Origin of the sequence: Sinobacterium norvegicum (assembly GCF_923077115.1) — a bacterium.
GTDB lineage: Bacteria > Pseudomonadota > Gammaproteobacteria > Pseudomonadales > Sinobacteriaceae > Sinobacterium > Sinobacterium norvegicum.
The window spans coordinates 979,797-1,037,467 of the sequence record NZ_CAKLPX010000001.1; the positions used below are offsets into that span (position 1 = coordinate 979,797).

The 57,671-nt window shown below is 51.3% G+C and carries 53 protein-coding genes and 1 tRNA gene (2 of these 54 cut by a window edge); 16 read left to right on the forward strand and 38 right to left on the reverse strand.

Annotation, left to right across the window (positions count from 1 at the left end):
- On the reverse strand, positions 1 to 1,885 hold the 5' portion of the coding sequence (gene gyrA, locus L9P87_RS04280; protein ID WP_237443435.1) for a DNA topoisomerase (ATP-hydrolyzing) subunit A. 758 nt of this gene lie to the left of the window's left edge; only the first 1,885 of its 2,643 coding nucleotides appear in the window; the start codon lies at positions 1,883 to 1,885; its stop codon lies beyond the left edge, outside the window.
- Positions 1,886 to 2,179: 294 nt separating this feature from the next.
- Between gyrA and L9P87_RS04285 the strand changes: the two genes are divergently transcribed.
- From L9P87_RS04285 to L9P87_RS04300, 4 genes are read left to right on the forward strand one after another with little or no spacing between them, the layout of a single operon-like run.
- Positions 2,180 to 3,523, forward strand: coding sequence for a TRZ/ATZ family hydrolase (locus tag L9P87_RS04285; protein ID WP_237443436.1), 1,344 nt, complete (start codon positions 2,180 to 2,182; stop codon positions 3,521 to 3,523).
- Positions 3,524 to 3,549: 26 nt separating this feature from the next.
- Entirely contained in the window at positions 3,550 to 4,278 is a 729-nt protein-coding gene (gene ubiG, locus L9P87_RS04290; RefSeq protein ID WP_237443437.1) for a bifunctional 2-polyprenyl-6-hydroxyphenol methylase/3-demethylubiquinol 3-O-methyltransferase UbiG, read from the forward strand.
- Complete coding sequence (locus L9P87_RS04295) at positions 4,275 to 4,964, forward strand: HAD-IA family hydrolase (RefSeq protein WP_237443438.1); 690 nt, start codon at positions 4,275 to 4,277, stop codon at positions 4,962 to 4,964. Before ubiG ends, L9P87_RS04295 begins: the two co-directional genes overlap by 4 nt.
- A gap of 3 nt (positions 4,965 to 4,967) precedes the next feature.
- On the forward strand, positions 4,968 to 5,735 hold the full coding sequence (locus L9P87_RS04300; RefSeq protein ID WP_237443439.1) for a YciK family oxidoreductase: 768 nt from the start codon (positions 4,968 to 4,970) through the stop codon (positions 5,733 to 5,735).
- A gap of 48 nt (positions 5,736 to 5,783) precedes the next feature.
- Here the strand turns inward: L9P87_RS04300 and L9P87_RS04305 are convergent, their stop codons facing one another.
- The 3 genes from L9P87_RS04305 to L9P87_RS04315 form a co-directional block, all read right to left on the reverse strand.
- Positions 5,784 to 6,152, reverse strand: coding sequence for a hypothetical protein (locus tag L9P87_RS04305; protein ID WP_237443440.1), 369 nt, complete (start codon positions 6,150 to 6,152; stop codon positions 5,784 to 5,786).
- Between the two features lie 157 nt (positions 6,153 to 6,309).
- Positions 6,310 to 8,502, reverse strand: a complete 2,193-nt coding sequence (locus L9P87_RS04310) for a PQQ-dependent dehydrogenase, methanol/ethanol family (RefSeq protein WP_237443441.1) — start codon at positions 8,500 to 8,502, stop codon at positions 6,310 to 6,312.
- 168 nt (positions 8,503 to 8,670) lie between these two features.
- The gene (locus tag L9P87_RS04315) at positions 8,671 to 9,234 is read right to left on the reverse strand and encodes a lysophospholipid acyltransferase family protein (protein ID WP_237443442.1); all 564 of its coding nucleotides are present in this window, start codon (positions 9,232 to 9,234) and stop codon (positions 8,671 to 8,673) included.
- Between the two features lie 247 nt (positions 9,235 to 9,481).
- Here L9P87_RS04315 and L9P87_RS04320 point away from each other — a divergent pair, with 247 nt between their 5' ends.
- The 3 genes from L9P87_RS04320 (at position 9,482) to L9P87_RS04330 (ending at position 14,517) form a co-directional block, all read left to right on the forward strand.
- Entirely contained in the window at positions 9,482 to 11,830 is a 2,349-nt protein-coding gene (locus L9P87_RS04320; RefSeq protein WP_237443443.1) for a hybrid sensor histidine kinase/response regulator, read from the forward strand.
- A 331-nt stretch (positions 11,831 to 12,161) separates the two neighbouring features.
- Positions 12,162 to 13,367, forward strand: coding sequence for an acyl-CoA dehydrogenase family protein (locus L9P87_RS04325; protein ID WP_237443444.1), 1,206 nt, complete (start codon positions 12,162 to 12,164; stop codon positions 13,365 to 13,367).
- Between the two features lie 10 nt (positions 13,368 to 13,377).
- Positions 13,378 to 14,517: an acyl-CoA dehydrogenase family protein gene (locus L9P87_RS04330; RefSeq protein WP_237443445.1), complete on the forward strand. Its 1,140-nt coding sequence runs from the start codon at positions 13,378 to 13,380 to the stop codon at positions 14,515 to 14,517.
- Between the two features lie 145 nt (positions 14,518 to 14,662).
- Here L9P87_RS04330 and L9P87_RS04335 read toward each other — a convergent pair whose 3' ends face one another.
- The 18 genes from L9P87_RS04335 to ffh all read right to left on the reverse strand — a co-directional run bounded on the left by L9P87_RS04335 (position 14,663) and on the right by ffh (position 34,044).
- Complete coding sequence (locus tag L9P87_RS04335) at positions 14,663 to 17,185, reverse strand: parallel beta-helix domain-containing protein (RefSeq protein WP_237443446.1); 2,523 nt, start codon at positions 17,183 to 17,185, stop codon at positions 14,663 to 14,665.
- A gap of 216 nt (positions 17,186 to 17,401) precedes the next feature.
- Positions 17,402 to 17,569 carry a rubredoxin gene (locus tag L9P87_RS04340; protein WP_237443447.1) on the reverse strand — a complete coding sequence of 56 codons (168 nt, stop codon included), beginning with the start codon at positions 17,567 to 17,569 and terminating at the stop codon, positions 17,402 to 17,404.
- A gap of 170 nt (positions 17,570 to 17,739) precedes the next feature.
- Positions 17,740 to 18,531: a type II secretion system protein N gene (locus L9P87_RS04345; protein ID WP_237443448.1), complete on the reverse strand. Its 792-nt coding sequence runs from the start codon at positions 18,529 to 18,531 to the stop codon at positions 17,740 to 17,742.
- Positions 18,532 to 18,595: 64 nt separating this feature from the next.
- Positions 18,596 to 19,234: a pyridoxamine 5'-phosphate oxidase gene (gene pdxH, locus L9P87_RS04350; RefSeq protein WP_237443449.1), complete on the reverse strand. Its 639-nt coding sequence runs from the start codon at positions 19,232 to 19,234 to the stop codon at positions 18,596 to 18,598.
- Complete coding sequence (locus tag L9P87_RS04355) at positions 19,235 to 20,074, reverse strand: alpha/beta fold hydrolase (protein WP_237443450.1); 840 nt, start codon at positions 20,072 to 20,074, stop codon at positions 19,235 to 19,237.
- Positions 20,075 to 20,088: 14 nt separating this feature from the next.
- A complete protein-coding gene (lysS, locus tag L9P87_RS04360; protein ID WP_237443451.1) occupies positions 20,089 to 21,582 on the reverse strand; it encodes a lysine--tRNA ligase in 1,494 nt (497 codons plus the stop codon).
- Positions 21,583 to 21,686: 104 nt separating this feature from the next.
- A protein-coding gene (gene prfB, locus L9P87_RS04365; protein ID WP_237443452.1) for a peptide chain release factor 2 occupies positions 21,687 to 22,785 on the reverse strand; the annotation gives its coding sequence in 2 pieces (ribosomal slippage) (positions 21,687 to 22,709 and positions 22,711 to 22,785; 1,098 coding nt in all).
- A 134-nt stretch (positions 22,786 to 22,919) separates the two neighbouring features.
- Complete coding sequence (recJ, locus tag L9P87_RS04370) at positions 22,920 to 24,659, reverse strand: single-stranded-DNA-specific exonuclease RecJ (RefSeq protein WP_237443453.1); 1,740 nt, start codon at positions 24,657 to 24,659, stop codon at positions 22,920 to 22,922.
- 28 nt (positions 24,660 to 24,687) lie between these two features.
- Positions 24,688 to 25,293, reverse strand: coding sequence for an SRPBCC family protein (locus tag L9P87_RS04375; RefSeq protein WP_237443454.1), 606 nt, complete (start codon positions 25,291 to 25,293; stop codon positions 24,688 to 24,690).
- An 83-nt stretch (positions 25,294 to 25,376) separates the two neighbouring features.
- Complete coding sequence (gene thrC / locus L9P87_RS04380) at positions 25,377 to 26,771, reverse strand: threonine synthase (protein WP_237443455.1); 1,395 nt, start codon at positions 26,769 to 26,771, stop codon at positions 25,377 to 25,379.
- 98 nt (positions 26,772 to 26,869) lie between these two features.
- Positions 26,870 to 28,177 carry a homoserine dehydrogenase gene (locus L9P87_RS04385; RefSeq protein ID WP_237443456.1) on the reverse strand — a complete coding sequence of 436 codons (1,308 nt, stop codon included), beginning with the start codon at positions 28,175 to 28,177 and terminating at the stop codon, positions 26,870 to 26,872.
- Between the two features lie 283 nt (positions 28,178 to 28,460).
- Complete coding sequence (locus tag L9P87_RS04390; protein WP_237443457.1) at positions 28,461 to 29,207, reverse strand: DsbC family protein; 747 nt, start codon at positions 29,205 to 29,207, stop codon at positions 28,461 to 28,463.
- Positions 29,208 to 29,333: 126 nt separating this feature from the next.
- The gene (xerD, locus tag L9P87_RS04395) at positions 29,334 to 30,260 is read right to left on the reverse strand and encodes a site-specific tyrosine recombinase XerD (RefSeq protein ID WP_237443458.1); all 927 of its coding nucleotides are present in this window, start codon (positions 30,258 to 30,260) and stop codon (positions 29,334 to 29,336) included.
- A 102-nt stretch (positions 30,261 to 30,362) separates the two neighbouring features.
- Complete coding sequence (gene rplS, locus L9P87_RS04400; protein WP_237443459.1) at positions 30,363 to 30,722, reverse strand: 50S ribosomal protein L19; 360 nt, start codon at positions 30,720 to 30,722, stop codon at positions 30,363 to 30,365.
- A gap of 87 nt (positions 30,723 to 30,809) precedes the next feature.
- Entirely contained in the window at positions 30,810 to 31,616 is an 807-nt protein-coding gene (trmD, locus tag L9P87_RS04405; protein ID WP_237443460.1) for a tRNA (guanosine(37)-N1)-methyltransferase TrmD, read from the reverse strand.
- 4 nt (positions 31,617 to 31,620) lie between these two features.
- Complete coding sequence (gene rimM, locus L9P87_RS04410; protein WP_237443461.1) at positions 31,621 to 32,166, reverse strand: ribosome maturation factor RimM; 546 nt, start codon at positions 32,164 to 32,166, stop codon at positions 31,621 to 31,623.
- 15 nt (positions 32,167 to 32,181) lie between these two features.
- Positions 32,182 to 32,430, reverse strand: a complete 249-nt coding sequence (gene rpsP / locus L9P87_RS04415; protein WP_237443462.1) for a 30S ribosomal protein S16 — start codon at positions 32,428 to 32,430, stop codon at positions 32,182 to 32,184.
- A gap of 216 nt (positions 32,431 to 32,646) precedes the next feature.
- Positions 32,647 to 34,044 (reverse strand): signal recognition particle protein, encoded by a 1,398-nt coding sequence (gene ffh / locus L9P87_RS04420; RefSeq protein WP_237443463.1) that lies wholly within the window; start codon positions 34,042 to 34,044, stop codon positions 32,647 to 32,649.
- 241 nt (positions 34,045 to 34,285) lie between these two features.
- Between ffh and L9P87_RS04425 the strand changes: the two genes are divergently transcribed.
- Together L9P87_RS04425 and L9P87_RS04430 are read left to right on the forward strand one after the other, a co-directional pair.
- Positions 34,286 to 35,089, forward strand: a complete 804-nt coding sequence (locus L9P87_RS04425; RefSeq protein ID WP_237443464.1) for a cytochrome C assembly family protein — start codon at positions 34,286 to 34,288, stop codon at positions 35,087 to 35,089.
- Positions 35,090 to 35,267: 178 nt separating this feature from the next.
- Positions 35,268 to 36,539 carry an HlyC/CorC family transporter gene (locus tag L9P87_RS04430; protein WP_237443465.1) on the forward strand — a complete coding sequence of 424 codons (1,272 nt, stop codon included), beginning with the start codon at positions 35,268 to 35,270 and terminating at the stop codon, positions 36,537 to 36,539.
- Between the two features lie 73 nt (positions 36,540 to 36,612).
- On the opposite strand, the gene L9P87_RS04435 is transcribed toward L9P87_RS04430, so the two are convergent.
- The 5 genes from L9P87_RS04435 to queA form a co-directional block, all read right to left on the reverse strand.
- Positions 36,613 to 36,798, reverse strand: a complete 186-nt coding sequence (locus L9P87_RS04435; RefSeq protein ID WP_237443466.1) for a DUF1289 domain-containing protein — start codon at positions 36,796 to 36,798, stop codon at positions 36,613 to 36,615.
- Positions 36,799 to 36,873: 75 nt separating this feature from the next.
- Positions 36,874 to 37,404, reverse strand: a complete 531-nt coding sequence (locus tag L9P87_RS04440) for a gamma carbonic anhydrase family protein (protein WP_237443467.1) — start codon at positions 37,402 to 37,404, stop codon at positions 36,874 to 36,876.
- A gap of 168 nt (positions 37,405 to 37,572) precedes the next feature.
- Positions 37,573 to 37,890 carry a YqfO family protein gene (locus L9P87_RS04445; RefSeq protein WP_435531785.1) on the reverse strand — a complete coding sequence of 106 codons (318 nt, stop codon included), beginning with the start codon at positions 37,888 to 37,890 and terminating at the stop codon, positions 37,573 to 37,575.
- A 67-nt stretch (positions 37,891 to 37,957) separates the two neighbouring features.
- Complete coding sequence (gene tgt, locus L9P87_RS04450) at positions 37,958 to 39,073, reverse strand: tRNA guanosine(34) transglycosylase Tgt (RefSeq protein WP_237444372.1); 1,116 nt, start codon at positions 39,071 to 39,073, stop codon at positions 37,958 to 37,960.
- Between the two features lie 141 nt (positions 39,074 to 39,214).
- The gene (queA, locus tag L9P87_RS04455; RefSeq protein ID WP_237443468.1) at positions 39,215 to 40,303 is read right to left on the reverse strand and encodes a tRNA preQ1(34) S-adenosylmethionine ribosyltransferase-isomerase QueA; all 1,089 of its coding nucleotides are present in this window, start codon (positions 40,301 to 40,303) and stop codon (positions 39,215 to 39,217) included.
- A 196-nt stretch (positions 40,304 to 40,499) separates the two neighbouring features.
- Between queA and L9P87_RS04460 the strand changes: the two genes are divergently transcribed.
- Positions 40,500 to 40,586 (forward strand) — tRNA-Leu (locus L9P87_RS04460).
- 328 nt (positions 40,587 to 40,914) lie between these two features.
- On the opposite strand, the gene L9P87_RS04465 is transcribed toward L9P87_RS04460, so the two are convergent.
- Complete coding sequence (locus L9P87_RS04465) at positions 40,915 to 41,187, reverse strand: BCCT family transporter (protein WP_237443469.1); 273 nt, start codon at positions 41,185 to 41,187, stop codon at positions 40,915 to 40,917.
- Between the two features lie 129 nt (positions 41,188 to 41,316).
- Here L9P87_RS04465 and L9P87_RS04470 point away from each other — a divergent pair, with 129 nt between their 5' ends.
- A complete protein-coding gene (locus L9P87_RS04470) occupies positions 41,317 to 41,808 on the forward strand; it encodes an SRPBCC family protein (RefSeq protein WP_237443470.1) in 492 nt (163 codons plus the stop codon).
- Positions 41,809 to 41,880: 72 nt separating this feature from the next.
- Here L9P87_RS04470 and L9P87_RS04475 read toward each other — a convergent pair whose 3' ends face one another.
- Complete coding sequence (locus L9P87_RS04475; RefSeq protein ID WP_237443471.1) at positions 41,881 to 42,879, reverse strand: DUF1254 domain-containing protein; 999 nt, start codon at positions 42,877 to 42,879, stop codon at positions 41,881 to 41,883.
- Positions 42,880 to 43,368: 489 nt separating this feature from the next.
- Complete coding sequence (locus L9P87_RS04480) at positions 43,369 to 44,229, reverse strand: class I SAM-dependent methyltransferase (protein WP_237443472.1); 861 nt, start codon at positions 44,227 to 44,229, stop codon at positions 43,369 to 43,371.
- A gap of 302 nt (positions 44,230 to 44,531) precedes the next feature.
- Between L9P87_RS04480 and L9P87_RS04485 the strand changes: the two genes are divergently transcribed.
- Positions 44,532 to 44,981, forward strand: coding sequence for a hypothetical protein (locus L9P87_RS04485; RefSeq protein ID WP_237443473.1), 450 nt, complete (start codon positions 44,532 to 44,534; stop codon positions 44,979 to 44,981).
- Between the two features lie 25 nt (positions 44,982 to 45,006).
- Here the strand turns inward: L9P87_RS04485 and L9P87_RS04490 are convergent, their stop codons facing one another.
- The 4 genes from L9P87_RS04490 to L9P87_RS04505 all read right to left on the reverse strand — a co-directional run bounded on the left by L9P87_RS04490 (position 45,007) and on the right by L9P87_RS04505 (position 50,257).
- A complete protein-coding gene (locus L9P87_RS04490) occupies positions 45,007 to 45,327 on the reverse strand; it encodes a BolA family protein (RefSeq protein WP_237443474.1) in 321 nt (106 codons plus the stop codon).
- A gap of 131 nt (positions 45,328 to 45,458) precedes the next feature.
- Positions 45,459 to 47,618, reverse strand: a complete 2,160-nt coding sequence (locus tag L9P87_RS04495; RefSeq protein WP_237443475.1) for a 3-hydroxyacyl-CoA dehydrogenase NAD-binding domain-containing protein — start codon at positions 47,616 to 47,618, stop codon at positions 45,459 to 45,461.
- 74 nt (positions 47,619 to 47,692) lie between these two features.
- Entirely contained in the window at positions 47,693 to 48,895 is a 1,203-nt protein-coding gene (locus L9P87_RS04500) for an acetyl-CoA C-acetyltransferase (protein WP_237443476.1), read from the reverse strand.
- Between the two features lie 294 nt (positions 48,896 to 49,189).
- Positions 49,190 to 50,257, reverse strand: coding sequence for an AraC family transcriptional regulator (locus L9P87_RS04505; protein ID WP_237443477.1), 1,068 nt, complete (start codon positions 50,255 to 50,257; stop codon positions 49,190 to 49,192).
- 241 nt (positions 50,258 to 50,498) lie between these two features.
- Between L9P87_RS04505 and L9P87_RS04510 the strand changes: the two genes are divergently transcribed.
- Entirely contained in the window at positions 50,499 to 51,215 is a 717-nt protein-coding gene (locus L9P87_RS04510; RefSeq protein ID WP_237443478.1) for a hypothetical protein, read from the forward strand.
- An 8-nt stretch (positions 51,216 to 51,223) separates the two neighbouring features.
- On the opposite strand, the gene L9P87_RS04515 is transcribed toward L9P87_RS04510, so the two are convergent.
- Positions 51,224 to 52,672, reverse strand: a complete 1,449-nt coding sequence (locus L9P87_RS04515; RefSeq protein ID WP_237443479.1) for a sensor histidine kinase — start codon at positions 52,670 to 52,672, stop codon at positions 51,224 to 51,226.
- Complete coding sequence (locus tag L9P87_RS04520) at positions 52,659 to 53,336, reverse strand: winged helix-turn-helix domain-containing protein (RefSeq protein ID WP_237443480.1); 678 nt, start codon at positions 53,334 to 53,336, stop codon at positions 52,659 to 52,661. The genes L9P87_RS04515 and L9P87_RS04520 overlap by 14 nt, the downstream gene beginning before the upstream one ends.
- A 444-nt stretch (positions 53,337 to 53,780) precedes the next feature.
- Here L9P87_RS04520 and L9P87_RS04525 point away from each other — a divergent pair, with 444 nt between their 5' ends.
- Complete coding sequence (locus L9P87_RS04525) at positions 53,781 to 54,305, forward strand: hypothetical protein (RefSeq protein WP_237443481.1); 525 nt, start codon at positions 53,781 to 53,783, stop codon at positions 54,303 to 54,305.
- Positions 54,306 to 54,385: 80 nt separating this feature from the next.
- Positions 54,386 to 54,868 (forward strand): RDD family protein, encoded by a 483-nt coding sequence (locus tag L9P87_RS04530; protein WP_237443482.1) that lies wholly within the window; start codon positions 54,386 to 54,388, stop codon positions 54,866 to 54,868.
- Between the two features lie 36 nt (positions 54,869 to 54,904).
- Here the strand turns inward: L9P87_RS04530 and lptG are convergent, their stop codons facing one another.
- Both lptG and lptF read right to left on the reverse strand, forming a co-directional pair.
- Complete coding sequence (lptG, locus tag L9P87_RS04535; RefSeq protein ID WP_237443483.1) at positions 54,905 to 55,966, reverse strand: LPS export ABC transporter permease LptG; 1,062 nt, start codon at positions 55,964 to 55,966, stop codon at positions 54,905 to 54,907.
- Positions 55,963 to 57,078 carry an LPS export ABC transporter permease LptF gene (lptF, locus tag L9P87_RS04540; RefSeq protein WP_290368478.1) on the reverse strand — a complete coding sequence of 372 codons (1,116 nt, stop codon included), beginning with the start codon at positions 57,076 to 57,078 and terminating at the stop codon, positions 55,963 to 55,965. Before lptF ends, lptG begins: the two co-directional genes overlap by 4 nt.
- 251 nt (positions 57,079 to 57,329) lie before the next feature.
- Between lptF and L9P87_RS04545 the strand changes: the two genes are divergently transcribed.
- Positions 57,330 to 57,671: the 5' portion of a leucyl aminopeptidase gene (locus L9P87_RS04545; protein WP_237443485.1), read on the forward strand. It continues 1,134 nt past the right edge of the window; 342 of the gene's 1,476 nt are visible here — the first part of the coding sequence; it begins with the start codon at positions 57,330 to 57,332; its stop codon lies off the right edge, out of view.

The following is a 57,671-nucleotide window of genomic DNA, read 5'->3' on the forward strand; positions in this document are numbered from 1 at the left end:
GCTCACCCTCATCCAAAGGCAGTAAATTCACCACCGGACGACCACGGGCGTTACGACCTGCCACGGGGATATGGAAAACTTTCAGCCAGTAAACCTTGCCAGCATTACTGAAACAAAGAATGGTATCGTGGGTGCTGGCAATCAACAGGTGCTCAACAAAATCGTCGTCTTTGACCGCTGTCGCCGACTTGCCTGTGCCGCCGCGGCGCTGGGCTTGATAATCCGACAAAGGCTGCGTCTTGGCATAACCGCCGTGCGATATAGTCACCACACGATCTTCTTCTGGAATCAGGTCTTCAACGGTTAAGTCGTGGGTAGAGGCGGTGATTTCCGTACGGCGCTCGTCACCGAACTCGTCGCGAATTTGCTCCAGCTCTTCTGTAATCACTTCCAACAAACGCTCGCTGCTGGCAAGAATGTGGAGGTATTCAGCAATCTGCAACAGTCGCTCTTGGTATTCTGCAATCAGCTTGTCATGCTCCATACCGGTTAGCTTCTGAAGACGTAAGTCCAAGATAGCCTGAACCTGAACAGGCGAGAGATAATACTTACCGTCACGGTAACCGTACTCTTCCGGCAAGTCCTCTGGACGACAGGCTGTTTCACCCGCCTTCTCCAGCATCTGGGCGACGTTACCGAGCTGCCAACCAACACCGATTAGCGCCTCACGGGCCTCGGCAGTGTTCGCCGATGCTTTAATGGCTGCAATGACCGGATCAATATTAGAAATAGCAACAGCCAAACCTTCAAGAATATGGCCACGCTCACGCGCTTTTCGCAACAAATACACGGTGCGACGAGTGACGACTTCACGGCGGTGCAGCAAGAAATGCTCAAGCAACTCTTTGAGGTTCAAAATACGGGGCTGGCCATCGACTAGAGCAACAGTATTAATACCAAATACGGCTTCCAGTTGCGTCTGAGCATAGAGGTTGTTGAGAACAACATCACCCATTTCACCACGTTTAATTTCGATGACGACGCGCAGGCCATCCTTATCCGATTCGTCGCGAAGCTCGCTGATACCCTCTACTTTCTTCTCTTTCACCAACTCGGCAATTTTCTCAATCAAACGTGCCTTGTTGAGCTGATAGGGAAGCTCAGTAATGATGATAGCCTCTCGGCCTTTACTGTTGGTTTCTACCTCAGCGCGGGCGCGAATACGGATACGGCCGCGGCCGGTGCGATAAGCCTGAATAATACCGGCACGGCCGTTGATGATGGCGGCGGTCGGGAAATCGGGCCCTGGAATATGCTCCATAAGCTCATCGACGGTAATGTCGCTGTTTGCAATCATTGCCAAACAACCGCTGATCACCTCACTGAGGTTGTGCGGCGGAATATTGGTCGCCATACCAACGGCGATACCGGATGAACCATTGACCAACAGGTTGGGGATTTTGGTCGGCATAACGGCGGGAATAAGCTCGGTGCCGTCGTAGTTTTCAACGTAATCGACCGTCTCTTTATCGAGATCGGCGAGAATTTCGTGGGTAATCTTACGCATACGGATTTCCGTATAACGCATGGCTGCCGCACTATCTCCATCGACAGAACCAAAGTTACCCTGACCATCGACCAACATATAGCGCAGCGAGAACGGCTGCGCCATACGAACAATGGCTTCATAAACAGCGGAGTCGCCGTGGGGGTGATATTTACCAATCACGTCGCCGACCACACGGGCCGATTTTTTGTAGGCTTTATTATAATCGTTATTGAGCACGCTCATCGCGAATAAAACGCGGCGGTGTACTGGCTTTAGACCGTCTCTAACATCGGGAAGTGCACGACCAACGATAACGCTCATGGCATAATCGAGGTAGGATTGCTTCATCTCATCTTCGATGTTAACCGGGAAAATCTCTTTAGCTATTTCGCCCATGGAGTAGTGCTGCCCCTAATGTATGTAATCAGTTGAAAATCACGAGAAAACAGCAGAAGAACGCTGACATCTGCATTCGCGAACAAAGTACAAGATCATAACATATAAACCACCCCTGTCACGTCCTCAGAGGCGCTAGAAGCGCTTTTAGTTATATTAGTAGTTTCGCATTCAACATAGGAAACGACGCCAGACCGAATATAAGGCCCATAAACCGGCTTAAACGGCGTTTTTATCCACGAATTAGGTATACTAAATCAACACCACACCTTCACCCCCCTTAAAGGCCGAGCCATGACTGCCCACAAAATCGCCGTCGACACGACTATTTCCGCCGACTGGCTGGCCGCCGTCGACCAACACAATCCGGCCCCCAGCAGCGGCATTACTGAACGACAAACCATCGCCATCGATAACGGCATAATTGTCGCCATAGGCGACAGCGAGACGATCCTGGCCGACTATCAAGGCCGGCAACACCATCAGCTCGACCAACACCTACTGATACCTGGCCTGATCAACGCCCATGGACACAGCGCTATGACTCTGCTGCGCGGCTATGCCGACGACTATCCGCTGATGGAGTGGCTGCAACAACACATTTGGCCGGCGGAACAACAGTGGGTAGAAGAGTCCTTCGTCCGCGACGGCAGCGATCTGGCCATTGCCGAGATGCTACTCGGCGGCACCACCTGTTTCAGTGACATGTATTTCTTCCCTGAACAGACCGCAGCCGCCTGTATTGATGCCGGCATGCGTGCCCAGCTCTGTTTTCCGATACTCGACTTCCCCAACAACTGGTCTGACAATGCCGATGACGCCATCGACAAAGGGCTTGCCCTGGCCAGCGCCACAACAGATTCTCTGATCAGCTTCGCCTTTGGCCCACACGCCCCGTATACCGTAGGTGATGACAGCATGAAAAAAATCGTCAACCTGGCCAAGCAACACCAACTTGCTGTCCAGATCCACTGCCACGAGACCCAGCATGAAGTCGACGATGCCATAAAAGAGACAGGCAAACGACCACTGCAACGCCTAGATGAGCTAGGCCTGCTCAGTGACAATACCCAACTGGTGCACATGACAGCACTCAATGATGACGACATCGCCATTACGCAACGCAGCGGCGCCAGCGTTATCCACTGCCCGGAATCCAACCTCAAGCTGGCCAGCGGCTTCTGCCCCGTCCAGCAATTGCATCATCGAGACATTAACGTCGCTATCGGCACCGACGGCGCCGCCAGCAACAACGACCTGGACTTGCTCGGCGAACTGCGCACCGCCGCCCTACTGGCCAAGGCTGTTGCCAGCGACGCCAGCGCCGTTAATACCCAACAGGCCCTGGCCATGGCTACCATCAACGGCGCCAAGGCACTGGGTCTGGATGATAAGATTGGCAGCCTGGAAATTGGTAAATTTGCCGATATAGTTGCGATAGACATGGGGACAGTCACCGCCCAACCGGTATACAATCCACTCTCACAATTAATTTACGGCAATAACAGCGCAGCGATTAACCATGTTTGGGTGGCTGGCGAACAAAAAGTTTGCAACCGCCAACTCACCTCGCTCGATGCCGACAATATTTATCAACGCGCCTGTGTTTGGCGAGACAAGATAAAAAAGACATCATGACTGACAACAGCGCCCAGAGCCCGACTATGACCGAAACCACCGCGAACACCGACCATAACAGCAACGTCGACAAGGCCGAAGTGGCTAAATTTGAAGCCCTGGCCAGCCGTTGGTGGGACCTCACCAGCGAGTTTAAACCGCTGCACGAGATCAACCCACTGCGGGTGAACTTTATCGACGAGCACTCGCCCGTCGCTGGCAAGAAAATTATCGACGTGGGTTGCGGCGGCGGTATTTTATCTGAAGGCTTGGCGCAACGGGGTGCCGAGGTAACCGGTATTGATATGGGCGAGGCCCCACTTAATGTCGCCCGCCTGCATTTGCACGAATCAAAACTCGATATTGACTACCAACAGTCGACCGCCGAAGCGATGGCGCAGCACAACGCGGAACGCTTTGATGTCGTTGCCTGCCTCGAAATGCTGGAGCACGTGCCCGAGCCAAGCTCTGTCATTCAAGCCTGTGCCGCGATGGCCAAGCCGGGAGGCGACCTGTACTTTTCGACCATCAACCGTAATCCAAAGTCTTATTTAATGTCGGTTGTTGGCGCCGAATACATCCTCAAACTACTACCCAAGGGCACCCATGACTACGCTAAATTTATTCGCCCATCCGAACTTGCCCTATGGGTACGCCAAGCCGGGCTAGAGCTGGTTGATATGATTGGCCTGCATTACAACCCGATCACTAAAAGCTACAAGCTCGGTGACGGCGTCGATGTCAATTATATGATTCACGTCCGTAAACCAAAATGAGTCGCCTACCATTAGCAGCAGTGTTATTCGATCTCGATGGTACGGTGCTCGATACTGCCAAAGATTTTGAATGGGTGCTCAATCAGCAATTAGCGACACACCAACGCGAGAGTGTCAGCTATGAAAAATTGCGCAGCGTCGTCTCGCACGGTGCCCGCGCAATGGTCAGCCTCGGCTTTGACATCCAACAAGACGCACCGGGCTTTGAAGCCTTGCGCCAGGAATTCCTAGCACTTTACCAGCAGCACTTATGTCATCGCAGCAAGTTGTTCGACGGCATGCAGGAAGTCTTAGACTGGTGCGTCGAGCAGCGACTACCCATGGCAATTGTGACCAACAAGCCCTCGACATTCACCCTGGCGCTACTCGACAAACTTGAGCTCAGTCATTACTTTACCAGCGTCGTCTGCCCCGACGACGTCAGCCAAGCCAAACCCAGCCCGGAGCCATTACTACTGGCCGCGGAGCAGCTGCAGGTAAATGCCAAGCAATGTCTCTATATTGGCGATCACATCCGAGATATCGATGCCGGCCGAGCAGCGAATATGTCGACAATGGCCTGCCGCTACGGCTATATCGAGGACGACGACAGCGCCGACAACTGGCTGGCCGATATGGTTATCGACCACCCCCTCGAGATTATTCAACACTGCCAGCAACAGCTATCAGCACTATTACCGGAATAACAAATGTCTAACGTCCAAACCACCATGCAAAACTATCAGGCACCAGAATCATTATTGCAGGGCAAAACAATTTTGGTCACCGGTGCCGGTGATGGCATCGGCCGTGTTGCCGCGATTACTTATGCTGCCCACGGTGCGACGGTGATTCTTACCGGCCGTACCGTCGAGAAGCTGGAAAAAGTATACGACGAGATTGAACAGGCTGGCGGCCCTCAGCCAGCGATCTACCCGATTGATTTCAATGGCGCCATCGATGATGACTACCAACAACTGGCCAATATCATCGACAGTAATTTTGGTCAACTTGATGGCGTGCTGCATAATGCCGCACAACTTGGTCAAATGGGGCCTATCGAGAGTTCCCACACTGGCACCTGGATGCAACTGATGCAGGTAAACGTCAACGCACCCTATCTGCTAACCCGTCATTTAATGCCGCTGCTCAGAGCCGCCGATAACGCCTCAATTATCTTTACCAGCTCAAGCGTGGGGCGACAGGGTCGAGCATACTGGGGGGCTTATGCCGCCAGTAAATTTGCCATCGAAGGGCTGATGCAAACCCTGGCCGACGAACTCGAGAATGTCAGCAATATTCGCAGCAACAGCTTAAACCCTGGCGCCACTAATACCGCCATGCGTCGCCTTGCCTACCCCTCGGAAAGACCCACCAACAACCCTTCGCCAGAACAACTCATGCCCTGTTATTTATATCTGATGGGGAATGACAGCCTGGCGGTTAACGGCCAGGCACTCGACGCCCAGAAAAAGTAGTAACACATGCCAACAGGGGGGCTGCCTAGCAGCAGGTAAGGACAGCCTCTAACCCAGCATTTCAGCGGCTAAGACTGACGCCAGCACGGCAAACAACGGATCCAACTTATCCGCCAGCGCCAGCTGTTGCGCCTCACTGGTCGCGGCCATCAAACCATGACGGTACTCGCCGGCAATCAGAGAAAACAGAAACTGCTCCTCTTCCAAGCTCTCAAAACCGATGCCGTACAGTGCATCACGCTCAAAGGCCTCGGTTAACTGCTTGGCCAACAGCGGCGCAGATACCGCCGGGTCAGCATAATCAGTCATCGTCTTGACGGCGAAATCAAAGTCAACCAGATCGATAATGGCATCGATATAGTCCTCTAACTGCTGATCGGTATGATCGAGATACATGGTTGAATGCGGTTGTTCCATGACGATGCCTTTATGTGCAGTGGATATGTGTTTGAAGGCTATTCTAACCCGCCTTTCACCTTAACAACACCGTGTTACTGGCAAACCCAACAGCCAAGGCTAAAAGCAAAACGGCGACTGTGAAAGTCGCCGCTGCTACTCCATTGCCCACTAACGATTAGGCGAGGCTGGTTAAGAGTTTGACGACGCTGACACCAATGCCGTAGAACCACGCTTTCAGCGAGCGCCACCACGGTGGCTGCTGACGGTATTCGGCATCGGCATGAGCCTCTTCGATCAAATAGGCATGTACCGACTCAACCTCTTGTTTGCTCATAACATCCGAGAAACCGACCATTCCCAATCCCCTCAAGGCACCGTCGTAGACAATTTGCTCAAACATGTCGTGATAGTTGCTGTTGAGATGACGCAGATCCGGAATCATCCCCCCAGAGACAGCGTTGGTGCCATGGCAGCCATAGCAAAAGTTATGATACAACGCCTTTCCCTCGGCAATGCGCTCCGCACCCACATCCATCCGCGCAGGTGGCTCAGGATATTCGTTAACCAGGGCAATCGAGGGCAACGCAACATCGGCACCCAGCTTATACACCAAAATACGGCCATGACTGGCAACACTGTCTGGCTTCACCCCCATTGCCAAAGGTAAGATCCCTCCCCAGCTGGCAGCGACGGCAACATACTGTTCGCCATCAATTTGATAGCTGATTGGTGCTGCGATGACCCCTGTCTGCGTATCGGCCTGCCATAACTGCTCGCCGTTGTCGGCACGATAGGCAACAAAGCGCTGATCGGCTGTGCCTTGAAAGACCAGCTGACCGGCCGTTGCCAAGACCCCACCGTTCCACGACAGCGGGTGCTGAACACCCCAGGCCTCCTGCTGTGTTTTGGGATTCCAAGCGACCAGCCGACCACCGGTAATCTTCTGCGTCAACAGGCTGGCAAACTGGGTATCGCCCGGTGGCACCTCATTCATATCGATACCGGTATTCCAGCGCCCCTTCAAGAATGCGAAGTCTTCAACCTTGCGAAACGGCACCATCGCCTCAATCACCGGGATATACACCAAATCAGTGACCGGGTTATAGGCCATTGGATGCCAGTTGTGCGCGCCCATATGAGCGGGACGAACTATTTTCTCGCCGCGACGATAATCCGAGGCATCGCGATCGATCATCGGACGACCGGTGCTGAGATCATAACCTGTTGCCCAGTTAACAGCGCTGTAGGGCTCAGCCGATATCAACTTGCCACTGACTCGGTCAACAACAAAGAAAAAACCGTTTTTCGGTGCCTGCCAAATGACCTTGCGCGACACTCCTTCGACCTCCATATCGGCCAGCATAATTTGCTGCGTCGAGGTGTAATCCCACATATCGCCCGGCGTTTGCTGGTAGTGCCAAATGTACTCACCGGAATCGGGGTTTAACGCAACAATAGAACTGACATAAAGATTATCGCCGCCGCCAGGGGATCGGATATCAATATCAAATGGGCCACCATTACCAACACCAAGATAGAGTTGATCCAATTCGGGGTCGTAGACAATAGAATCCCAAACCGTCCCTCCGCCACCGTATTGATACCATTCGCCATTCCATGTTTCAGCGGCATTGGCCATCGCCTCGTTCTCGAAGCCCAGCGCCGGATCACCGGGCACCGTAAAGAAACGCCACGCCAATTCGCCGCTGTCAACATCATAGGCACTGACATAGCCACGCACACCGTACTCGGCACCGCCATTGCCGATAAAGACCTTACCCTTGGCTACTCTCGGCGCACCGGTAATGGTATAGGGGTACTTTTTATCAATGGTCAGCGTTTCCCAAAGCATATCGCCGGTTTGCGAGTCAATCGCCACCAGGCGGCCATCGAGTGTGCCGACAACCACCCTGCCCTCATAGACAGCCACCCCTCGGTTAACCGCATCACAACAGGCAAACTGGCCCCACTCTCGCGGCACCTGCGGGTCATAAACCCAGAGCTCTTCACCCGTCTTGGCATCGAGTGCATAGACCACACTCCAGACACCGCTGACATACATCACCCCATCGACGACAATTGGCGTCGCCTCAAGGCCCCGGTTTGAGCGCGTCTCATAGTGCCAGGCCAAGCCTAAGCCCTTAACGGATTGAGCGTCAATTTGCGTCAACGGGCTATAACGTTGCTCGCTATAATCTCGGCCGTGAGACATCCAGTCATTTGGGTACTGATCGGCGGCAATGATTTTTTCAGTCGTCACCGAACCTGTACCCATGCCGCCAGACTCTGTCGCAACGGCAGCACTGCAGGCAAAGATACTGGCGTAAATTAGAACCGGTAAACACTGAATCCATTGAAGCTTGAACATCCATCCCCCACGCCCAGTCGTGTGCCGGGCAATTATTATTAGACTTTATAGCAGGGATTGTATGTAAATTTGGCGACCAACCCAATGACAGGAACAGTCAATTTTGCCATTGCAATGGGCAAAAGCGTCACTACCACCTCAATTAGTGAGGCAGTCAGCAGAGGGCTCTTAGTCGAAGCCGTGCTTATCTTGATAAAACGCTCGAATTTCAACCATATCCTTGTCGATATCGCCGGTGGGAATGAAACTATGACCAAAACCACTGGTTTTTGTCGCGGTATCAACATAGCCCATGACAATCGGCACCTTGGCCTGATGGGCAATATGATAAAACCCTGTCTTCCATTCCGTGACTGCCGCTCGAGTTCCCTCGGGTGGAATAACGACGATTAACTCCTCGGCCTGAGCAAAGACTTTTGCCGTAGCATCAACGGTGTTGTTAGATTTCGTTCGATCGATTGCAATTCCCCCCAGCCAACGAGCAAGACCGCCGGTAGGAAAGTTAAACAACGATGATTTACCCATCCAATGAACGTCCATTTTCAGGATCAGGGCAGAACCCAGCATCAGCGGGAAATCGTAATTACTGGTGTGCGGAGCCGCAATAAGCACATATTTTTTGTGGGTGGGCGCCTCACCGACAACCTTCCAGCCTCGCAAACGCATAAAGAAATGCGCAATGTAATAGCACACAGTAGTAATCACCGGCGTACGGAATACGGTTCTTTTCACAACAACTAACCCCAAAAAAAATCATTCAACTAAATAGACCACAAAACCGAATTATTATACCCGCAAAACAACTATAACGCTGCAATATTACCAACTGTTCGAATTCAATACAGCCCAGCAGCAGCGGGCATCGCATGACTGAAAGCATACAGCGACGGCCAAGCCAGCACTATTCCCTAGCTAAATCACTACAATGTCATTATATTAACTGACTGCTTTTCATCATAAATAAACAATAACTATAATAATGTCAGTATATAGCCAACGTTTACATTCACTACTACTGCTGTTCACCGTGGCAGTGTCGATCGCTTTTTTTCACACCGCAGATGCCGCCGCTTTCAATGCCAGCTATCTCATCGACCCCTCAGGTCAGCTCACTATTGAGCAGGCTGTCGAACAAAAAAATTACACCCCGCTCGAAGGTTCAGCGCTGCATGCGGGCTATAGCCCATATAGCTACTGGTTAAAAATCTCCCCCGACGAGCAACACAGCTTCGAGCAACATTTTCTCGTTATCGACTATGCGCCACTCAATAACGTACAAATATTCAGGCCGAACAGTAAAGGCAACTACGAGGCGGAACAAGTAGGCAATAGTGTTGCGAAAAACACCCTGACCCCCGTGACGAATTTTATTGTTGCCCCGCTCAACCCTTATATTAGCCCAGACCAACCACTCTACCTGCGGGTAGCCTCGAGCAGCTCCATCGATGTCCCCCTGAATATTGTCAACTGGTCTCAACTGATAGAGCAACAGAACACCAATAAACTGATCTACGGTATCTACTTTGGCCTGCTACTGGTCATGATGTGCTACAACCTGTTCATTTATTTTTCGATCAAAGACACCAGCTACCTACTTTATGTGCTGTACATCGCCAGTTTTACCCTGATGCAGGCCTCTATTACTGGCTACGCCTTCCAGTATCTCTGGCCTAACCATCCAGCGCTGAACAATGTTGCAACGCCAATGCTGGTCTCACTCAGTTGCTTGTTTGCCGCCCTGTTTAGCCGCAGCTTCCTAAAGACCCGGCATGTGGTCCCAATCGCCGATAAGCTGATGCTTGCCATCGCAGCGCTCAGCTTATTATTGGCCGCCGCCAGCTTTTTCATCCCCTATCACCTCAGCACACCGCTGGGCATTGTGCTGATATTAGCCTTTACCTTAATCGCTATTGCCTCTGGCATTGCCTGCTACCGCAAGAAGGTGGCTATTGCCCTGTTTTTCCTCATCGGCTGGTGCTGCATCTTATTAGGCGCCTCGGTGGTTGGCCTCACCGCCGTCGGCATACTGCCCGGCAATTGGCTAACTCATTCGGCCAGCCAAATAGGCTCGGCCATCGAGGTTTTCTCGCTATCCCTTGCCCTGGCTCACCGTCTCAACCAATTGCAGCGGGAAAAAGAAGAGCTTGAGCGCAATGCCACGCTGAAACAAAAAGCCATCAACAAGGAGCTCGCCGACACCTTAAAGCAGTTAGAAATAAGCAATAAAACAAAGGATAATTTTCTGTCTACCATCAGCCATGAGCTTCGTACGCCGATTACCGGCATTGCCGGCTCTCTCGCCATGATTCAGCGTGAAGGGCTAAGCACACAGGCCAGCCAGTATCTCGAATCAGCGTCTGTCAGCACCGGAAAAATCAAACATCACATCGACACGCTGCTCAACTTCAGCGACATTCAAGCCGGTCATGTACAAGCCCACAACCAACATTTTAATTTACCACAACACCTGGAGCGGCTGAGCAAACTATACCAGCTCAATGCCAAGGCCAAGGGGCTGACGTTTCAATTTGAGGCCATGCCCACCCTGCCCTCATGGGTGGTGGGCGATATTGCTAAAATTGAAATCATCCTCCAGCACCTGCTCGACAATGCCATTAAGTTTAGCCACAAGGGGAATATAAAACTTCAGGTGACGGCAGCGCAAAACAGCCAGCGTATTGATTTTGAGATAAGTGATGGCGGCTGCGGCATCAGCGCCGAACAGGCCCAGACAATCTTCAATCCGTTTATTCAATCAGAGGCTGGGTTTAGTCGCTCATATCAGGGCCTGGGCATCGGCCTCACCACCAGTCATCAACTGGCTCATCTACTAGAGGGCGAGCTGCGCTACCACAGCCTACAGCCCAGCGGCAGCTGCTTTACTCTCAGCCTGCCATTGCCCCGGGCAAATTTCATCGACAATCAACCGCAGCCAACACTGGCCATACTCGTGGCCGAGGACAACCCGGTCAACCTGATGATTATCAAGGCGCAACTGCAACAACTGGGTCATCAGGTAGACAGTGCAGACAACGGCCAGCAAGCGGTTAATATGGCCAAGGTTAATGCCTACGACATCATATTTATGGATTGCCAAATGCCTGTGGTCGACGGCTATCAAGCAACGCAAGTCATTAAACAATCGCCACTCAATGCAGCCACTCCGATCATTGCCGTCACCGCCAATACCATGACGCGTGACATCGAGCGCTGCCTCGCCGCTGGCATGGAAGATATTCTGGCCAAGCCGATTATCTTCGATCAATTGCCAGGCAAGCTACAACAATGGCTCAGCAAAAGTAGCCGCCCTCAAAGCGAGGCGGTATAGCCTGCTCGCTCAACCCGGCGGCGGCACAGCGTTTACTAATGGCAATTCAGTGTTTACCAATGGCCTCTGTCATTCTATAACAGCCCCTATAGACTGCTGCCGTGCGTTCCCGCCAGGCTTTTAACCTGCGTGACACTTTTTGTTAGCAGCGATTGACCTATTTTGCTATTGAGCCTTGCTGCCTAATAGCTATCCTAGCTAACCCTATGAATAGATAAAATAACGATACATTAAAGTCTCTCCACGACAGCGAACACTGTTAGAGCAGAGACTCTTTACCGTATATCATCGAGCCAAAATTAATACGCTCTTTAATAACAGGAGACAGCCAATGGATGCTTTAGCAACCTTCCGTCAAGAAACTCGGGACTGGCTAGAGGCTAACTGCCCAGCAAGCCAACGCCAGCCAGCCGTTCGCGAAGAACAGGTTTGGGCAGGTAAAAACAAGTCATTCCCTACCGAAGATGGCAAACTCTGGTTTGAACGCTGTCGCGACAAAGGCTATACCGTTCCTGAGTGGCCAACCGAATACGGTGGTGCCGGTCTCAGCGATGCACAGTGCAAGGTATTACGCGAAGAGATGAAAGCCATCCGTGCTCGCACACCGCTGCTTGATATCGGTATCTGGATGCTCGGCCCCGCGTTAATCGAATACGGCTCAGAGGCACAAAAAGCTGAGCACCTGCCGAAAATCACCGCCGGTAATATCCGCTGGTGTCAGGGTTATTCTGAGCCTGGTGCAGGTTCTGACCTTGCCTCACTGCAAACCAAGGCCGAAGACAAAGGCGATCACTTCCTGGTCAACGGTACCAAAATCTGGACCACCAACGGCGATAAATCTGATTGGATATTTTGCCTGGTGCGAACCGACCCCGCTGCGCGTAAACAGGAAGGCATCAGTTTTCTATTGATCGACATGGAGTCAGAGGGCGTATCGGTTACGCCGATCGAACTGATCAGCGGCGAGTCTGAATTTGTACAAACCTTCTTCGACAACGTCAAAGTACCGAAGGAAAACCTGGTTGGCGAACTCAACACTGGCTGGTCTGTGGCCAAGGCGCTACTCAAGCACGAACGCAAACTGATGAGTGAGATCGGTGGCGACACACCGGGGCCAACTTTCGGCCCGGTACAAGCGGCACTAGAATATGTTGGTAAGGGCGAGGACGGCAAGCTAAAAGACCGCGCATTGCGCGATCAGCTGGTTCAGCATGAAATGAATTTCCGCGCCCTCGGCCTTGCCCACTTCCGCACCTTCGAAGAGCGCATGACCGGTCAAACCTCCAACCTACCGCTGATCATGAAATACTGCGGTACCGAAGAGCAAAAGCGCAAAGAAGAATTGCTCATGGCATTGCTGGGATCCCAGTCTTTGGGCTGGAAAGACACTCAGTTCAGCAGCGATGAATTATTGACACCCCAAGGTTGGGCCTTCTCAAAGGCACTTTCCATTGCCGGTGGCTGCTCAGAAGTACAGCTCGATATTATCGCCAAACGCGCACTTAACATGCCTGAACTGCCTCGCGCTTCCGCATAAGGATTAGACTATGTCTTTAGTATTTAATGAAGAACAGCGTCAATTAAAAGACGCCGCCAAGTCATTTTTAAATGAAAACGCACCGGTCGAAGCGCTGCGAAAACTCCGCGACGATAACGATGCCCTCGGCTATAGCCAGCCACTGTGGGAGCAGATGGCCGAGCTTGGCTGGGCCATGGTAACCATTCCCGAACAGTATGACGGCCTTGGCTTTGGTTATCTTGGCCTCGGCGCCATTGCCGAAGAAAGTGGCCACACCCTGACCGCCTCCCCCCTGTTCAGCTCTATTGTGCTTGGCGCCTCGGCAATCGAACTCGCTGGCAGTGAAGAGCAAAAGACTGAGCTACTGCCTCAGGTTGCCTGCGGCGGACTAACCCTTGCCCTTGCCCTTGAAGAAAGCAACCATCACAACCCCACCGGTGTTGCACTCAGTGCTGAGAAGAATGCCGATGGCTATCTACTCAATGGCAACAAGCAGTTTGTCCTCGATGGCCACTGCGCCGACAAACTGGTTGTCGTTGCCCGTAGCAGCGGCCAAGCCGGCGAAGCTGCAGGCATCAGCCTTTTTCTAGTCGATGCCGACACCGCGGGTATCAGCCACAACCGCACCCATCTGATCGACAGCCGCAACGCCGCCAATATCAGCTTCGACAAGGTACAGGTCAGCGCGGCCTGCTTACTTGGCGAAGAGGGAAATGCTTGGGCAGCTCTCGACAAGACCCTCGATCGTGGTCGTATTTATCTTGCCGCTGAAATGCTCGGCGGCGCCGAAGAGTGCCTCAGCCGTACAGTTGAATACCTCGGCGACCGTGAACAGTTTGGCGTTAAGCTGGGTACCTTCCAGGCGCTGAAACACCGCTGTGCTGAAATGTACTGCGAACTTGAGCTATCGCGCTCTGTGGTGATGGATGCGCTCAGCGCCATCGATGACGATCGCATGGACACTGCTGCCATGGCCAGTCTGGCCAAGGCCCGCCTCAACGATGTCTACAAGCTGGTTACTAACGAAGCCACTCAGATGCACGGTGGTATCGGTGTCACTGACGAGCTGGAAATAGGCTTCTTTCTGAAGCGCGCCCGTGTTGCCATGCAGATCTTCGGCGATGCCGGCTTCCACCGCGATCGTTACGCCACACTGTGCGGCTACTAATCACTGATTAGTTACCGGATAACAATAAACCCGCCAAGTGCGGGTTTATTTTTGCCTACGGGTTTGTCATGCCGTGAACAATAGCGAAACAGCAGACAAAAAAAAGGCCGGATATACCGGCCTTTTCTATCACTAACAGCGAGACTTAACAGTCATCGGCATCATTAGGGTTGGCAACCAAACCACCGTCAATCCATTGTTGAATCAGATCAACACCAGCCTGATGAACTACACTCTTGCCTAGTTCTGGCATCTTATCCGACGGGTCAACACTGTTTAAACGGTAGTGTAAGATCGACTTAGCCGATTCATCAGGAACAATGTCGTAGTTCAGATCATCGATATGACCGGCTGCCACTGGCATCTTACAGATACCGGTTCTTCTGTCGACTGTACCACCGGCGGCAATACGATCTCGGTTAAGGTGCAGGCCGGTACTGTCGGCGCGGTTACCCTTGGAGTGACAGTGGGCACAGTTGGCATCGAGATAGCTCAGCGCACGATCCTGTAACGACTCGGTATCATCATCCCAGGCAGCAAAGGCAGGGACATCATCAGCCGGTGCGGTATCGCCATCATTCATCGGTAGGTTGGCTAGAATACCGGAGTCAGCCCAGTGCATGAGTTGGTTCTTGCCGCTGGCAATAGGATCCGCATAGTTCAGGTAATGCGGCTGCGGGCCAAGTGGCTTATCAAGACCTTTGACACCGTGACACGAAGAACACTGGTTGCTATTGGGTACTTCATAAACAGTCTGCTGCTCAGCACCGTTGTCGTCTACATAGGTTACCTCTCTCGAGCCACCACCGATTTCTAAGGTGGCATCATCGCCCTGCCAAATATAGGGCAGACGCTGCCAGCGATCGGCACGTTTAATTAACAGACGTGTTTCTACGACATCCTGTTCCATCGCCAGGTTTTCAAAATAGAATGTCTTGGCAATCACGGTGCCAACAGGGTATTCCATGTTACGATCGGAGGCATCACCTTCGACACGGTCATAATCAATCTTTTCCCCAGCAGGGACAAAAACAACACGATGCTTCTTAGAGTAATCAGAGAACAGCGGCGTGCTTAAATCATAAGCAATACCATTGCTGTTGCCTGCGCTCAGTGGGCTGGTAGCGTCTGAGAACAGGTTGTAATCGGAAATATTCGGACAGTCGACAACCAATGCATCCCAGTTGACCGCATTGCCGGTATCGGCATTACACAGCGCAGATATTTGCTCGGGGGTGTAGCGAATAATATCGGGGACGGGCTGCGGCTCAGGCAGAGTCACCTCACTCAACAACTCATAGCTACAGTCGTAACCGCTGCGATCGTAATTAATTTTGCCGTTGGGCACACCATTGTCATTCATTGACCACAGTTTCAGGTTGGCAAACAAGGTCTCATCGCCGGCGCTGTTGTAGTTCGGCCCAATACAGAGATCACCCTCTGGCAGGCTGTCTAGGCCCTGCAGGCCTTTGAAGATAATCTCGGCGATACCGTCGTAGATAATCTCAGCGGGCTCTGCGTTATCATTAACATTTTCAAATAAGTTGATAATGCCATAGTTCAAGTCGGTGCCGTCATAGACGTATTCCTTAGGCTGGTCCATGGTGTTGTTAAACACATAGGCAGAACCTGGGAACTCATCAAAGCCCTCGGGCGATGGGTAGCCGGTAACCAAATAGCTGGAGATACCGACACTCATGGTGTGATGGCCGGTGATGATATTATCGTGAATCTGTACTTGGTCAGTACCACCCATCAATAACATGCCGGTACCAGAGGGTACGATGCCAACAATATTACCCGCCGGGGCGAAGTTCTTTAGTGTGTTGTCATAAATATGGTTGTGATGAACGCTGACGCGGTCACCTTCCTGCGTTAAGCCAGGTAGGTCAAAGACTAAAACACCACCGGTGTTGTTGGTGGCGATGTTGTGATAAACCTCAGCATCTTGAGAGTTTTCGATCTCAATACCGGCAACGTTTTCGCTGGCGATGTTGTTGCGAACGATGATTTGCTTAGATTGACCGACATAAATACCGGCATCCGAGGCGCCGATAACAATGCTGTTTTCAATCAGAACATTAGAGTTTTGTACCGGGTAGAGACCATAAGCACCGTTATCCGGATCACTTAAATTGGTCCACTCTACTTTCATGCGCTTAATGTACGCGCCGGTAACACCCTCGATGCGGATACCATCACCGGCAGCGTTCTTAATACCAAAATCTTGCACGGTAAATTCATCGCCGAAGGATAGAATACCCTGAGCACCGGTCTGCTGATTGGTAAAGTCGAGTATGGTCTTATCCATACCCATACCGGCCAAGGTGATATGTGAGGTATTAATAATCAACTCGTCGGTAAAAACGTGGGTACCAGCGGGAAATACAATCGTGGTGCCTGGCAAAGCTGTTAAGGCAGCCTCCTGCGCCTGAAACTGTATATCGTCACCAGCAGTAAGGAAGATCACATTATCAGCAGGGGCAATAGCCACAGGCTCAACAGTCAGTGGGCCATAGGTAATACTTGGCTCCTCAATACCCGATTCCGGATCATTAGGCTCTACCTGAGGCAGCGTGGGGCTCGATGAGTCATCGCTACACCCCACCATGGCCATCGAAGCCAGCAAGGGTAAAGCAACTGATAAATGCTTTTTATTGAATTTCATCTCTCGACCTTCTCTTTATTATGACAACTGGTTATGCGAAATCGCTCATAACGCATACATATTCATATGCATAAATAATCATATGCATAGTTCTTCAACCGAATATATAAAAGAAAATTGAAAGTTAATACTTAAACTTTCAATAATTACCAATTGTTAATATTGAAATCGAAGGCAAAAAAAAACGCCCTGAGGCGCTTTTTTGATCAACGCTGCTTACATCACGTCAAAATCATACTTGCTGATACCGCAGTCTGGGCACTCCCAGTCCTCTGGTACATCTTCCCACTTCGTACCTGGGGCAATACCCTCATCGGGCAAACCGGCCTCTTCATCATAGATAAAGCCGCAAATAACGCATTCGTACTTCTTAAAATCACTCATCTCTCTCTCCTAATCCGCCGACGGATCAACAAACTGGTTGTTTTCTTATTGAATTGTATTAGTTACCCATACTAACACGGTGATTTTGTTAGCTACAATTTGTCATCCCCCCCTAACTGACAATTTTTCACCTTTATTCTTCAGACACGGCCTTAAGGGGAATAAAATATTTACATTCGTCCCTTTTGTTGCAGCTCGAAGCTACCATTGTGTTGCTGAACAGCAACCAGCTGCAAAAGGTTTAAGACAGATTGTTCGGTGCGAATCGTCGGTATTATCGTCACATCGACAGTATAATCGCCACCACCCAATGCCGCTGTCGCCTTGCCCTTAATGCCAACGGTGGCATTGCTATCCTTCAACTGCGCAGTGAGTGCATTTTGTTGTATCTCTACATCGAGTCGATAATCCCCAAGGTAGACTAAGATATCCTGTGCCACTGACAGGCTGCCAATATGCAACTCACCGGTTAAGCTCTCAATCAACGGCTGGTTTATATCGATGACGGCCTCATCAATTGTCAATCTCAACGCACCAGTTATATTAGGCAGCAGCGGCAAAAATTGCGTCACAATCGCAGCAGGTGCGCGGATATCCGCCGACGAAACAACCACCGTCGACGGGCTGACCGACAATACGATACTGGCCGATTGCTGCTGATAACGGCTGTGTACATGTAGATTGGCCTTTGCCAACAACAGCGACCAAGCACTGAGCTGCCATTCAACCTCACCGAGCTGCCAGTATTGATCTCGCTGCAAGGGAATAGCTAATTGTTCCGCTCTACCCTGCCAAACAGTCCCTTTGACGCCGCTGGCGAAAACAGGCACGCCAGCGGACTGCACAATATTGACCAGTAACTGTGCCGGTGTTTTTGCCAAGAGTAAAATCACAAAAAACACTAGCGAGAGAATAATCAATAGCATTTTTCGGCGCTGTAAAAAGGCCATCGGGTTTAACATTTAAACGTCACTTGAAGTCTTAAGTAGACTTATGATTATCATTGAGGGTCTCTAACACGAATGCTTAGGGCTGAAGCCGTTCTATTTGCCACTGACCACTGTCATTTTTTACATATTCGAAGCGGTCATGAATACGCTTTGCACCACCGGACCAAAACTCGATCCGCTCTGGCACCACACGGTACCCGCCCCAAAACTTAGGCAGAGGTATTTCACCGTTAGAAAAACGTGATTTAATCTCGGAGAATTTCTCCATTATCAGGGCACGACTCGATACCGGACTACTCTGACGGGAAACCCATGCGGCAAGCTGACTATCTCTTGGTCTAGACAAGAAATAGTCTAACGATTCTTTTGTGCTAACACGCTCTGCTCGACCGGCAATAATCACCTGGCGCTCAAGGCTCAGCCAAGGAAAGATCAAAGAAACCCGGTCATTACCGGCAATTTGATGCGCCTTTTTGCTCTCTAGATTGGTGTAGAATACAAAGCCCTGCTGATCAAATTGCTTCAGTAATACTGTACGCTGACTGGGCTGACCATGATTATCCACTGTCGCGACCATCATCGCAGTCGGATCATTAATCGCCGCGGCTTTGGCCTCTCCCAACCAGTGTTCAAACTGCTCCATTGGGTCTTCTGCAAGACTTTCTCGCGTCAAACCCGATAGTAAATACTCACGTCGGTCGTTATGTATATCCATTTACGCCGCGGCCTTCAGTTTATTCAAGTGGCACAACAGTTCATCTGTTAGTCGATCAGCAACCTGCTCACCGAGCATATGACCCGCACCGTCAATCAACACATAAGCATACGGGGCATCGACACCGTCGGCACAAAGTGCTGCCGCCTTCTCACCGAAGAAAGAATCCTCACTGCCACGAATATACAGCGTCGGCACCTGCACAGGCTGCAAGCTTTCAGCCAACTCATCAGACTGCATACTGTGCCAATGAACAAAACCCTGAATGGCTTCGGCGCGACCATAACGACTGAGGTATAAATCAGCGATGTCATCCTCAACACCGTACGATTGATAATATGTCCTCAGAATCTCTGCGTTATTGGCCAACAACCGAACGGAGGCATTGTCACTGCAAAACGAGGCGATTTTATCCAGCATCGCCTGCTCATCGCCGACGGTCTTGCTCAATGCGATAGGATGAGGCGTCGATAGTGCAGTAAACGACAATAATGCTTCGGCATTATTTTCTGCCAGATTCCAACCAATCAACGAACTCCAGCCGTGGGTGACTAAATGAAAGGCTTCTACACCCTCATGTTCAGCCAGCGCCAGCACATCGCCAATCATCTCATCGTTACTGTAAGCGGAGGATTGCTCCGGCCTCGCCTGCGGGGAAACACCGCGCATATTCGGTGCCAGTACCCGGTAGCCGTTTTTCGCTAATACAGGAATCTGTTGACGCCACTGCTGATTCGTCTGCAAAAAATTATGCATCATAATTACCAGCGGCTGACCTTCTTCGCCAGCCACCAGACATTCAAAACCAAAACCGTTAACGCTAATTGTTTCCTGTTGCAAAATATCGTCCTCTTTTATGATGAACTGAGTGGGCGCATATGTGGGAACAACAACACATCGCGAATCGATGGCGAATCGGTGAACAACATCACCAAGCGATCGATACCAATACCCTCACCCGCAGTGGGTGGCAAGCCGTACTCCAGAGCAGTGATATAATCGGCATCGTAATGCATTGCCTCATCATCACCCCCTTCCTTCTCTTTTACCTGGTCCATGAATCGCGCCGCCTGATCCTCGGCATCGTTAAGCTCTGAGAAGCCGTTGGCAATTTCACGGCCACCGACAAAGAATTCGAAACGGTCGGTAACCATTGGGTCGCTGTCACTACGGCGAGCCAGCGGCGAAACCTCTGTTGGGTAGGCGGTGATAAACGTCGGCTGATCGAGACGCTCTTCAACCGTCTCCTCAAATATTTCGATCTGTACCTTACCGATACCCCAGCTGTCTTTTAGCGGGATTTCTAAGCGCTTGGCAATAGCGCGGGCACCCTCTTCCGTCGCCAACTCTTCCGCCGTCAGTTCGGGGTTATAGTGCAGGATTGAATCGAACACACTCATGCGGATAAACGGCTTGCCGAAATCGTACTCGCTGCCCTGATAGTTCAGCGTCGTCTGACCTAATACTGTCTCGGCCACAAAACGCAGCATGCCCTCGGTAATATCCATCAAGTCGTTATAATCGGCATAGGCTTGATAGAATTCCAGCATGGTGAATTCTGGGTTATGGCGGGTCGACAAACCCTCGTTACGGAAGTTACGGTTAATCTCAAAGACACGCTCAAAACCACCGACAACCAGACGTTTGAGGTAAAGCTCCGGCGCAATACGCAGATACATGTCGAGGTCTAAGGCGTTGTGGTGCGTCTCGAACGGCTTGGCGCTGGCGCCGCCGGGGATGGCCTGCATCATCGGGGTTTCAACTTCGAGGTATTCACGCTCCCCCAAATACTGGCGAATAGCCGCGACGATCGCCGAGCGCATTCGGAAGGTCTTACGCGACTCCTCATTGACGATGAGATCGATGTAACGTTGACGATAACGAATCTCTTGGTCTTGTAGACCATGATGCTTATCCGGCAGAGGGCGAAGAGACTTGGTCAGCAAACGGATCGTCTCAGCATTGATATACAAATCACCCTTGCCCGACTTATGAATCAAGCCGCTGACACCGATGATGTCACCGATATCCCAACCCTTGACGGTTTTTACCATCTCAGGGCCGAGAATTTTCTTATCGGTATAGACTTGAATACGGCCACTGACATCCTGTAACACCAAGAAGGTCCCGCGCTTGGCCATGATACGACCGGCGATGCTGGCACGGTTGCCCAACTCTTCTAGCTCGACTTTTTCTTTCTCGCCCCAGCTTGCCTGAAGATCTGCCGCATAGGCATCACGACGAAAATCGTTGGGGAAGGCGCTGCCCTGTTGACGCATCTCGTCAAGCTTTGAGCGGCGCTCGGCAATTAGCTTGTTCTCATCTTGTGCTGGCTTGTTGTCTGCCATAGTCTTTACTCTCTCACGGCCGCTTATAGGCACTATTAACCAAAAATCGTTGTTCTGGTGACAATCCCATCATGGCATTATCACCGCTAAATAGGTCGGCGATATTACAGACCGCTTTTCAAACTCGCCTCGATAAATTGATCGAGATCGCCGTCTAACACCGCACCACAGTTACTGGTCTGGACATTAGTACGCAGATCTTTAATACGTTGATCATCGAGTACATAGGAGCGAATCTGACTGCCCCAGCCGATATCGGCCTTGCTGTCTTCCTGGGCCTGTTTATCGGCATTACGCTTAAGCATTTCCTGCTCATACAGCCTTGCCCGTAACATTTTCCACGCCTGATCACGGTTTTTATGCTGTGACCGCTGGCTCTGACACTCGGCCACAATACCTGTCGGTTCGTGGGTTAAACGCACCGCCGAGTCAGTCTTGTTAACGTGCTGACCACCGGCACCTGAGGCGCGGTAGGTGTCAGTGCGAACGTCCGATGGGTTGATATCAATCTCGATATTATCGTCAATTTCCGGTGACACAAACACCGAACTGAATGAGGTGTGGCGACGACTGCCCGAATCGAAGGGGGATTTACGCACCAGACGGTGGACGCCGGTTTCGGTGCGCAGCCAGCCGAAGGCATAGTCGCCCTCGAAACGAATCGTGGCGCTCTTGATGCCCGCGACATCGCCAGCTGAGCACTCTTCCAATGTTGTCTTAAAGCCCTTGGCCTCTCCCCAGCGCAGATACATGCGCAGAATCATTTCAGCCCAGTCCTGAGCCTCGGTGCCGCCGGAACCCGACTGGATATCAAGGTAGGCATTAGAGGCATCCATGTCGCCGGAGAACATCCGGCGAAATTCGAGCTTCTCAAGCTGGGCCTGATAGTCGGCCAACTCCTCCAAGCCACTCTCGAGCGCCTCGGCATCGTCTTCTTCGCGAGCCATCTCCAGCATCACGTCTAAATCATCGGCACCTTCGGTCAAATCATCGATGGTCTTAACCACGGCCTCGAGGTCTGAGCGCTCTTTACCCAGTTTTTGAGCACGTTCGGGATCGTCCCAGACGGTAGGCTCGGCCAGCTCGGCCTCAACTTCGACTAATTGTTCTTTCTTGTTGTCGTAGTCAAAGATACCCCCTAAGCGTTTCAGCACGCTGACGGATATCTTTAATACCATTACTTAGGCTGTTGACCTCTAACATCGGATAATTCACTCGCAAAAGATAATATGATGGCAGCCCAAAATTCCAAGCCGCTGACGCCGCCAGAGGCTGAGCCTATAGCGGGCGGAAAACAGCCGATTTTACCCCAATATCCCACAAAGCTCTAGGGATGTTTAAGCCACGGCGAGGTAATCGACCAATAACTGCACCGTCTGTTTACCACGGAACTCATTGATATCCAGCTTATATGCCAGCGACACACGGTTAACATCCAGGTTTGGCCACTGCTTAGGGTCAATATTGAAGGCGATGGCATCGATTAACATGCCATCGAAACCACTGGGCGCCAATACCATCTTCAAATGACTGCCACCAACCAAGCGTTGCTGCACCAGGGTAAACTCGCCGTCGAACACCGGCTCGGCAAAGCGCTGCCCCCAGGGACCAGCCTCACGCAGACGATGAGCCAGGTCGAGAGTAAATTGCTCCGGCCCCAACTCGCCATCACTGAGCACCACCGCCTGTAGCTCGTCCTCGTCCAGGGTGTTGCGCGCCTGCTGATCAAACAGCTGACTGAACAGGTTGTAGTTTTCCGGCGCAATGGTCAAACCGGCGGCCATCGCATGGCCACCAAACTTATGAATCAAGCCCGGGTTCTTCGCGTCAATGGCGGCAATGGCATCGCGCATATGAAAGCCGGCAATCGAGCGCGCCGAGCCTTTGACCCCGCCATCATCGCCCTGGGCAAAAATAATCACCGGCCGATGATGTTTATCCTTAATCCGCGACGCGAGAATACCAATCACTCCCTCGTGCCAGGTCTTATCGAACAGACAGACTCCCCAGGGCAGTTCCGCCTCATCAACCTGCAACCGAGCCAGAGCCTGGTCCGCCTCCTGCTGCATCGAGCCTTCGATGCTTTTTCTGTCCTGATTCAAACCATCTAATTCCGCGGCAATTTCAGCGGCACGAATGGCATCAGAGGTTAGCAGGCACTCGACACCCAGCGACATATCATCCAGCCTACCGGCGGCATTGAGTCGCGGACCAATAGCAAAGCCCATGTCACTGGCCACCACACGGTGATAGCTACGCTTGGCCAACTCTAAAATATGCAAAATTCCCGGCCGCGCCTTACCCGCTCGAATGCGTGCCAGACCTTGGTGCACCAAAATACGATTATTTCTATCCAGTGGCACCACATCGGCGACGGTACCCAGCGCCACAATATCGAGATAGTCTGCCATATTAGGCACCGCCATGCCCTGATTGCTGAACCAGCCACGCGCAACCAACGCCGCCCGCAGCGCCGCCATCACATAAAAAATCACCCCGACGCCGGCAATATTCTTGCTGGCAAAGCCGCAGCCGGGCTGGCTGGGATTAACAATGGCATCGGCAGCCGGTAATGTATCGCCGGGCAGGTGATGATCGGTGACCACCACCTTCATGCCCGCCGCATGGGCAGCCTCGACACCGGCGATGGCGGCAATACCATTATCGACGGTAATCAAAAGTTCAGCACCCAGCGCCTTGGCCTCATCGACCAGGCGTGGCGTTAAGCCATAACCGTGGGTAAAACGGTTAGGGACTAAGTAGGTAACTGACGCCAGGCCCATTGCCCGCAGCGCCAGAATTGATAAGGCCGAACTGGTAGCACCGTCGGCGTCGTAATCACCCACAATGACAATTTGTCGCTGCTGCTCGACTGCCTCGACCAGTATGGCAACCGCTGAGTCCATGCCTTTAAAAGTCGCCGGCATTAACATCCCTGCCAGCTGACGCTCGAGTTCAACCGTTGCATTGATTTTTCGGCTGGCATAGATTCTCGCTAGCAGGGGCTCTACTCCCTCGGCCATCAAAGACTCAATAGCCTTATCATCGGCGCTGCGGCGACGGACAGTTTTGCTCATTTAGCTGACTCTTATGAAAAATATAAAACTATTCTACCTGAGTTACATCGGTAAAGCGTTGGTAAGCCGAACGATCTTCATCGGTGGCCGGCTGTTTCTGCTCATAAAAATATTTGAATCCTGCAGCGATAGCTGGTTGACTGCGCTGAAGATATTCCACCAACAAATAGCGGTTAAGCCACTCGCCAAGATTGCCCCAGGGCAGCTGATAATACAGGGTGAAACTGACCCAGGTTTGATCGCTGGAAATACCCTCTAAGGCATAGCGGAACTGTGAAAAAACAAAGGGCTTAACCGGTCCGCCCTGCTCCTCCAGAGCCAGCAAAAAACCCTGCTCTGGCTGCCACTCTATAATTGTTTCAACAATATAGCTGCCATCGCTGTTATACACCTGACGTGAAGCCCCCAAGCCGGTTAGCTGCTCACTGACCACCTGAGTATCGACAATATTCGGCACATAATTATGCGCCACCGTAAAGTCCTGTAACTGCTGCCAAACCTCAGCAATAGGCTGTTCGACCACCACGGTGGTGGTGATCAAATGTTGCTTCGCCTCACCGGTATTGGCCGCAACCACCAGTACAGAGATGAGGACAATCAAAGACAAGACAAGGGCTTTCACGATTTTTTTCATTATCACTGCTCTTTTATATTTTTCTGATAAAAAAAAACCACCAAGTTATCTCGGTGGTTTTTGCCGCGCAACAGACAATCCCGTTACTTTAGACTGTCTGCAATAAACTGCTGAATAACAGCCAAGTCATCGGGCTTAACCGTATAGCGCTCCTCACGACTCATCAGATCAGCCATGTGGTGTGGTAGCGCCGGCGCATCTTCCTGACCCGCCGCCTTGGCTGCATCGGCAAATTTAGCCGGGTGCGCTGTCGCCAGGGTAATCATTGGGATGGCACTGTCGCGAACACATTCGCGCGCCGCCTTAACACCGATGGCACTGTGTGGGTCGAGTAAATACTCGCTCTCCTCATAGACCCGGCGAATAGTTTCGACAGTTAGTGCGTCATCAACAGCATAGCTATCGAACAACTCTCGCGCCTTGGCAAAGGCGTCATCACCAATCGAAGCGGAACCCGCAGCGAAGTCGGTCATGAACTGATTAATCTTATCGGCATTCTTACCGCTGAGTTCAAACAGCGCACGCTCAAAGTTTGATGAAATCATGATATCCATACTTGGCGACAGAGTGTGCTCCAAGCCATGGGTCTCATATTTATTCTGCGACATAAAGCGGTGCAGAATATCGTTTTTATTCGTGGCGATAATCAGCTGACTAATCGGCAAGCCCATTTGCTTGGCCAGGTAACCGGCAAAAATATCACCGAAGTTACCGGTGGGCACACTGAAGGCCACCTTGCGCTCTGGCGCGCCAACAGACAGGCCAGCCCAAAAATAATAGACAATCTGAGCCATGATGCGTGCCCAGTTGATCGAGTTAACCGCCGCTAGACGACGACCGTTCGGCAAGAATGACTGATCGGCAAAGCTGGCCTTGACCATGTTTTGACAGTCGTCGAAATTACCCTCGACGGCAATGTTAAAGACGTTATCTTCCAGTACCGAGGTCATCTGACGACGCTGTACATCGGAGACGCGGTTGTGCGGGTGCAGAATAAAGATATCGATATTCTTACAGCTGCGACAGCCCTCGATGGCGGCAGAGCCGGTATCACCCGAGGTGGCCCCCATAATGACCACACGCTCGTCTTTACGCTTTAACACGAAGTCGAACAGACGGCCAAGTAACTGCAGCGCGAAATCTTTGAAAGCCAGTGTCGGACCATGGAACAACTCCAGCACCCACTCGTTTTTACCCAGCTGCACCATTGGCGCCACAGCCTTGTGACGGAAGGTGGCATAGCTTTCATCGATCAACCGCTTAAAGTCTTCATCACCAATGGCACCGTCGATGAACGGCTTCATAATGGTAAAGGCCAATTCGGGGTATTCCATCGACGCCATGGCGGCGATTTCTTGCTGACTAAACGTCGGCATCTTTTCAGGTACATACAGGCCGCCATCGGGGGCTAGGCCGGTCAGTAAAACATCTTCAAAACCAAGGGCCGGTGCCTGGCCACGTGTGCTGATATATCGCATATTACACCTTGTCTATTATGCCCTTGCGGAGGCTTAGGCTTTACATTCTTTAATCCGGCCGCAGCCGGGAACTATGATGACGCTTGCTAACTAACGCCTTAAGCGTCTAACGAATCGACACGGATGCGGACGACCTCGCCCTGAATACTGCTCAGCTGCGCCAACTTTTGCAGCGCTGCGTCCATATTTTTCTCGATTGTTTTATTGGTCAAAATAATCATCGGTACGGTCTCTTCGCCATCGACCGGCTGCTGCTGAATCAACGCCTCGATGCTGATACCTTCCTCGCTGATCACCTGTGCCACAGATGACAACACACCGGGCTTGTCATCGACTGACATACGCAGGTAATAAGCGCTTTCAAACTGCTCGGCACTGACGACAGCGGTATCCATCATTTTATCGGCATGGAAGCCAAGCGCAGCCACACGGTGATCGGCATCGGACTCAATGCCACGAGCCAAATCAATGATATCGGCGACCACCGCAGAGGCGGTAGGCTCAGCACCAGCACCGGCACCGTAATACAGTGTTGGACCAACAGCATCGGCCTCAACCATCACCGCATTCATCACGCCGTGAACGTTAGCGATCAAGCTCTTTTCGGGTATCAGTGTCGGGTGAACGCGAAGTTCGACGCCGTTCTGCTGACGACGGGCAATACCCAAGTGTTTAATACGGTAGCCCAGTTGCTCGGCGTACTCGACATCGGCCTTGGCAATCTTAGTAATGCCCTCGGTATAGGTCTTATCAAATTGCAGCGGAATGCCAAAGGCAATAGAGGCGAGTATGACCAGCTTGTGCGCCGCATCGATACCCTCGACATCGAAAGTAGGGTCAGCCTCGGCATAACCAAGCTCCTGCGCCTCTTTCAACACATCTTCGAAGGCACGTCCCTTGTCGCGCATTTCGGTCAGAATAAAGTTGCCCGTGCCGTTAATAATACCGGCCAACCACTCGACCTTATTGCCAGCCAAACCTTCACGCAGTGCTTTGATGATTGGGATGCCACCGGCGACAGCGGCCTCATAGCAAACACTGACACCCTGTTCTTTTGCCGCAGCGAAAATTTCGTTGCCGTGCAAGGCAATCAACGCCTTGTTGGCTGTCACCACGTGCTTACCGTTGGCAATAGCCTTCAACACTAATTCTTTGGCGATGTCACAACCGCCGATCAGCTCAACCACAATATCGACATTGGGGTCTTCTGCAACGGCGAAAATATCACGGCTGACTTGCATGTTTGAGGTATCACAATGGGGGTTATCGCGGCGAGCACCAATATGCTCAACAACAACCTCACAACCAGTACGCGCTGCAATTTCAGCCGCGTTGCGAGTTAACACATTTACAGTACCGCTACCGACAGTACCCAAGCCACATAGCCCGACTTTCACTGGTTTCAAAATATCATCCTCAATCAACATCTAAATAGTGCATATGACTAGCAAGTCATTTGATTTTTAATAGTTTATTAGACTGCAACCGGCTTAAAACAGGTCAAAAAATGCCTCACAACCGCCGCCACAACCTAAACAGCTAAAATTTGCAGCGTATTGTACCCTCTTTTTGCCTCGGTAAATACTAAAGATATAGCGACAAAGACCGCAGCCCTGTTCCGACGATCAACAGCAATTCACAGACAAAAAAAAGCCGCCGCAGTTGCGACGGCCGCCTCGGTCGTTACGATTACTGAATGCCGAGACGCTTAGCCAGCTCGTTGGCCGGCATATAACCTGGCACCAGACTGCCATCCTCAAGCACCAGCGCCGGCGTACCGCTGACACCCATCCGACCGCCAAGCTCATACTGCTCGGCCACCGGGTTGTCGGCACAGACATTTTTGGCAATATTTTGACGCGCCTTCAGTTTGTTCATCGCCTCCTGCTTATCATCGGCACACCAGGCACTGGCAATCTTGTTATAGGACTCCGAGCCAATACCGGCACGGGGATAGGCCATATACTGCACGGCAACACCGAGTTTATTCAACGCCGGGACTTCCTGATGCAGCTTCTGACAGTAGTAACAGTCAACATCGGTAAACACGGTCACCGTTGCCTTGGTTTCACCCGCTGGCGCAAAGATAATCATATCCTTGCTATCCACTCCGGCCATCAAGGCCTTACGGGGCGCGTTTTGCGCCATTTCGGTCAGGTTAACCACGCCGCTTGGTGCCACCTCAAATAGCTCACCGGCCACAAAGTGGCTTCCCTGCGGGTTAATGTATAACAGCGGCCCATTCACAATCTGCACCTGGTAGATATCCTTCATTGGGCTCTGCTCGACTGCGCCAAATTGCAGATCGGGGCGCGACTGCTTAATCCTGGCCAATACCTGATCGCTATCGATCACCGCCTCTGCCGCCTGTACCGAAAACGCCGATATCAACACAGCAACAATCAATACAACCTGTAATACACCCGCCTTTAACATATCCTACTCACTTATTAATAATTCGTTTTACTGGCATCACCCTAATAGCATTAGAGTCGCCAATCAACCGTTAGTTCCGCCACCCACCAACGAGATCACATCATCCTGTGACGACAACAGCAATCGCTAACCCCGAGGGTGGTGCTGATCATGCAGCGACTGCAATCGCGCCTTGGCAACATGGGTATAGATTTGAGTGGTCGATAAGTCACTGTGACCCAGTAATAGCTGCAACACCCGCAGATCGGCACCGTGATTGAGCAGGTGGGTAGCAAAGGCATGGCGCAACGTGTGCGGCGACAAGCTCTTCTGTATGCCCGCCTCCAGCGCGTAGCGCTTAATACGATGCCAGAATGTCTGCCGGGTCATTTGCCGCCCCCGCGAGCTCGGAAAGACAACCTCGCCAGCCTCGCCCGAAAAGAAACCCAACCGGGCTTCGCGGCAGAAGCGCTCAAGCCAGTACAGCGCCTCCTGCCCTATCGGCAGCAAACGCTCCTTGCCGCCCTTCCCCACCACCTTCAATGCGCCAGCCGAAAAGTTCACCATCGACATCTGCACACTGACCAGCTCCGTCACCCGCAGACCACTACCGTACAACAACTCCAGCATCGCCTTATCGCGCAAACCGAGGGCGTCGCCGGCATCCGGTGCCGCCAACAGGGCATCGACATCAGCCTCTGACAGCGTTTTGGGCAACGGCTTACCCAGCTTCGGCGCCTCGATCGTCGCCACCGGGTCATCAACGATAGCGCCCTGGCGCAACTGATAACGATAAAAACTGCGCAGACAGGATAGCGCTCGTGCAACACTGCGGGCAGACACCCCCTGCTCAGCCCGAGAGGCCATAAAGGCCTCGATCTGCGCCGCGACGACAGCCAGCAAAGCATCATCGGCAAGAAAAACAGCAAAGGTAATCAAATCACGGCGGTAGGCATCCAGGGTATTATCGGACACTCCCTTCTCCAACCAGCAGGCCTCTATAAAACGCTCAATCTCACGCCGGTTCGACGCAGTCAGCTGCTGACTTCCTATACCCACACTCTGCCTACTCACAACATCGCCTATTTCAAGTCTCAGCCAACAGCCTAACAGTTTTTTTAGGCATAAAAAAAGGTGGCCCTGAGGCCACCTTTTTCTGTACCAAGTAAAACCGGCTTATTTCTTTGCCAATTTCTCTTTGATACGTGCAGCACGACCTGACAACTCGCGTAGGTAGTACAGCTTGGCTTGACGTACATCACCGCGACGCTTGACGGTAATGCTGTCCACTAGAGGACTGTAAGTCTGGAAAGTACGCTCAACACCAACGCCGTTAGAAGTCTTACGGACGATGAAGTTAGAGTTTAGCGCACGGCTTTTCTTGGCAAGTACAACACCTTCGAAAGCCTGTAGACGCTCACGGTCACCTTCTTTAACTTTAACCTGTACAACCACGGTATCACCGGGGCCGAAGGCTGGGATATCTTTTTCCATCTGCTCTTTTTCAACAGCATTTACAAGAGGATGCTTGTTCATTTGTTCGCTCCTAATACGCCCAATATGGGCTATTAAAATGTTGGCAGCTTAGCTGCATTAGTAGAAGCACTGGTCAGATAGGATAAATTACCCTTTCGGACTTGGGACGTCAGTCTCACGACTAGTGTCATTCTCCAAGCATTCATCTTCAGCCAGCTCGCGGATTACCTCCGCTAAAATACTCTTCTGTTCAGTGTTTAACTCGCGGCCTGCCAATAAGTCAGGGCGTCGAGTCCAGGTCCTCATCAACGATTGCTTTAAGCGCCATCGACGAATTTTTTCATGGTTACCGCTAAGCAACACATCCGGCACCTGAACGCCGTTTAATGTTTCCGGTCGGGTGTAATGTGGACAATCCAGTAAGCCATCGGAGAATGAATCCTGCTCAGCAGACAACTCATGCCCTAATACTCCTGGCTGTAATCGGGCCACCGAGTCGATCAATGCCATTGCCGCTAATTCGCCACCGCTGAGAACAAAATCCCCAAGCGACCACTCCTCATCAACCTCAGCCTCGATTAAACGCTCATCGATACCTTCATAACGCCCGCAAACCAATACCATGTTTGGCGATAAAGCCAACTCCTCAACACCTTGCTGATCCAGTTTTCGACCTTGAGGAGAGAGATAAATCACCCTGGGCTTAACGCCGTCGGTGGTTATCAACTCCCGTGCCGCTGCAATAGCGTCACGCAAGGGCTCAACCTTCATCAACATACCGGGGCCGCCGCCGTAAGGGCGAGAGTCCACTGTGCGATGTCGATCGTGGGTAAAGTCTCGAGGGTTAATCGTTTGCACGCTTAACATCTCTTGCTTACAACCCCGTCCAGTTACACCGTGTTCGGTAATAGCCTGGAACATGTCAGGAAACAGCGTTACTACACTAACTTTCATCAGCTTAGAACTCTGGATCCCAGTTTACGGTAATACGCCCCTGCTCAAGATCGATATCGAGTACAACCTGCTCTGGCAGATAGGGAATTAACCGTTCTCTGTCATCGATGGCGTGCTCGCAATGATGTACCACAAGTACATCGTTGGCACCGGTCTCAATTAAGTGGTGTACTGCGCCCAACAATACTTCTTCACCCTCTTCAAACTGACTGTAAACCTGTAGACCTTCTAAATCGCGCCAATAAAACTCATCGTCTCTTAGCTCGGGTAGCTGGTCCGCAGCCACAGATAATTCACAGCGGGTATAGTTTCGAGCCATTTCGCGATCATCGCAGCCGACAATATGACCGACTAGGCCTTTGCCATGCTTATGACTCTTATCAAACTCAATTGTCGTTAACCGACCATTCAGCTTGGTAGAAACTGATTTATAACCTAGGAAATTTTCCATCGGCTCGGTAAATGAGTGGATTTTAACCCAACCTTTAACACCGTATACGCCTGAAATCTTACCGATTACAACCCTATCTGATGCTACGTTATCCACCATGTACCACTACCTCAATTAAGCAGCTTTAGCAGCTTGCTTTAGTAAAGTAGCAACGCGATCGCTAACCTGTGCGCCCTTAGCTTTCCAAGCGTCGATGCGCTCAGAATTAAGGCGAACACGTTCTTCATTACCACGTGCAACTGGGTTAAAGAAACCCACACGTTCGATGAAGCTGCCGTCGCGAGAATTACGGCTGTCTGTAACAACCAAGTGATAGAACGGGCGCTTCTTTGAACCGCCGCGAGCTAGTCGAATAGTTACCATTGAAGGATTCCTATAAACGTCTAAAAAAAAAGGTGTGTTTCGCCAATTACTAGTCAAGCCAATAGACAGCAATCAGCGGCTGCGGATTATACAGCGTTTTTATCAAAAAAGGGAGGTCGATCAGAGGTTAAAGCAAAAACAAACGGGGAATAATAAAAATAACAATAAAAAACAACAATATAGGGCCAGCAGAAGCTGGCCCTCGCAGGGCTGACATTACTTAAACATGCCACCGGGGGGCATACCACCACCCATGCCGCCACCGCCACCCATCATGCCACCCATACCGCGCATCATGTTGGCCATACCGCCTTTGCTCTTCATTTTTTTCATCATTTTCTGCATCTGCTTATGCTGCTTCAACAGACGATTAAGATCCTGCACCTGAGTGCCCGAGCCGGCAGTAATGCGTCGCTTGCGCGAGCCGTTCAGCACATCAGGATTACGACGCTCGGCCGGGGTCATCGAGTTGATAATGGCCTCCATCTGAACAAACACCTTATTGTCCACTTGGGCAGCCGCAGCAGCCTGAGCCACATTACCCATACCCGGCAGCTTATCGAGCATGGTGCCAATGCCACCCATATTCTTCATCTGCTGTAATTGATCGCGAAAATCTTCCAGGTCAAACTTCTTGCCCTTCTTGATTTTCTTGGCCAGCTTCTCGGCCTTCTTCTTATCGATCTTCAGCTCAGCTTCTTCGATCAGCGACAACACGTCGCCCATACCAAGAATACGCGAGGCAATACGATCAGGATAGAAAGGCTCCAGTGCATCGACCTTCTCACCCATACCGATAAACTTAATCGGCTTACCGGTAATATGGCGAACAGACAGCGCCGCACCACCACGAGAGTCAGCGTCGGCCTTGGTTAAGATCACGCCGGTCAGCGGCAGCGTCTCATTAAACGCCTTGGCAGTAACGGCAGCATCCTGACCGGTCATTGCATCGACGACAAATAGCGTCTCTACCGGCTTAACAGCCGCATGCAGCTGACCAATCTCAGCCATCATATCGGCGTCGATGGCGAGACGACCGGCGGTATCAACAATCACCACATCGGCAAACTGTGTCTTGGCATGGGCGATGGCAGCGTTAACAATATCCACCGGCTTCTGTTCAACCGTCGACGGGAAGAAATCCACACCTACTTCGGCCGCCAATGTCTCCAACTGCTTGATCGCCGCAGGGCGATAAACATCGGCACTGACCACCATGACTTTTTTCTTTTCACGATCTTTTAGAAAGCGCGACAGCTTGGCCACAGAGGTGGTTTTACCCGCACCTTGCAAGCCCGCCATTAAAATAACCGCCGGCGGCTGCGCCGACAGATCTAAAACCTCATTGGCCTCACCTAGAATAGACTCCAGCTCAGCCTGAACAATCTTAACGAATTGCTGCCCCGGATTAAGACTGGCAGACACTTCTTGACCAACGGCACGCTGCTTGATTGCCTCGACAAAATCCTTCACAACAGGCAATGCTACATCAGCTTCCAACAGCGCCAAGCGAACTTCCCGCAGCGTGTCTTTAATATTATCTTCGGTTAAACGCGCCTGACCGGTGACTTTTTTCAAGCTGCCGGATAGGCGTTCCTGTAAACTATCAAACATGTCTATCTCTCATACATTCGCTGTATTAATTACGCCTGAGCCGATATCGGGACAAAACCTGGATCGCCGGCAACAGTTAAAATTCTGCCCAGCAGTATAACCGACTAGTCAGCGCGAACACAGCCCAAGTCTCAATCTTCGACATCGATCAGAACAAAAGCACAGCAGAAGCGACTATTATCCTGTCTACAGATATGCCAAAATTGGCTTCCTTTAAATAAAATCAACAGCTTCTTACCCTATGCCCTTACTTACCATCAGCATCAGCGCCGTCCTTCTCTACCTGACCTGCTCGGTGTATCTTGGTGGCCAGGCTTGGCATGGCGTGCGCCACCCACGACTGGAAAAACTGGCCGTTATCGCCGGGTATACCGCCCTCAGCGGCCACGCCGTTATTTTGTTCAATACTATTTTTGGCGACTGGGGTATCGACTTCAGCGTGTTAAAAGTCGCCTCGCTGACCTTTTGGCTGATTACTCTGATCACCCTACTCAGCAGTATGCGACTGCCGGTGAAAAACCTGTTGGTACCGCTCTATATTATTGCCGCCATCAGCTTGGTGGCAGCACAGGCACTACACACCACGGCCCAGACCATTCCCAACATCACCTTTGGCATCGGCGTCCACATCCTGCTATCGATACTGGCGGAGAGCATTTTCACCATTGCCGCGGTACAGGCCATTACCGTCGGCATACAGGATCGCCTACTGAAGAAACACCGCACCCAGGGCCTGGTCAACAGCCTGCCGCCATTACAAACAATGGAAACCCTGCTATTTGATATGCTCTGGGGCGGCCAGCTAATACTGACCGCAGCACTGGCAACCGGTATCATCGCCGCCCCCGACCTTATTACCGCGCTGACCACCCACAAGGTGGTGTTTGCCGCCATTGCCTGGTTGGTATTTGCCATTTTACTATGGGGACGCCATCAGCTGGGCTGGCGCGGCAACACGGCGATTCGCTGGACACTGACCGGCTTCGTCTTACTGATGCTGTCCTACTTTGGCAGCAAGTTTGTCCTTGAGTTCTTACTGAGCTAAGCACAGCATCCGCTGGATTGAGCGGCAAAGTTGTGCTCGTTTTCCCCCTCGACTACCCTTTATTGCTGACACAGCGCAAGTTATTGCCAAAAGGCAATCAATTAACGCGAAAAGCTATTGAACTTGCGCCATTTTTTAAGCAACATACGACAAAATACCACAAGAGGTTGTACCCTAGTTGAACGAAGCCCCCTTAGAGATACTATTTGCTATTTTAGTATTCTTAATTCTCTGCTCTGCCTTCTTCTCAAGCTCAGAAACCGCCATGATGTCGCTCAATCGATATCGCCTCAAACATTTGGTCGGCAAAAATAACCGCGGCGCCAAACGGGCCGAGCAACTACTCGAACGCCCCGACCGGTTAATTGGCCTTATTCTGATCGGCAACAACCTCGTCAACATCTTCGCCACCTCGATTGCCACCGTGATCGCCATGCGACTTTACGGCGACGCCGGCATCGCCATTGGCGGCGTCTTACTGACCCTGGTCATCCTGCTGTTTGCTGAGGTGACACCGAAGACACTGGCAGCGTATTACCCAGAAAAGATCGCCTTCCCTTTTACTCTGTTGCTCAAGCCACTGCTCACAATCATGTACCCGGCAGTATGGTTGATCAATATTCTCAGCAACAACCTGCTCAAACTGTTTGGCATTAACGCCGACACCAAGAATGAGCAACAGCTATCGCGGGAGGAGCTGCGCACCATCGTCAACGAGACCAGCCCACATATTCCGTCGCGCCACCAGGGCATGCTGACCAATATCCTCGACCTCGAGAACGCCACTGCCGAAGACATTATGATTCCGCGCAACGAGGTGTTTGGCCTCAACCTCGATGATGACGATGACACCCTGGTCGAACAATTGCGCTCGAGTGAATTTACCCGCCTGCCGGTCTTCCGCGACGATATCAACAACATCGTCGGCCTGCTGCACCTCAAGCACGTCAGCCAGCTTTTCGACCAGCGGGGACAATTTAACCGCGAGGCGATGATGGACACCATCAGCCCGCCATACTTCGTGCTGGAAAACACCCCACTGCACACCCAGCTGTTTAACTTCCAGCAGGAAAAGAAACGCCTGGGTATTGTGGTCGACGAATACGGCACCATGCAGGGACTGGTGACACTGGAAGATATACTCGAGGAGATTGTCGGTGAGTTCACCTCTAATATTGCCGACAATATCGAAGAGATATTCCCGCAGAAAGACAACAGCTATATCATCAACGGCACCATCAACATTCGCGATATCAACAAGGCTCTCGACTGGCAACTGCCCATCGACGGGCCCAAAACACTGAACGGCTTACTGCTTGAGCATCTGGAAACCTTTCCCGACGCCGCTGCCGGCATCCGCATTGGCAACTACGGCTTTGAGGTGTTAGAAATCAGCGAAAATATCATTCAGACCGCGCGGGTCAGAGCCCTGATTAAAAAACGACACTAACAGCGATTGTGATGCGCCATAAAAAAAAGCCCTAGATGGGCTTTTTTTATGGCAACTACAAACAGAGACAGCGCTACATCACCGCGCCATCCTCGATACGACGCTGCTGGGATAACTGCAGCACTTCGACGCGCTCTTGCTCACTGTAGGCATTCCACTGAGTAATCTCCTCGGCGCTGCGATAACAGCCCTCACAGACGTCTTCAGGGTTTAACACACAAATTGACACACAGGGCGACTTAACCGCTGATTGACTCACTGCTACCACCTTTCAATTACTGACCAAATACTTTTACCCAAACTGACAACCTCTTACCCGCGACCAAACAGTCTCTTAAGAGCCCTCGACCTCGGATAAACCATTGTTATAACGCACGCCTTTTTGCACATAGTGGAGGGCGCCGAATTTCAAACCATCCTGCTCTTCCTCGCTGAGGATACGCTTGACCTTGCCCGGCGACCCTAACACCAGGGCGCCGTCGGGTACAACCATGCCCTCAGGGATCAGCGCATTGGCACCGATTAAACAACCGCGACCAATCTTGGCACCGTTCAATACCACGGCATTCATGCCGATTAAACTGTCATCGCCAATAGTACAGCCGTGCAGCATCACCTTGTGGCCAACAGTCACACCCTTGCCAATCGTCAACGGGTAACCGGGGTCGGCATGGAGCACCGCGCCATCTTGAATATTGCTGCCCTCGTCGATGACAACACAGTCGTCATCGGCACGAATAACACAGTTAAACCAGACACTAACACTACTGTACAGCTCGACATCACCAATGACGGCAGCCGTGGGTGCAATGTAATGGCCGCGACCCAGTAGCTTCGGCTCAATATCTTCTAAACGGTAAAGCATGAATCTCTCTCCAAACCCGTAACAGCTAATCAGAACACGCTGAATAACTTATCCATTCAACACATTGTTATTTCTTAACGCCGCCTTGGTGACCGATCGCCACAAAAAAGCCGACTATTATTTTCTCAAGGGGACATAAAATAACGCGGTTCAATGGCTTTGTATACGTTAAATATCGATACAGAGGCTGACATCATAGGCGGGCTGATCATAGGGGTGGGCCTGTTTCAAGGCCGTCACCACATCGCGCACCACCTCATCGGCACAGACCAGTTCGATACGGTATTCGGCCACTCGACTGAGCGCCCCCGGCTGACCAATAAAAGGCTCGGCGCCGGCCTGCGGCATAAACTGCCCCTCGCCTTTGACCTGCCAACAACAGTGCTGATAATCGCCGATACGACCGGCACCGGCTGCGAACAACGCCTGCTTTACCGGCTCTAAATGTGACTCTGGCACATAGCTACAAATTTTATACACCGACATAAACTCCAGACAAAAAATAACCCCTAATCATTGGCTGATCAGAGGTTATAGTCAATCGACGACGCCGTTAGACGTAATCGGGTACTTCGACGCCCTGCTTCTCATAGAACTCAGTGCGGAACTCTTCGAAACGGTCTTCATCCAAGGCCAGACGAATATCGGCCATCACCTTCTGGTAGTAACGCAGGTTGTGGATGGTATTCAACGTCGAGCCGAGGATTTCCTTACACTTATCGAGGTGGTGTAAGTAGCCACGGGTGTGATGCTGACAGGTATAACAATCGCATTCAGCGTCCAGCGGCTCGGTCGACAGCTTGTGCTTGGCGTTACGAATCTTCAATACCCCGGCAGAGGTAAATAGATGGCCGTTACGCGCGTTGCGGGTCGGCATTACGCAGTCGAACATATCGACACCCTTGCGCACACCCTCGACCAGGTCAGAGGGGGTACCGACACCCATCAGGTAACGGGGCTTATCGGCCGGCATTTTGTGGGCCAGGAAGTCCAACACCTTAAACATCTCTTCCTTCGGCTCACCAACAGACAGACCGCCGATGGCAAGACCATCGAAGCCGATATCACACAGCCCCTCGATCGACTGCAGACGCAGATCCTCGAACATACCGCCCTGAATAATACCAAACAGCGCCGAGGGTGAGGTGCCGTGCTCTTCTTTGGAACGCTTGGCCCAACGCATCGACATTTCCATCGAGTCCTTGGCCTCTTTGTGGGTGGCCGGGTGCGGCGTGCACTCGTCAAAAATCATCACGATGTCTGAACCCAGCGACTTCTGCACCTGCATCGAGCGCTCGGGGGTCAAGAACACCTTGGAGCCATCGACCGGCGAGCGGAAGTGAACCCCCTCTTCGGTGATCTTGCGCATCTTACCGAGGCTGAACACCTGAAAGCCGCCGGAGTCGGTCAAAATTGGCTTACTCCAGCCAGCGAAATCGTGCAGATCGCCGTGGGCTTCGATAATCTCGGTACCCGGACGCAACATCAGATGAAAAGTGTTGCCGAGGATGATCTCGGCACCGATCTCTTCGATATCACGGGCCATCATGCCCTTCACCGTGCCGTAAGTACCCACCGGCATAAACGCCGGGGTTTCAACGGTGCCGCGGGGGAATTTTAGGCGACCACGACGGGATAAACCGCGCTGGTGGTCGACTTCAAAGTCCATAAAGCACTCATCGCGGCCGGTGGTAGTAAAGCCTTCAAACTGCTCGCGGTGCTCGTCGCAGCCGCAAATCTTAGGGTCGTTCTGGCAAGACATGGTCTCACTCCTCTCATGATCAAAAAATACTGTCTGCACCGGGCGGCATCAGCCCTCGGCGTTCGCCGCTCTATAACCGGCGGAAAGTTGACTGGGGCTGACAAACATCGCATCGCCGTAACTAAAGAAGCGATACTGCTGCTCGACAGCCACCTTATAAGCGTCCATCACGTGCTGCTGGCCGGCAAAGGCGCTGACCAACATAATCAGCGTCGACTCCGGCAGGTGGAAATTGGTCAGCAGACCATCGACCACGGCAAACTCATAACCGGGGTAGATAAAAATATCGGTATCACCACTATAGGCCCCAATCTCACCGCCGTTAATTTTAGCGGCACTCTCGAGACAACGCACCGAGGTGGTTCCCACGGCAACGACGCGGCCGCCGCGGCCATGGGCCTGCTTAACCTGCTCGACCACCGCCTCGCTGACCTCGATATATTCGGCGTGCATATGGTGCTCGAGAATATTATCGACCTTGACCGGTTGAAAGGTGCCGGCGCCAACGTGCAGGGTAACAAAGGCACATTCGACACCCTTATCCTGCAGCTGCTGCATCATGGTATCGTCGAAGTGCAAACCAGCGGTCGGCGCCGCGACGGCGCCTTCTTTATTAGGGTCGCTGTAAACGGTTTGATAGCGCTCGCCATCGGCGGTCTCGTCGGGGCGGTCGATATAGGGCGGCAGTGGCATATGGCCCAGCTCGTGCAGAATATCAAACACCGGACGGCTGTCGTCGAAGCGCAGCTCAAACAAGGCATCCTGACGGCCAACCACGGTCACCGGTACCGCCGACTCACGGTCGGTGCCTAAAAAGATGGTGGCACCGGGTTTGGGTGAGCGCGAGCTGCGCATATGGGCCAACACGCTGTGCTGATCCAACACCCGCTCGACCAATATCTCCAGCTTGCCGCCGCTTTCTTTTTGGCCATATAAGCGGGCAGGAATCACCCGAGTATTGTTAAATACCAGCAGGTCACCGGCATCGACTTGGTCGAGCAGGGCCTTGAAGCCTAAGTGCTCTAGCGCGCCGCTGTCGCCGTGCAGCCGTAACAACCGGCTATCGGTGCGTTCAGCCGTCGGGTAACGGGCGATTAATTCATCGGGCAGGTCAAAATGGAAATCGGATAATTTCATAAAAAATCAGCACAGTCTGGGTGAAAATTGTACGTAAAAACAACAGAACGGGCGGACTTTATAGCAAAACTGACCGTTTAACCAGCCTCGACTGAATTCCGGCAGTTTTTATCAAAAAAGCTATTGCACTTGTTTTGTTCATTGGTATACTTGCGCCCGTCTTCAGAGATGCTGTTTCAGCGCCTGATCTGACGATGCCAGCGTGATGAAATTGGTAGACATAGGGGATTCAAAATCCCCCGTTCGAAAGGACGTGGCGGTTCGAGTCCGCCCGCTGGTACCAAACACTAAAACCCCGTAGCTCTTCGAGTTACGGGGTTTTTTATTGGCTGCAATAAATGGACTGGGATTGTCAAACTTCGGCGCCACTGCATCAATATAGCCGCCGCCCCCACTCCGCCCGATGGGACGCCGTGAATACCTCCCTGTAGGCTCAGCTTCAGCATCCATGCTGAAGATGCCCATAGGTCGAAATGGGGGCGACTCTGATCGAGGTTGCGTAAGGCTAGATTGGTGACTGCCGCTAGCTGAGGTTATTTGTTAGGAAAAGGCAAGGTCGGCCTGATTAGAGGGGATAGCCAAAAAAATAGGGATTAGTTTTTACTCTGACCCTAAATATCGACCTTCGGCCACAGCGCCAGGGCAAAACACAGGATCACGAAAAAGGCCATGGTATAAATATACCAATAGTTAAAACTGGCCAGGATAAGATTATTCAGCTGCCCCAGTACAGAAGCTGCATTATCAGGAAAGGCTATCGCCCATAAAATTAATGTCCCCACCAATATTTTTGCCGTGATGGTGACGTCTTTACTAAAGCCTCGGTAGAAACCCGATTGTGACACTCGAATAAATAGATTGGTAATAGGGGCGTTAATCAGCATCCGCCGTCTCTTTGTTATTAATAGAGTACGTTGTATACACATCCCACAATTAATCGGGTCAGAGTCGATTAAACCGGCAATCGACGACGTTAACGGCTTGCCAATGAATTTGTGATTTTGGCGGCCACGATGGGACTATACTTAAACAACAGTATTCGCCAGTGCGGGAGGTGCGCCATGGGTAGCTGTTATCACACCATCGAAATTCAAGCGCCGATGAAAAAAGTTTGGGCCACAGTCAGCGACTTCCATAATATGCACTGGGCACCAGAGGTGGTTAGCTCACTGGCCAAACTCGGCGGCAAAAACAATCATCAGGTGGGAGCCAAACGGGTACTCAACGATGATATCCACGAGACACTTACCGGCTTCGACGCTAAGAATCACAGCTTTTCTTACATTATCGACCACGGCCCCGGCCCTCTCGCCAAACCGCTGTTACAAAGCTATAACGCCAACGTCACACTGACCGCCAGCGAGCACGGTACCACGGTGGAATGGGCGTCGAGCTTTCAATCGGCTAACGATGAGGAGGTTGCTGAGTTTTGTAACCCGATCTATATCGCGCTATTAACGGCGCTGAAAAACAGCCTCGAACAGGCCGAGCTACCGGCGCTATAGTCTCGTTAACCGATAAAAAAGCCCCTGTCACAGTGTGACAAGGGCTTTTTTATTCCGTGGAAGAGCCGCTAACTACTGAACCGTTTTCTCCGGTGACACCTGGCCATCCAATACCTTTTGGCTGACGCCGTAGTAACGCATGGTGAAGGTGAAATCCTGCCCCAGCGTATCGATATTATTGATTGCATCGGCGCCGCAGTTAAACGATACGGTGACGGTGTCATCGGCGTTCATCTGCCAGCTGTGTGAGCTAATATGGTTAACCCCTTCGATTAAATAACGCGCCTGATCGTAAGCGGTTACCGAGGTGAAGTACTTTGACTCGGGGTTGTCGAAGGTGGTGGTCAAACAGCTATTGCCATCCAACATGATGGAGTTGGTGTATTTGTTGGCAACGTTCACCTCGGGCGACGAGCCACCCCAGCCGTTGGCGTTTTCTAGATTCCACTGATGACGATCGGTAACGTCCTTCGAGAGGCGCGGGAAGGTGTATTCAAAAACCTCGCCTCGAGTCTCGGCGGTCAACTTGGCCGTCCACTGTTCGACCTCTGCAAAGTTGTAGTTCTGCGGGGTATAGGTGCCGAATTTAAAGCTGTCATCGCTGATTTTACTCTGCGCCAGCCGCGCCGCATCCAAGCCTTTTTCGGTGCCGGTGCGATAAATCAAAAAAGCAAATTCGGTTTCAACCGGCAGCTGATAGTCGCCCTCACCGACAATATAATGCTGACCATGACCACCCTCGGTGACCACCTGAACCGCCATATAGACGTCAGAGGCCGGAATACTAAAATTCACCTGGCCATCGACTACCTCGGTGATCACCACCGAATACAGGGTGTCATCGTTCATCTGTACCGTCGGCGCTGCCGTGCCCCGTGGCGGCAATTGTTTCATATGGGCAATGCCCTCGTTGGCACCGAGCTTACTCCAATTGTTATAATTGCGGGCCGTCTCGGCATGGGCGAAGTTTGCCTCGGTAACAGGGATAGTGTCTGCCGCAAAGGCCGCTGGCGTTAATACCACGGCTGTTAAGGTCCACATGGCGAGTGAGCGTTGCTTAGAAGTTGTCATAGTCAATCCTTGAGGGCTGATAGAAGAGTAATGCTGCGAGACCTTGGCCTCTTTGACACTAATATACGGCCCCAGAGACATACGCGCCAATGCTAAAAAGTTAAGTTGATCATGCGTCCTGTGCATATTTAGTTGACAGCACCAAGCCCACACTGAAACCGTTGAGCTCAACTATAATGACATAAACGTTAATGAAAACAATGACTGACGCCTGATTCCAACACACGATATAAAGAGGTAAATACGCTATGTCGGGAGAAGAAGAAAAAAGCATTATTGAGATCGCCGGATATTTAGGGTCAGAGTAAAAACTAACTTCATGTCTTTACCAGCTCTTGCATTTTGCCCTATAGAAACTCGAAAAACACACCCACGCCCCCAGCAACAACACGGAAGGGTTTTATTTAAAATTGTGAGGCCGTGTTTGAGCGCAGCGAGTTGCCGATCAATCTTTCAATGAAAGCCCTGCAGTGTGTCGAGGCTACCAAACTAAGGATTGGTCGCAGTAACAAACCAGGCGCTGGAGGGCGCCCAAATAGAACCATCGTCACGGGCATATTTACCAATCACATCCTGTAATGCCTCATCAACCTTGGGGCGTAACCGCTCTCCCTCCTCCCCGGCCAGACGAATAATCTCACCGGCGGGGCCAATTTCGAGGGCGAATTCGATGGCCTCTTTAATGTTGCGGCCAATACAGATATCCGAATCAAAACGCTCGAATTGAATGCGCTCAAAACCGACGGCCAGTAGCATCTCACTGACCATATCGGGGCCGGCCATAGAAAAAGGACCGGGGCCGCAATGCACGGCATCGGTTTCATCATGGGAGATCACCGGTACAATTTCCTTTACACAGCACTCGGCATCATAAAGCCAGGGGTTATCCTCTCGCTTTCGCCACACCACTTGGGTGAAGGTGCCACCGGGTTTCAAGGACTGGCGAATATTGCTCATGGCGCGGCCGGGGAAATTAAAAAACATGGTGCCAAAGCGGGCGAAAGCCTCATCATAGGGGCCGCCCAAATCATCGGCCTCTACATCGGCGACAAAGAAGCTAACATTATCGACCCGCTCTTCGGTGGCCATCTTGTTACATTCTGCGATAAAGTTGGCGGCGCAATCCACCCCCCGGGCAGAGCCGCCATCGCGCAGGGTTTTGGCGATCTGGATGGTGCAGTCACCAAAGCCACAACCGACATCGAGAACACTGGCCCCTTTGGCATATTGATGGCGTTTTAGCGCCTCCTCACTGATCGCGGCATAACCCTCAATAAACAAGTATTTAAAGCGGGTGAATTTTTCAAACAGTACCGTATTCCAAGCTTCGATGACAATATCATTACTCATACTCAACTCCTTGTAATACCACGACACAGCCAGAACAAGCCATCGCCCCACCCCCAAAGTTTAGCCATCCGTGCTGAAACTGCACGCTATAGACTGCCAGCAACAGCGACATGGCTATGTTCCGTATGCCCCCTAATCGGTCACAAAAACCATAATACGAAGGGATTGATAGATGGTGTCGATCGACTTAAGCTCGTACCGGCTCCGACACGCCATGTTCAGCCCACACGCTCGACTATAATGAGATAAGCGCTACTGGAAACAATGCCAAGCAAATAGCCAACAGTCAGGGTGACTATCGTATGTCGGGAGAAGAAGAAAAAAGCATTATTGAGATCGCCGTATGCCGAGAGTTTTTAACCCGCCTAGGGAAACAGGTTGGCGAGAAAGACATTCGCAAAGGCGACCCTCATCAGGGTGAGCCTGACATCTATTATCAAAATGATTACCAGCAAATCTATATCGAGCTGGCCGAGATATGCTCACCAGACATTGCCGCAGGTATTGCAAACAGCCGCACCGAGGCGACATTGTCACACGATACCGCGATCAAAACCGTTGAAAATAAATTGAGAAAACACTATCACGTTGACCGTTCGATTGAGCTTTTGCTCTACACCGCCGGCAGGACAGCGTTGAGTCAGCAAGCCATTGCCGACAAACTGGCCCCGATACTGGTCGATGGCTTGGGCCCCTTTGAGAAAGTATGGCTGATGGCTGAGTCCGTTATATTGCTGGCCAGTCACGACTAACCAGCACAATCGCCAACTGAAAGATTTACTTGTCGGCCTTGCTACCGCCCAAACACTCTGGCGAGTCGGCCACGGTTTGCTCCCGGGCAAGCCACTCGCTGTCGGTAAAAGTAAACAGCGACAACGCATGCACCTCACCGGCTAATTCTTCTTGTAACAGACCATAAACCAATTGATGACGCCCTACCTGGCGCTTACCGTCGAAGCTGTCGCTGACCACAACCACCTTAAAATGGGTCTCGGAGTTTGGCGGCACACTGTGCATATGGGATTCGTTAATCACCTCGAGGTGGCTCGGTGATAAACCACTGTTAAGCTTCTGCTCGATGGTCTGCTGAATTTTCATGGTCATGTCCAAGGCTTGCTAAATAGACTCAATTATCCCCCAGCCAAGCGGGTTTAACAATCGACGATTGCTTAACCCCCACCGACAAAAAAGCCGGCACAATGGCCGGCTTTTTTAGTGAAGGTTAGCGGTTATAAAAACAGCTCACCTTTTTCGGCTTTCTCGATCAACAACTCTGGCACGGCAAACACGTCACCGTATTGCTGGTGTAGATACTGAGCGCGCTCAACAAAGGCTTTTAGGCCGTAGGCGTTGATGGCCTGTAGTGCACCACCGGTTTGAGCGGGGAAACCAATACCCATAATAGAACCAATATTAGCATCGGCAACAGAGGTGATGACACCTTCCTCCATGGCACGAACGGCTTCCAGACTTTGACAGAACACTAAACGATCCTTGATATCCTGATAGGGAATCTCGGTATAACCGTTAGGAGCGAAGGCTTCTTTGAGGCCTGACCAGATGCGTTTCTTACCGCCTTCTGGGTACTCGTAGTAACCGCCGCCGTGGATCTTACCCTTGCGGCCAAACTCATTGACCATGCGGTCGACAACACGAGACGCCGCATTATCAGCCATGGGCTTACCCTGTGCTTCGGCATCGGCCTTAAGCTGCTGGCCATTCTTGTAAGCGGTCTCTTGGCTGATCTCATCAATCGCCGCCAAGGTGCCGACTGGCGAGCCATTGTCACGGGCTGCGCTTTCGATTAGCACAGGATTAAGACCCTGCTCCAGCATCTCAGCACCCTGTGAAATAGTGGTGGCAATGGTGCGGGTGGTGAAGAAACCTGGGCCATCGTTAACAACAATCGGTGTCTTGCCCAGCTTCTGAGAGATATCGAAGGCAACTGCGAGGGCACGATCCGAGGTCTTGTCACCGCGGATGATCTCAACCAGTGGCATTTTCTCAGCGGGGCTGAAGAAGTGCATACCGATAAAGTTATCGGCGCGGCCAGAGGCCTCAGCCAATTCAGTAATCGGCAAAGCAGAGGTGTTAGAGGCAAAAATACAATCTGGGCCAACAACCGCTTCCGTCTCCTTGGTCACCGCCGCTTTAACATCACGGTTTTCAAATACCGCTTCGATCACCAGATCGCAGCCGGCCAAATCAGCATAATCGGCTGTCGCCTGGATGCGAGCGAGGTATTCCGTCGCCTGCTCTTCGGTGACACGGCGCTGCTTCTTGAATGAAGCTGCGGCATAGGCCAAGCCCTTATCAGCGTTTTCTTGGCTGATGTCTTTGAGTACCACATCGATACCGGCTTTCGATGCCGCGACGGCAATACCGGCACCCATCTGACCGGCACCAAGAATACCGAGCTTCTTAACAACGGTCTTATCGATGCCATCTGGACGGCTGGCACCCTTGTTCAAGGCTTCCATCTGTACGAAGAAAGCCATCATCATGTTGCGAGCAACCTGATCGGTCAGCAGTTTGAGGAAGTAGCGACCTTCGATTGCCTGTGCGGTATCAAAATCGACACGGGCTGAATCGACGATACAGGCGAAGATTGCCTGTTGTGCTGGCATCAAACCCTTGGTCTGCGCCATCACGTTTGAAGGGCCGAAGAACATCAGGCCTTGAACACCCTGGTCCTTCGAGTTGGCGTCGCCACCGGGCATCTGGTAATCGGCCTTATCCCAGACCTGAACCGCTTCCGGGTTGGCCTTGATCCAGGCCTTGGCCTTCGCCGCTAGCTCTTCTTCTGAATCAACCAACTCATCGACAATACCTGCTTCCAAGGCTTTCTCTGCCTTCAGGCGCTTGCCCTGGCTGATCAGGCCGATAGACTCTTGCATACCGATAAGACGGGTCAGACGCACCACACCACCAGCACCGGGCATCAAACCAATCATCGCCTCTGGCAGACCGACCTGAATACCCTTAACAGCAACACGGTAATGACACGACAGCGCAATTTCAAAACCACCACCCAGTGCCGGGCCATTCATCCCCACGGCAACAGGAACACCGAGGGTTTCCAGCTCGCGGAGTGGCGCCTTAACATCCATCAGCGCACTATACATACGGGCTTTCTCTTCCGCAGGCATGTCGAGATCCATTGCTAGCATCTCGGTAATATCACCACCGGCGAAGAACTGACCCGGCTTACCAGAACGCACATAAACACCGGTGACGCTGCCGTCGGCAATCATTGCCTTGATATCGACCAAGGCCTGTTTCATCGCCACTTCATAGTCGGCGCCCATAGTGTTAACAGCTTTACCTGGCTGGTCAAAAATCAGCTCGACAATACCATCACTGTCTTTTTCTAAACGAATATAACTCATTGATACACTCCTTAAACACTCAACCAGTCTGACGATTTACTGCTGGTGAGGCTCAATATTCATCGGACTATTAATTAAACACGCTCAATAATGGTGGCAATACCGATACCGCCGCCGGCACACAATGTCACCAGACCACGCTTGAGGTTACGGCGCTCAAGCTCGTCCAGTAAGGTGCCCAAAATCATTGCACCGGTGGCGCCGATAGGGTGGCCCATGGCAATCGCGCCGCCGTTGACGTTCAACTTATCAGAAGGAATATCGAGTTCTTTCTGGAAACGTAAAACAACAGAGGCGAAGGCTTCGTTTAGCTCGAACAAGTCGATATCGTCAACCGTTAAGCCGGCCTTATCCAATGCCTTTTGGGCAGCGGGTGCTGGACCTGTCAGCATAATGGTAGGCTCGGTGCCAACCAGCGCGGTAGAGATAATCTTGGCGCGTGGTGTCAAGCCCTGCTCTTCACCGGCCTTCTTGTTACCGATCAGTACCAGTGCAGCACCATCAACAATGCCCGACGAGTTACCTGGCGTATGGAAGTTTTCAATCTCCTCAACCGCAGGATACTTCAGCTTTGCTACTTCGCCGTGACCAAAGTCGTTAAACATCTTAAATGAGGGGTTTAGCTTGGCCAAGCCTTCCTGCGTGGTGCCAGGACGGATGAACTCATCGTGATCCAAAATCGTCACACCATTGAAATCTTTCACCGGCACAATCGATTTAAAATAGCCATTCTCTTGGGCGTAAGCCGCGCGCTGTTGTGACTGCACGGCGTAAGCGTCAATTTCTTCACGGGTAAAACCATCGATGGTGGCCAATAAATCGGCACCCAAACCCTGGTTGATGAAGTGGGTGTTCATTGAGATCCATGGATCGCCCTGACAGCCACCCGAGGCGCCAATGCCGAGACGAGACATTGATTCAACACCGCCGGCACAGACCAGATCTTCGAAGCCGGAAGCAACTTTCGCCGCCGCCATATTCACGGCGTCTAGGCCGCCAGCGCAGTAACGATGCAATTGCGCGCCGGTGGTGATGTCATCCCAGCTCGAATGAATCAGGGCAACCTTGGTAATGTTCTGGCCCTGTTCATTAACAGGCTCGCCGGTGGCCATGATGACGTCTTCAACCTTGGTCGTATCAAGATTGTTACGCTCTTTCATCGCCTCGAGTACATTAACCGCCAAATCAACTGGCTTCACTTCATACAGGCTGCCACCTGCCTTACCTTTACCGCGTGGAGTGCGGATCGCATCGTAAATAAACGCTTCGTTAGTCATCTGCTTTCACTCTTTTTATTCGACTGCTTAAACAATAAGAAGCCTATCCGACGACAACACCCGCAGGTCTGCCGCCATCCAAATATCTCTTATGCAGCAGATTATCTCAGTGAGCATGCAAAACAATAACAAAACGCGTCAACTTGACTGGCAAAATTGACCACTATGGGCTGGTGTCACCCAGCAAGGGCAGGAAATAGGTGCGTTTGGCGACTGCTAGCCGCGTTGCGGTCCGTTAATGTCCGCTGCCATTAGCAGCTAATCATCTTCGGGTACGCTTTATCTCTCACGCTACTAGGGCGCTGAAGGTTGTTCAGCGTCTGGTTCGGCGAATAACTCACGACTGCGGTATTCACCGGGTGGCATACCCGTCCACTTCTTAAAGGAGCGATGAAAGGCGCTGGGATCAGTAAAGCCCATTAACACGGCAACGGCGTTGATCGACAAATCGGGGCGGCTTAAATAGGCAATGGCAGCGTCACGACGACACTCATCCTTAAGCTGCTGAAAAGTTTTCCCCTCCCGCTTGAGACGACGGCGCAGAGTCGGTGCCGACATGTTCAGTGCCCCGGTAATCTCTTCAAAGCTGGGAAAACCCTGGCTGAAATCATGGCCAATCAGCGCCCTCACCTGGGCAATCAAACCGGTGTCACTGGCCTTGGATGGCATTACGATTAGCTGATAGGGTGCGGTGCGTAAAAACTCTTTTAAGGATTGCTCGGTGTGTACCAGTGACCAACTGAGGCAGCTGGCATCGAAGACCATTACATTTTGACTGTGATTAAACGTCACCGGGCAACCAAAGAGTTCTTCATAGCGCTGGCTGTTTTCCGGCGGACCCGCCTGAAACTGCACCTCTTGCAGCTCCAACGTTCTGCCGGTCAGCCAGCCACAAAAACGGTGCCACATCGAGAGGCCATAGGCATCGGTTGCCTGTACTGACTTATCGGGCTCCTTACTCGGCTCAACATAACCGACAATCGCCACATCACCCTGTATTTCGAGGGTTAATTCGGCCTGTGCATTGAAAAAAATTCGGAAAAAATCACTGGCTCGACGCAGTGCCTTACCAAGGTTTTCGCTGTGAATAATGGCATAGCACATCATTCTAAAGGCACCGGGGGTAAAACCACGCCCCAGGCGAATGCCAAAGCTTTCATCCTGCAACAGGCTGAGAATCAGCTGATAGAGCTTGCTGTATTGCAACGCCGACATCTCATCGTGATAGTTGGCCGCCTGTTCATCGTTGGGATCAAAATCGACGCCTGCTTCCAGCAAAATACCCTCGATGGGGTAGCCTTTCTCGGTGATCAGCTTCAATAGTGATCGGGCATATTTTGTCGGGACGTTATCGACACTCATAACACGAAAAACCTGTCTTATATGACGCAGTTAAGTAGCAAAACCTCTGTGATACTAACACTAACAAAAACGATCAAAAAGGGTTTTAGTGATCGTTTTTGACTGATGGCACACAAACTCGCTGACCCGCGCAAAGCGACACGCTTCACATTCTCGTACTATTACCTTGAGCAGGGATTAATGCTATGGTTTACAATTAGATGTAGGTATTACATCACGACTAAGTCAGAAAGAGGTTGGCGTGTACAAATTAATTTTTCGCGGTGAGTTACTCGCCGAAACCAGCCGCGAACAGGGTCAGGTTCGTCTGGCCAAGCTGTTCAAACTCACCAGCGAAAAGGCCGCCCAGTTGTTCGACGGAAAAACCCGGGTGCTGCGTAAGAATATGGACAAGGCAACCGCGGCGAAATTTCAACACGCCTTTAAACAAGCGGGGTTAAAAGCTTATTTCCAGGCCGAGCAGGCCACAGCTGCTGAACCTAGCCCTAAGCCTACAGCTAACAGCACTGCCTCAACAGACTCTGCTGCCACCGCCATGTCTCTTGCCCCCACGGGCACCAACCTGTTGTCTGATGGTGAAAAATCAGCGGTTACCGACGCTGACATCAACACCGACCACCTCAGTGCCGCCGAGGCCGGCACCGCTATTGGTGAGCCGCAAGAGGAAGTGCTCGCACACATTAATACCGAGCATTTTGACGTCGCCGAACTGGGCGCTATTATGGCCGATGCCATTGTGGAAGAAATTACCCTGGTAGACATACCCGAAATATCATTGGCCGAGGTTGGCGCTACGCTGGGAGAACAAAAAACAGCGCAGGACGCCCTCCCCGAGGTCGATACCAGCAGCCTAACATTGTCGCCTAGCGGCAGTGATTTGCAGGATGAAAAAGACGAGCTACCCCCGGCGCCACCAAAGACCAGCCACCTATCTTTAACGCCCAACGATAATACTTAACAGGGTAACTAAGCCTCAATCAGCGGCAGCTGTAACCTCACCCTGAGGCCGGGCTGATGATCCTCAAGGGTGATACTGCCACGATGCAACTTGACGATGGCGGCAATCAAACTCAACCCCAGCCCATTACCCGGTGCCACACCGCGACTGGATTCCACTCGATAAAAACGCCTGAAGCTTTTCTCCCGCTCAGCCTCTGGGATACCGGGGCCATTGTCATCGACTAAAATGGTCGCATACTGACAGAGCTTGCCATGCAACTCACCTTGGGTCTGGCTCAAAGTCACCTTGATGACACCACCATCAGGAGTGTATTTAATCGCATTATCGACCAAATTAACCCAGGTTTGGAATAGCATATCGCGGTCACCGAACAGTACCGGCTGCCCCTCACTGACAAAGCTAATCTGCTGGTTTTTTTCCTCTGCCAGCGGCTCATAAAATTCCACCACATCAGCCAATATCGCCGCGGCGTCCACGCCAGAAAAGCTCTCACGCTGCTTAGCAGATTCTATTCGAGTAATTCGTAACAACGCACTAAATGTGTTTAACAGCGCATCAGCCTCATCAATCAAACCCTGCACTTCATCTAAATTTTCATTCTCAGTTTTATCTAACAATCTTTCTAAGCGGTTACGCATTCTGGTCAAGGGGGTACGCAAATCATGGGCAATATTATCGGATACCCGACGCACGCCCTCGAGGGATTCTGTCAACTGATCTAACATGGTATTAAAATTAGCCACCAACCGATTAATATCACCGCTGCTACGGCCATCGAGAGCAATACGCTGACTTAAATCGCCCATCATAATGTTTTTAATGCTGGTATTAATATAATCAACCCGTCGCAACCATGCTCGACTGATTAACGCACCGGCTATGGTGCCAAGGATAATCGTCACCAACATGCCTCTGACCAAAATACCGATCACCAACTCGATCGTGTTAAGCACATCGGCATAGTGCCTGGCGACGAGAATATGATAACCATTACCCAGTGTCAGTGAGCGGCCAACAAAATCACTGCGGTCATTATGAATGCCCTGGGCATCCTCTGGCTTTAACAACCGTAAATCGTAATCGCTGTCTTTCAGAATATCGAATTCGAAACTGAGCCAGCCGCCGCGATAGCGAGTGTATTCCGGCCATTTTTCAAGGTTACCTGCCAACTTATTGTAGTTCTCGTCGGCCAGCATAAAGAAGTATTGCGTGAAGTTGCCTCGCTGTAAGGCCGTCTCGAAAAAGTCCTCCACCCCGTCAACGCCATCGCGCTCATAGCTTTGTTGTACGCCTTCTAGCTCGCGGGAAATAGTATTGTGAACTTGCTGGGAATAGCTGTAGGAGAAAAACGCATAGACAATTGCCAGCAATACGAAAACCGAAAAACTTAAGCCGGTAATATAGGCAAAAGTAAATCGGAACGTATAGCTAGAAAATATATTACTCGGCTTCATGCAACATATACCCAGCGCCGCGAACGGTATTGAGTAATGGGTAGTCGAAGTCTTTATCGATTTTCTGACGTAGACGACTGATATGCACGTCGATGACATTGGTCTGGGGATCGAAGTGATAGTCCCACACGTTTTCGAGCAACATGGTGCGAGTGACAACCTGACCAGCATGTTTCATCAAATATTCGAGTAGACGGAATTCACGGGGCTGCAGCAAAATATTGCTGCCAGCACGGACCACCTTATGACTCAGTAAATCCATCTCTAAGTCGGCCACTTTCAAACTGGTCTCAGGTGCGTTTGATTCTGCGCGACGCCCCAATACTTCGATACGGGCAAGCAACTCAGCCAATGCGAAAGGCTTCACTAAATAGTCATCACCACCGGCCTTCAGGCCCTGTACGCGATCATCAACCTCACCCAGTGCACTCAAGATCAACGCCGGCGTGGATAAACCTTCCTGCCGAATCGTTTTGATAATGGTTAAGCCATCGATTATCGGCAGCATTCTATCGACAACCAATACACCGTAGTCGGTTGAGCGTGCCAATTTCAAGCCCTGCTCACCATCGGCGGCATGGTCGACGGTATAGCCAGCCTCTGCCAAGCCCTGGCGAATGAAATCCGCCACTGAACTATCATCTTCTATTACCAATATACGCATTATACGTAGACCTCCCGTTCAAATTAAACCCGAGAAACAACAAATAGTTATCGCGCGAATCATTACATAGATTGGCCGCGATAACTAGGTCGGGCAGAGCCCAATCAGTATTGTATACCAAACACCGCCCTCGCTTTGCCGGTTTCATTGACCAAGAACAACAATGTCGCCACTAACAAATTAACGTGATGCAATATGTTTCAATAACTTAGGCAATGATCATCGGGCAGGGCAGATTTATAGTGCGCCATATTAAACTCTGTTTAATATTGATTTCAGCTGTCCTGAATCCACTTATAGCCAAAATCTCTATAATTTTTTCCGTGGATTAATACCAATTCTCTCATTTTCTGCAAAACTTAAGGTATGTAGTTCAGGGAAGCGAGCCAGACCACAATGATAATAAATACTGGTTTTTCAGCAAATTACTTAAAGACTATCGGGGTGTTAGCAATCTCTGCCTATGGCTGCCTGTCAACGACAACGCTCGCTGGGGACGTCATCGGCTTCGAATACCTCGATTTATCCATCGACGGTATCTTGATTGGCCGAGATACTCGCACCAACAAAAGCAAAACCTACGCAGATCCCAACAACCTCAATGTCATCCGCAGCAATCACATCAAAACCATGCAATTCAGCCCCGACATTAATGCGGCCATGATTCTGCAGTACGAGCAATCTCGTATCGATAGAGCACTCAATCAACAGTGGGTGGGACAACAGCAAGACACCGAGCGTCGCCGTGACGGCGGCCATGCATTACAGTATCTGCTGAGAAAAAGCGCCTTGAGGCTGTGGATGATTCAAGATGACAGCGACGAAATTGACCTCAAAGTCATCAATGTCGATGACGAAGGCAATATGAGCAAGGGATACAAAACAGGGTTTCGCTACGACTTAAAACTGAACCCTAACAGCGACCTGTCGATAGACAATGTAAAATTCAACGTCGAGTATGAATTTTAATAAAGCAAGCCCTGGTGCTTGCTATAGCGCAGCAGTTTGCAGGTATAATGCAGTCAACTTTCGCCTGACCAGACTCCATCATGACCTCAAATTTGCCTATCGCACCACTTTGGCGACGTATCGCCGCCATGTTCTATGACACCTTCTTACTGATTGGTGTGCTCTCGCTGGCAACGTTCTTATTTCACTGGCTCAGCCTTAAAATGACTGGCGACACCCTGGTCATCAGCCATAACAGCGGTGAAGTCGTCACCGACCTGCCAACCACAACCAGCGGCCCGATCTATCAATTTTATCTATTCTTTATCATTGGCCTGTTCTTTACGTATTTTTGGCAAAAACTGGGACAAACCCTCGGCATGCAAGCATGGCGACTGCGCGTCTGCCAACCAGATGGCTCTAATATCACTTACCAGCAGGCGTTGGTTCGCTACTTAGTCGCCTGGCCTGCTTTTATTTGTCTGGGACTCGGCTATCTTTGGTCGCTGTTCCATCCCCAGGGCAGCAGCTGGCAAGACCTCACCTCCAAGACGCAGGTCGTGGTCATGCCCAAGCGCAAATAACTGCACTGATTTAGACGGTATGCAACAGGCGCGTCACTAAGCTCGCCGCAATAGCACGATACCAACAGCCAAACAAATTCCTATCGGTACGATAACCGAATAGATCGGCTGAAAATTGAAGACCAAGCTGGCAGGGCCTAACAGATCTTGGGTGGTGCGGAACACAATACCAACAATGACACCGGTGAAAATACGGTAACCCATGGTCACCTCACGCAGTGGTCCAAAAATAAACGAAATACCAATCAACACTAAACTGGCAGTCCCTAACGGTGTTAATATTTTGCGCCAGAATTCCAGCATAAAAGAGTTGGCATCAAGGCCCTGTTCAAGGCGGTATTGTGCCGCCCGCCAAAGCGCGGTAATCGACAGCTGATCGGGGTTGATTGCAACGATTTCAAGCATTCTTGGCGTTAAACCGCTGTTCCAGCGATAACTTGGAAACTTTTGGCGACTGATTTTGGCATCGGTGACACTGTCAATTCTCGCCTTCTCAACCACCCAAAAACCCTCTTCTTGGTATGTGGCACGACGGGCTGTCATCACCTGTTCTAGCTTTCGGTTTTGATCGAAGCTAAACACTTTCAAGCCGTTAATTACACCACCGCTCTGCACCACGTTAAAGTGCATAAATTCATTACCGTCACGGTTCCACAGCCCCCTCTCAAGGTTGAACGTCTGGTTGCCATGTTGCTTTATCGTCTTGCGCGTTTCGGCGTACTGCTCCGCCGGAGGTGCCACGTATTCTGTAATCAACATGCCCGCAAAGATCAACACAAACGTCGGACGCATGACCAGCCATACCAAGCGCCCCGTTGAGAGTCCCGCTGCTCGCATCACCACCAATTCGCTGTTATTCGCCATGCTGCCAAGGCCTGCTAAACAACCAACCAGAGCGGCAAACGGTAGATACTCAGTCAATTTACGGGGCAGCGTCAGCAAGACATAAAACAACACTTCACTAAAGCCAAAGTCGCCCTTCATGTCCTGTAAGTTATCGATGACAGCTGAAAGCGCATCGAGCCCTAAAATAACCAGTAACACCATTACAATGGCACTGAAGACGGTTAACCCGACATAGCTCTGTAAATGCCTCAAGAGGAGATCCCTCGACGACTATTGCGACCATATTTATAACGCTGCCAGTATCCGGGGAAATACAACATCAGCAAACCCAAGATTAAGAAGCCAGCATGTATAACCCACAAACCATACTGCGGAGGTAGCTTGCCCTCCTCTATGGCGCCGCGACCGGCACTGAGCAAGACTAAATACATCAAGTAAATCAAAATTGCCGGCAGCATCTTAATGTAGCGTCCACGACGATGATCCGTCTTACTCAAGCTGAGCGCGATAATCGCCACAATGGGGATCAGAATAGACAGTGATATTCGCCACTGAAGCGTGGCTTGATAGGCCAGGTTATCTGAGCCAATCAACTGACTGGTTGGCAGTCCATCCAACTCATTCGACGGCTCTAAGCTGCTCTCTTGCTCATCGAGTCGAGCACCGTAAACATCGAAGCCTGTTTGTTGATAGTCGAGCGTCTTATTTTCCATCATATACCGGTAACCGTTATGCAGCTCCAGATAACGGTAACCCTCTTTTTCAACTACCTTACCCCCCTCGGCAAACACCAGCGACACCTGCTGTGGTGACTGCTTAGTCTTGGGGATTACCTCGGCGACGAAGACGTTCTCCATTCTACTTTTTTTATCGTGCAGGCCTTCGACATAACTGACACGTCCGCCACTCATCGTTTGAAAACGCCCGGGCACCAGTGTACCAAAACCACTTTTTGCCTTCGGATCGTTGATGATTTGCTTGGCCATATTGGTGCCTGCCGGGCTGAGGTACAGACTGATACTCGACATCACCATGGCTATAAAGAAGGCGGGGATCAGTGTATAAGCCAATAGCCGGTTAACGCTGAAGCCGCAGGCGGATAACACCACCATCTCACTCTCGACATATAAGCGGCCATAAGCCAGCAAAATACCAATAAAGAAACCCAGTGGTAAAATCAACTCGAAGAAATTGGGCAGCCGATAGAACATAATCCAGAACAGCACATCACCGGCAATCTTGCCACTGGCAGCCTCGGCCAAATAACGGACAAAACGGGCACTCATAATGATCAACAGGACTGCAGAAGTCACCGCGATCATTGTGACAAAAACCTCTTTTGCTAAATATCTAAACGCAATCACACTTAACCATTATCTCTGTGATTCATTAGCAAGACCAACGCTCACTAAGGTATTATCGTGGCCATTGGTTAACAGACACGGTTGAATTACCGAATAATCAGTAACATGATGCATTCTATTATAAGCTGTTGTCGTGGTAAAAATAACCAACTACCATCAACTTTTAGAGTCGCCACCTTGGCACAGTCATAGTTTAGGCGCAATCTAAAACAGTCTACAACCTTGATTACACTCGATACTGCGGAGTAAGCATGCAATTTAAGGCCAAACAAATAGCTGATATTACCAGCTGCAAAACAGGCTGCCTGGCCATCAATGTCAGCGACAGTAAAAAGCTGAGCGGCAATGCTCAAATCATCGACAAGGCGACGAACGGCCTGATTGGCAAATTGATCAAGCAGCAAGATTTCACCGCCGCACTGGGTAACACCTTACTGGTTCACAGCCCCAGCGGCATCACAGCCGACCGCCTACTCCTAGTCGGCTTTGGCAACGAAAAGTCGATGTCAGCCGCCCAGCAGCGCCAGGCTATTAGAAGCGCCGCCAGCGCCATCGCCAGCAGCAACGCTGCCGATGTCACTGTTTGCTGGCAA

Coding starts and splice junctions, on each gene's coding strand:
- L9P87_RS04285 (WP_237443436.1), top strand. CDS start 2,180: ATGACTGCCCACAAAATCGCCGTCGACACGACTATTTCCGCCGACTGG.
- ubiG (WP_237443437.1), top strand. CDS start 3,550: ATGACCGAAACCACCGCGAACACCGACCATAACAGCAACGTCGACAAG.
- L9P87_RS04295 (WP_237443438.1), top strand. CDS start 4,275: ATGAGTCGCCTACCATTAGCAGCAGTGTTATTCGATCTCGATGGTACG.
- L9P87_RS04300 (WP_237443439.1), top strand. CDS start 4,968: ATGTCTAACGTCCAAACCACCATGCAAAACTATCAGGCACCAGAATCA.
- L9P87_RS04305 (WP_237443440.1), bottom strand. CDS start 6,152: ATGGAACAACCGCATTCAACCATGTATCTCGATCATACCGATCAGCAG.
- L9P87_RS04310 (WP_237443441.1), bottom strand. CDS start 8,502: ATGTTCAAGCTTCAATGGATTCAGTGTTTACCGGTTCTAATTTACGCC.
- L9P87_RS04320 (WP_237443443.1), top strand. CDS start 9,482: ATGTCAGTATATAGCCAACGTTTACATTCACTACTACTGCTGTTCACC.
- L9P87_RS04325 (WP_237443444.1), top strand. CDS start 12,162: ATGGATGCTTTAGCAACCTTCCGTCAAGAAACTCGGGACTGGCTAGAG.
- L9P87_RS04330 (WP_237443445.1), top strand. CDS start 13,378: ATGTCTTTAGTATTTAATGAAGAACAGCGTCAATTAAAAGACGCCGCC.
- L9P87_RS04335 (WP_237443446.1), bottom strand. CDS start 17,185: ATGAAATTCAATAAAAAGCATTTATCAGTTGCTTTACCCTTGCTGGCT.
- L9P87_RS04340 (WP_237443447.1), bottom strand. CDS start 17,569: ATGAGTGATTTTAAGAAGTACGAATGCGTTATTTGCGGCTTTATCTAT.
- L9P87_RS04345 (WP_237443448.1), bottom strand. CDS start 18,531: ATGTTAAACCCGATGGCCTTTTTACAGCGCCGAAAAATGCTATTGATT.
- pdxH (WP_237443449.1), bottom strand. CDS start 19,234: ATGGATATACATAACGACCGACGTGAGTATTTACTATCGGGTTTGACG.
- lysS (WP_237443451.1), bottom strand. CDS start 21,582: ATGGCAGACAACAAGCCAGCACAAGATGAGAACAAGCTAATTGCCGAG.
- recJ (WP_237443453.1), bottom strand. CDS start 24,659: ATGAGCAAAACTGTCCGTCGCCGCAGCGCCGATGATAAGGCTATTGAG.
- L9P87_RS04375 (WP_237443454.1), bottom strand. CDS start 25,293: ATGAAAAAAATCGTGAAAGCCCTTGTCTTGTCTTTGATTGTCCTCATC.
- thrC (WP_237443455.1), bottom strand. CDS start 26,771: ATGCGATATATCAGCACACGTGGCCAGGCACCGGCCCTTGGTTTTGAA.
- L9P87_RS04390 (WP_237443457.1), bottom strand. CDS start 29,207: ATGTTAAAGGCGGGTGTATTACAGGTTGTATTGATTGTTGCTGTGTTG.
- rplS (WP_237443459.1), bottom strand. CDS start 30,722: ATGAACAAGCATCCTCTTGTAAATGCTGTTGAAAAAGAGCAGATGGAA.
- trmD (WP_237443460.1), bottom strand. CDS start 31,616: ATGAAAGTTAGTGTAGTAACGCTGTTTCCTGACATGTTCCAGGCTATT.
- rimM (WP_237443461.1), bottom strand. CDS start 32,166: ATGGTGGATAACGTAGCATCAGATAGGGTTGTAATCGGTAAGATTTCA.
- rpsP (WP_237443462.1), bottom strand. CDS start 32,430: ATGGTAACTATTCGACTAGCTCGCGGCGGTTCAAAGAAGCGCCCGTTC.
- ffh (WP_237443463.1), bottom strand. CDS start 34,044: ATGTTTGATAGTTTACAGGAACGCCTATCCGGCAGCTTGAAAAAAGTC.
- L9P87_RS04425 (WP_237443464.1), top strand. CDS start 34,286: ATGCCCTTACTTACCATCAGCATCAGCGCCGTCCTTCTCTACCTGACC.
- L9P87_RS04440 (WP_237443467.1), bottom strand. CDS start 37,404: ATGCTTTACCGTTTAGAAGATATTGAGCCGAAGCTACTGGGTCGCGGC.
- L9P87_RS04445 (WP_435531785.1), bottom strand. CDS start 37,890: ATGTCGGTGTATAAAATTTGTAGCTATGTGCCAGAGTCACATTTAGAG.
- tgt (WP_237444372.1), bottom strand. CDS start 39,073: ATGGACTTTGAAGTCGACCACCAGCGCGGTTTATCCCGTCGTGGTCGC.
- queA (WP_237443468.1), bottom strand. CDS start 40,303: ATGAAATTATCCGATTTCCATTTTGACCTGCCCGATGAATTAATCGCC.
- L9P87_RS04465 (WP_237443469.1), bottom strand. CDS start 41,187: ATGCTGATTAACGCCCCTATTACCAATCTATTTATTCGAGTGTCACAA.
- L9P87_RS04470 (WP_237443470.1), top strand. CDS start 41,317: ATGGGACTATACTTAAACAACAGTATTCGCCAGTGCGGGAGGTGCGCC.
- L9P87_RS04475 (WP_237443471.1), bottom strand. CDS start 42,879: ATGACAACTTCTAAGCAACGCTCACTCGCCATGTGGACCTTAACAGCC.
- L9P87_RS04480 (WP_237443472.1), bottom strand. CDS start 44,229: ATGAGTAATGATATTGTCATCGAAGCTTGGAATACGGTACTGTTTGAA.
- L9P87_RS04485 (WP_237443473.1), top strand. CDS start 44,532: ATGTCGGGAGAAGAAGAAAAAAGCATTATTGAGATCGCCGTATGCCGA.
- L9P87_RS04490 (WP_237443474.1), bottom strand. CDS start 45,327: ATGAAAATTCAGCAGACCATCGAGCAGAAGCTTAACAGTGGTTTATCA.
- L9P87_RS04495 (WP_237443475.1), bottom strand. CDS start 47,618: ATGAGTTATATTCGTTTAGAAAAAGACAGTGATGGTATTGTCGAGCTG.
- L9P87_RS04500 (WP_237443476.1), bottom strand. CDS start 48,895: ATGACTAACGAAGCGTTTATTTACGATGCGATCCGCACTCCACGCGGT.
- L9P87_RS04505 (WP_237443477.1), bottom strand. CDS start 50,257: ATGAGTGTCGATAACGTCCCGACAAAATATGCCCGATCACTATTGAAG.
- L9P87_RS04515 (WP_237443479.1), bottom strand. CDS start 52,672: ATGAAGCCGAGTAATATATTTTCTAGCTATACGTTCCGATTTACTTTT.
- L9P87_RS04520 (WP_237443480.1), bottom strand. CDS start 53,336: ATGCGTATATTGGTAATAGAAGATGATAGTTCAGTGGCGGATTTCATT.
- L9P87_RS04530 (WP_237443482.1), top strand. CDS start 54,386: ATGACCTCAAATTTGCCTATCGCACCACTTTGGCGACGTATCGCCGCC.